Genomic DNA, 57,671 nt, shown 5'->3' on the forward strand with positions numbered 1-57,671 from the left:
CAGCCACAACGCCACGCCGAGGGTCACCAGCAGCAGCGGCCACAGCCTTGGGTAGCTGGCACCGTTGAGGCTGCCGAGGTTCCAGAACGTCAGGCTGCGCAGGGTGGCATCGTCAGCCAGGTAGGTGAACAGACCGACGCCGGCACCAGACATGGCGGTCAGCGCCACGCCGGCCAGCAGCATGGTGGCGACATGGGTCTGCCCGTCGCGGCGGCCGAAGCGGTAGACCACCGCAGTCACGATCAGGCCTCCAGTGAAAGCACAGATCGATAGCAGGTAGGGCGCCAGTGCCGGCGGCAGGCCGCCGATCATGCTGCCGCCGACGATGGCGATGGCCGCCCCCAGCGCCGCACCGCCGGCCACGCCGACCAGGCCGGGGTCGGCCAGCGGGTTGCGGAACAGGCCCTGCATGGCCACGCCGGACAGGGCCAGCACCGCGCCCACGCAAAGCCCGAGCAGGCTGCGCGGCAGGCGGATCTGACCAAGGATCAGCTCGGCCTGCTGCAGCTCGACGCCGCCGACCGGCACGCCGAGCAGGCGCAGCGCGGCCAGCAGGGTATCGCCCAGCGGCAGGCTCACCGGCCCCAGGGCCAGCGACAGCCAGAACGCGAGTAGAAGCAGCGCGCCCAGCGCCAGCAGCAAGGGGCGGGGTCGGAAAACAGGGTTCATCGGTCGAGTTCGGCCGTCAGTGCTTGCGCGGAAGGATAAAAGGCCGCCGACAGCTCGGCCAGCCCCTCGGGCAGACGCGGTCCCAGGCCACCAACCAGCAGGGTCGGGTCGAGGGCCAGCAGGCGGCCGTCGCGCACCGCACGGGTCTGCTGCAGCAGCGGATTATGCTTGAGCAGCGCCTGGCGCGCCTCCTCGCCGTGCAGGCTGCGGTCGGCGACGATCAGCACCTGCGGGTCCAGCGCCAGCAGCGCCTCGTTGGAGAGCGCCTTGTAGCCCTGATGCGCCACCGGGCTCTCGCCGCCGGCCTGCTCGATCAGCCACACCGCCAGGCTGCCCTGGCCGGCCGCCATGAGGTTGCTGCCGGCATGCCCGAGCAGCATCAACACCCGCGGTGGCGCCTGCCTGCGCTGTGCCTCTGTTACCCATTGCGCCTGGTCTTGCAGCTGTTGGCGGTAGGCGGCCATCTGTTCGCGCGCCTGCGCGGGCACGCCCAGCAGCTCGCCCAGGCGCAGGACATTGTGTTCCAGGGTCGCAAGGTCAGGCTTGGCCGACAGGCTCTCCACCCGCACCCCGGCCGCCGCGATCTGCGCCACCACCGGCGGCGGGCCCATTTCCTCGCTGCCGATCAGGATATCCGGGCGCAGCGACAGCACGCCTTCCGCGGACAGCGCACGCTGATAGCCGACACTCGGCAACTGGCGCAGCGACTGCGGGTGCAGGCTGGTGGTGTCGACGCCGACCAGCTTGCTCTCACCCCCGAGGCGCACCACCCACTCGCTGAGGGAGCCACCCGAGCTGACCCAGCGCTGCGGCAACTCGGCGGCCGCAGCGGCATGGCTGAACAGCAGGCTGCTGCACAGCAGAACGCAGTTGGCGAGGCGCATATCAGGCCTCCAGAGCAACGGCGGTTTCGGCCAGATCACGCCATTCGGCCAGCTCCGGGATGCCCGGCTTGCGCGCGCCAAACAGCTGCACCACCAGCTCGCCGGCGGCATCGAACGCCTCGTAGCTGGTGATCACGCCGTCGCTGCTGGGCTTGCGCACACGCCACAGCTCGACCACGCCCGGCGTCTTCAGGTGCAGGTTGAACTCGGGGTCGAGCACATTGAACCAGTCGCCCATCCAGCGCAGGTTGCTCACGGTGCCGGAGTGGATCTGGATGCAGTGCGGGTTGCCAACGAACACCATGATCGGCACTTCACGCGCCCCCGCTTCTTCCAGCAGCTTGGGCAGCTCGGCGGTGGCCAGCGGCTCGGCCCAGTCGCGACCTGCAAGGCGCAGGGCCTGGGTGCGCGCCACGTCATGGCGCTTGAGCATGGCGAAGAAATGATGGGTGTCCTGCAGCTGCGCCCAGTCGGCGCGCAAGGCGGCGGCATCCACTTCGGCATCGGCACGCAGGGCCTTGGCCTCCGGCAGCGGCTGCAGGTCCAGCTCGGCGCTCTGCACCTCGGCACGGAAACGCTCGACCAGCGGCGCCCAGGCCGCCTCTTCGCTTCGCTCGGTCAGGTAGACCTTGTGCACGGCCGTGCCCTGCCGGTCGAACACCTGGATGCTGCGCTGCAGGCCGCGTTCGGTCTGCTCGGCGATGGCGAACACGCTGGCCCACTGGGTCATGAACAGGCGCAGGTCGATATCGGCGGACACCACCAGGCCCATGGCGCCGTTGGCGCTGACCGAGACCTCGCGGTAATGGCCCTTGCGCTCGTGCACGCAATGCTCGTTACGCGTCAGCGCCATGATGTAGCCCAGCTCGCCCAGGGCCGGCAGCAACTTGGCCCAGTCGGTGCGCAGGCGCACGGCATCCACGCCGAGGCGGCTGGCGGTCAGCTCGGCCTCGCTGACGCCGAGCCGGGCGGCAGCCTCGCGGGCACGCAGGCCGGGTTGTGCGGCACGCAGGCGCTGCCAGTCCTGGTAAAGATGGCTGGCATTGGAAAGGGTGATCGGCATGGTCATGGTGCTACCTCTTGGCGCTGTTTGGCGAGCACGCCCCCACCCCCATGGATACGGCGGCTCGTTCGAGTCGACGCAGGCTACACCAACAACAATCATTTTCCAATGCTTTTGAGAATTGTTTGCATTTGAAGAAAGCAATCCAGTAACGTGCTGCCCGCCAAATCCACCGGCCACCAAGAGCCATTTGCGGGAGTCATGTCATGTCCACCCCACCCTTCGCCATGCGCCCCTGGCTGGCGCTGTTGCTGCTCAGCCCATCGCTGGCGTTCGCACAGACCAGCACCGACAGCGCCACGCTCGACACCACCCTGGTCACCGGCAATGCCGTGCAGGAAGAGCTGCCCACCACCACCCGCACCGACGCCAAGACTCTGGACGAGCGCCAGATCCGCAGCTTCGACGACCTCGGCAAGCGCGCAGAGCCCGGCGTGAACTACAGCCGCACCAGCGAGAGCATCAACATCCGCGGCCTGGACCGCGACCGCGTGCTGACCACTCTCGACGGTATCCGCGTGCCGTGGCTGACCGACGGCGCGCGCAGCCAGGGCCCGACCGGCGGTGCCCAGGGCGGCCTGGACTCGATCGACTTCAACGGCCTGTCCGCGGTGGATATCGTGCGCGGCGCCAACTCCAGCCTGGTGGGCTCCGGCGCCCTGGGCGGCGCCGTGCAGCTGTTCACCCTCAACCCGGAAGACCTGCTGTCCGAGGGCAAGGACTTCGGCAGCCTGGTCAAGAGCGACTACGACAGCGCCGACCACAGCTGGGGCCTCAACGGCGCCCTGGCCGGCCGCTACCAGGACACCGCGTGGCTGCTGCAGGCCGGCCAGCGCCAGGGCCATGAGCTGGAAAGCGGCGGCGATGCCAACAGCTACGGCACCAGTCGTAGCAAAGCCAACCCGGCCGATACCGAACAGCAGAGCCTGCTGGTCAAACTGCAGCAGCGCTTCGACGGCGGCCACAAGGTCGGCTTCACCGCCGAGCTGTTCGAGCGGCAAAACGACATCGACAGCCGCACCAACCAGGGCAGCACCTACCTGATCGGCGAAAACAGCACCGAGGAACACAACAAGCGCCAGCGCCTGTCCGTCGACTACGCCTTCCAGGCCGAGGACGACCTGGGCCTGATCGACAGCGCCAACGCCATCGTCTACTGGCAGAAGCTGCGCCGCCACGACGAGCAGAACGGCGTGCGCGCCGCCGACAGCCGCGCCGCCGTGCCGGACTTCCTGTTCTTCGGCCTGCCGGGCAACCCCTACAAGTACCCGAGCGGCAACTTCGGCCGCGACAACCAGATCGAGAAAGAGCTCTACGGCGTCTCCGGCAATCTGGGCAAGACCCTCGATATCGCCGGCCTGCCGAACAGGCTGACCCTGGGCGGCGAGCTCTACCAGATCAACACCGAGCAGGTTTCCGAGGGCTACGACAACTGCCCGGGCTTCAGTATCTCGCCCAGCCATCCGATGTACATGGGCCCAGCCGCCTGCGACTTCCTGCACACCAACCAGGCCGACATGCCCAAGGCCGAAGGCACCCAGTGGGCGCTCTACGCCAGCGACGAGATCGCCTTCGCCGATGGCCGCTTCAAGCTCACCCCGGGCCTGCGCTACGACCACTACCGGCAGGACCCGAAAGCCACCGGCGACTTCGCCAACAACGTGAACCCGAGCAACGACCAGACCCTGCAGACCAGCACCGACCACAAGCTGTCCGCCAGCCTGCTGGCGACCTGGCAGGTGGCCGACGAAGCCATGCTGTATGCCCAGTGGGCCCAGGGCTTCAAGGCCCCGGACGCCACCCAGCTGTACATGAACTACGGCGCCGAAGGCAGCTACCTGCGCCTGGGCAACGCCGACCTCAAGCCGGAGGAAAGCAACGGCTACGAGATCGGCGCGCAGCTGGGCAACGACAAGCTCGGCGGCTCGCTCAGCCTGTTCGACAACCACTACAAGAACTTCATCGACGATGACGTGGCGATGAGCGCCGCCGAACTGGCCGCCATCGGCCTCAGCGCCGCCGACTACCCGATGGGCGTGACCCGCACTGAAAACCGCGCCCGCGTGCAGATCTACGGCGCTGAAGTGGCCGCGCACTGGGAGTTCGTGCCGCACTGGAAGCTCTGGGGTTCCGTGGCCTGGGCCAACGGCGAAGACCTGGAAAGCAACCAGCGCCTGAGTTCGGTGGCGCCGATCACCAGTCTGCTCGGCCTGAGCTATACGCGTGACCAGTACGGCGCCGACCTGATGCTGCGTGCTGCAGCAGCCCGCGACAAGGTGGAGAACGCAGGCGACTTCGAGGCCCCGGGCTACGGCGTGGTCGACATGACCGGCTGGTGGCAGCCCGCAGAGCTGAAAGGCGTGAAATTCCAGGCTGGCCTGTTCAACGCCCTCGACAAGAAATACTGGAACGCGCTGAACGTGCCCACCGGCACCCTGGCGCAGCCGGACGACTACTACAGCGAGGTCGGCCGCAACTTCCGCGTTTCCGCCTCCTGGCAGTACTGAGTTCCACTTCGCGCAGGGATGCGCGCCCCCACGTCCATGCGGGATAATCCCCGCTCCGGCGTGGAGATGCTCATGATTCATCTATGCGCCCCGGATGAGCTGGTCGAAGGCCAGAGCCGGGGCTTTTTCGTTGCAGGGCGCAAGGTGCTGGCGGTACGCCGCGACGGCCGCGCCTACGCCTACCTGAACCGCTGCCCGCATCGCGGCCTGACATTGGAATGGCGCGCCGACGACTTCCTCGACGCCAGCGGCAGCCTGCTGCAATGCGCCCATCACGGCGCGCTGTTCCTGATCGAAAGCGGCGAGTGCGTGACCGGCCCCTGCGCCGGACAGGCGCTGGAGAAGATCGCCTGCCACGAGGATGCCGCGGGGCTGTGGCTGACGCCCTAATCGCGCGTGTCGAACCAGTACCAGTACAGCGCCACCTCATGGGCCAGCGCCGGGTCGGCACGATAGACCAGGCGGTCGGCACCACCGAGGACGAAGCCATGCCGCTGGTACAGGCGACAGGCCGGCACATTGGTGCTCTGCGTCTCCAGGCGCACACCGGCCAAACCGCTCTGCCGCGCCCAGGCTTTCGCGAAGTCGATCAGCGCGGTGGCCACCCCCCGCCCACGCCAGGCCCGCGCGACCAGTAGCTGATCGAGCGAGGCCAGGTCGTTCCAGGAATCGCTCAGCGCCAGCATGCCGACCAGCTCATCACCCTCGCGCGCGGCAAAATACTGGGCCCCGTCCATGTCCTCCAGGTCGCCGATATAGCGCTTGAGATAAGGCTCGACCGCTCGCACGCGGAGCAACCAGTCGCCCTGCTCGAAGCCCAGGTCGTACACCTCGCGCACCTCGAACTCGTTCTCGGCCACGTCGAATGCCTGCGCCTGCCTGGCGTCCAACGGCAGAATCCGCATCAGTCCGCCACTGCCAGGCGCCGGGCCAGGCGCAGTTCGTCGGGAGCGAGTTGCACGCCGTAAGCCAGCATCTCCACCCCCGCCGCCCGCGCGTCCTGCCAGGCAGCTGCATAGGTCGGGTCGATCTCCCGTGCCACCCGCACTGCCTCGATGCCGGACAGGTTCACGCAGTACAGCAGCACCGCGCGCACGCCCTGCCGCGCCAGTGCCGCCAGTTCGCGCAGGTGCTTGCTGCCACGCTCGGTCACCGCATCGGGGAAGGCCGCCACGGCCGAGTCGGCATAACCCAGGGTCACGCTCTTGACCTCGACATAGGCCGGCCCATTGGCGAACTCCAGGAGGAAGTCGGCCCGGCTGTTCTCCGCGCCATAGCGCACCTCGCGGCGCAGCTCGGAGAAGCCGGCCAGCTCGGCGATCACCCCGGCATGCAGCGCCTCCTCCACCAGCGCATTGGCGCGCCCGGTGTTGAAGCAGGCCAGGCGCCCGTGCGGCGTCTCGCCCAGCTCCCAGGTGCCGCGCAGCTTGCGTTTCGGCTCGTCGTTGCGGCTGAACCAGACCCGCCCGCCCGGATGCAGGCAGTTGAGCATGGAGCCGGTGTTGGGACAGTGGATGGTCAGCGGCCCGCTCGCCGTCTCGATATCGGCGAAGAAGCGCTTGTAGCGCCTTACCAGCCGTCCTTCCTCCAGCGCCGGCTCAAAGCGCATCGGGACTCCAGGTCTTGAGGCCGCGGGCAATGCGCTCGACCGCCTGCTGCAGGCGCTCGACGCTCTGCGTGTAGGCGAAGCGCACATGGTGCCCGGCCAGGTGGCGGCCGAAATCCAGACCCGGGGTGAAGGCCACGTGCTCGGTCTCGATGAAGTGCCGGCAGAAGGCGAAGGCGTCGCCGCCGAAGGCGGAGATGTCGGCATATAAATAGAAGGCGCCTTCCGGCTCCACGGCGATGCGGAAGCCCAGCTCGCGCAGGGCCGGCAACAGGTAGTCGCGGCGGCGCTGGAACTCGTGGCGACGCGCCTCGAAGATCGCCAGGCTCTCAGGCGTGAAGCAGGCCAGCGCAGCGTACTGGGCCATGCTCGGCGCACTGATGTAGAGGTTCTGCGCCAGCTTTTCCAGCTCCGGCACCGCGTTCTCCGGCGCCACCAGCCAGCCCAGGCGCCAGCCGGTCATGCCGAAGTACTTGGAGAAGCTGTTGAGCACGAAGGCGTCGTCGTCTACCTCCAGCACGCTGGCCGCGTCGCAGCCATAGGTCAGGCCGTGGTAGATCTCGTCCACCACCAGATGGCCACCGCGCTGTTTCAGGCTGCCCGCCAGCGCCGCCAGCTCGTCCTTGTGCAGCAGGGTGCCGGTCGGGTTGGCCGGCGAGGCGACCAGGGCGCCGACACTGTCGCCATCCCAGTGCCGCTCGACCAGCTGCGGGGTCAGCTGGTAGCGGCTCTCCGGGCCGACCGGCACCAGCTGCGCGGCGCCCTCGACCAGACGCAGGAAGTGGCGGTTGCACGGGTAGCCGGGATCGGCCAGCAGCCAGTGCTTGCCGGGGTCGACCAGCAGGCTGGCGGCCAGCAACAGGGCACCGGAGCCGCCGGGGGTGATCAGGATGCGCTCGGGGTTGAGCGACACGCCGTAGCGCTGGGCATAGAAGCCGGCCAGCGCCTCGCGCAGCTGCGGAATGCCACGCGCCGCGGTGTAGCGGGTATGCCCGGCGGCCAGCGCGGCCTGCCCAGCGGCGACGATCGGCGCGGCGGTGCTGAAGTCCGGCTCGCCGATCTCCAAATGGATCACATCATGACCGGCGGCCTGCAGCTCGTTGGCGCGAGCCAGCAGGGCCATGACGTGGAAGGGTTCGATGGCGCGGCTGCGCGCACTGAAGGACTGGGCCATTGGCCTTCCTTTATTGAGTAAAAGAGGGGATTCTAACCAACTGTCCCGTAACCCCGTAACAGGCGAGACAACCGGGAGTAGCATCGCCGGAATCGATCTGGTAAGTTCGCCCGCTTGCAGCCGCAGGCCCGGCGCCACTTGCCGGCAAAGGAAAAGATCCTGCGCAATGGATCAGAGAGAGTGAGAGGCGGTCCCATGCCCACCAAAGCAAAACAGAACGGCAACCAGCTGATTCGTGGCTTCGAACCCTATAAAGAGAAGAAGGGCGAGGAGTACATGAGCGATCCGATGCGCGCTCACTTCACCAGCATCCTCAACAAGTGGAAGCTGGAGCTGATGCAAGAAGTGGATCGCACCGTGCACCACATGCAGGACGAAGCCGCCAACTTCCCGGACCCGGCCGACCGTGCCAGCCAGGAAGAAGAGTTCAGCCTGGAACTGCGCGCCCGTGACCGCGAGCGCAAGCTGATCAAGAAGATCGACGAGACCCTGCAGCTGATCGAAGACAACGATTACGGCTGGTGCGACTCCTGCGGCGTGGAAATCGGCATCCGCCGCCTCGAAGCCCGCCCCACCGCGACCCTGTGCATCGACTGCAAGACACTCGCGGAAATCAAGGAAAAGCAGATCGGTTCCTGAATCTGCACACGGGGCGCCACGGCGCCCCGTTTCATTTCCGGCCGCCGATAGGCGGGCTGGCATCGCGCCGCATCAATCGATAGCCTCGCGAGCATGAACGACACCCCCTATATCGGGCGTTTCGCCCCCACCCCCAGTGGCTACCTGCACTTCGGCTCGCTGGTGGCCGCCCTCGCCTCCTACCTGGATGCCCGCAGTGTCGGCGGCCTTTGGCTGCTGCGCATGGAAGACCTCGACCCGCCGCGCGAGATGCCCGGTGCGCAGGATGCCATCCTGCGCAGCCTGGAGACCTACGGTTTCGAGTGGGACGGCGCACTGGTGCGCCAGAGCGAGCGCCATGCCGAGTACGCCGCGCTGATCCAGCGCCTGTTCGCCCAGGGCCTGGCCTACGCCTGCACCTGCTCGCGCAAGCAGCTGGAAGGCACGGGCGGCATCTACCCCGGCACCTGCCGCAACGCCGGCCATCCAGATCACGATGCCGCCATCCGCCTGCGCGTGCCGGAACTGGAGTACCGCTTCACCGATCGCGTGCAGGGCGAGTTCCGCCAACACCTAGGCCGCGAAGTCGGCGACTTCGTCATCCGCCGCCGCGACGGTCTGTTCGCCTACCAGCTGGCCGTGGTGCTGGACGATGCCTGGCAGGGCGTCACCGATGTGGTGCGTGGCGCCGACCTGCTCGACTCCACGCCACGCCAGCTCTATCTGCAGGAGCTGCTCGGCCTGCCGCAGCCACGCTACCTGCATGTGCCGCTGGTCATCCAGCCGGATGGGCACAAGCTGGGCAAGAGCTACCGTTCGCCACCGCTGCCGGCCGACCAGGCACCACCCTTGCTGGTCCGCGCCCTGCGCGCACTCGGCCAGCAACCGCCGGCCGAACTGGCCGACGGCACGCCGCGCGAGGTACTGGCCTGGGGCATCGCGCACTGGGATGCCAGTCGCATCCCGCGCAGCCGCACCCTGGCCGAAGCGCAACTGCGCTGACGCTTTCCCGTCGCGGCGGGCTCCCGTACCATCCGGCCATCCCCTTCGGACCCGACCTATGTACATCTACCGACTGGTACTGATCCTGGTGGTGGGCATCTACCTGTTCTCCCCCGCCATCATGGACTGGTGGATCGACCCCAACGGCGCCTGGTACAGGCCCTACCTGCTGTGGCTGATCCTCATCGTCGTTACCCTGATCCTGCAGAGCCAGCACGATGCCGACGAGCTTTGAACTCAGTCAGCTGATCCTGATCAGCGCCGCCTACCTGCTGCTGCTGTTCGGCGTGGCCTGGACCAGCGAGAAGGGCCTGATCCCGCGCTGGGTGATCCGCCACCCGCTGACCTACACCCTGTCGCTGGGCGTCTACGCCAGTGCCTGGGCCTTCTACGGCACGGTCGGCCTGGCCTACCAGTACGGCTTCGGCTTCCTCGCCAGCTACCTGGGCGTGACCGGCGCCTTCCTCCTGGCGCCGGTGCTGCTCTACCCGATCCTGCGCGTCACCCGTACCTATCAGCTGTCGTCGCTGGCCGACCTGTTCGCCTTCCGCTTTCGCAGCACCTGGGCCGGCGTGCTCACCACCCTGTTCATGCTGGTCGGCCTGCTGCCGCTGCTGGCCCTGCAGATCCAGGCGGTGGCCGACTCCATCGGCATCCTCACCCGCGAGCCGCTGCAGGACCGCTTCGCCCTCGGCTTCTGTGCCCTGATCACCCTGTTCACCATCCTCTTCGGCGCACGGCATATCGCCACCCGCGAGAAACACGAAGGCCTGGTGTTCGCCATCGCCTTCGAATCGGTGGTCAAGCTGATTGCCCTCGGCGGCATCGGCCTGTACGCGCTGTACGAGGTGTTCGGTGGTCCCGGCGAGCTGGAGCAGTGGCTGCTGCAGAACCAGCAGGCCCTCGCCGCACTGCATACGCCGCTGCAGGAAGGCCCCTGGCGCACGCTGCTGCTGGTGTTCTTCGCCTCGGCCATCGTCATGCCGCACATGTACCACATGACCTTTACCGAGAATCTCAACCCGCGCGCCATCGTCAGCGCCAGCTGGGGCCTGCCGCTGCTGCTGTTGCTGATGAGCCTGTCGGTGCCGCTGATTCTCTGGGCCAGCCTGAAGATCGGCGCCACCACCAACCCCGAGTACTTCACCCTGGGCCTGGGCCTGGCCCTGGGCGACCGCAGCCTGGCCCTGCTGGCCTATGTCGGCGGCCTGTCGGCGTCCAGCGGACTGATCATCGTCAGCACCCTGGCGCTGTCCGGAATGGCGCTCAACCACCTGGTGCTGCCGCTCTATCAGCCGCCGGCCGAAGGCAACATCTACCGCTGGCTGAAGTGGACGCGCCGCGGCCTGATCATCGCCATCATCGCCGCGGCCTACGGCTTCTATCTATTGCTCGGCGCCGAGCAGGACCTGGCCAACCTCGGCATCGTCGCCTTCGTCGCCACCCTGCAGTTCCTCCCCGGTGTGCTCTCGGTACTGTACTGGCCGACCGCCAACCGCCGCGGCTTCATCGCCGGCCTGCTCACCGGCATCGCCGTGTGGACCCTGAGCATGCTGGTGCCGCTGGTCAGCAACCTGCAGGGCATCCACCTGCCGCTGTTCGACATCGTCTACGTGCTGGACGAGAACAGCTGGCACTTCGCGGCCATCGGCTCGCTGGCCGCCAACGTGCTGGTGTTCACCCTGGTCTCGCTGTTCACAGAAGCCAGCGATGAAGAGAAAAGCGCCGCCGAGGCCTGCACCGTGGACAATGTGCGCCGCCCGCAGCGCCGCGAGCTGGTGGCCGGCTCGCCGCAGGAGTTCGCCGCCGAGCTGGCCAAGCCGCTCGGTGCGGTGACCGCACAGAAAGAGGTGGAGCGCGCCTTGCGCGACCTGCACCTGCCCTTCGACGAGCGCCGCCCCTACGCCCTGCGCCGCCTGCGTGACCGCATCGAGGCCAACCTGTCCGGCCTGATGGGCCCCAGCGTGGCGCAGGACATGGTCGAGACCTTCCTGCCGTACAAATCGGGCAGCGAGGCCTATGTCAGCGAGGACATCCACTTCATCGAGAGCCGCCTGGAGGACTATCAGTCGCGCCTGACCGGCCTGGCCGCCGAGTTGGACGCCCTGCGCCGCTTCCACCGCCAGACCCTGCAGGAGCTGCCGATGGGCGTGTGCTCCCTGGCCAAGGACCAGGAAGTGCTGATGTGGAACCGCGCCATGGAGGAGCTCACCGGCATCAGCGCGCAACAGGTGGTCGGCTCGCGCCTGCTCAGCCTGGAGCACCCCTGGCGCGAACTGCTGCAGGACTTCATCGCCCAGGACGAAGAGCACCTGCACAAGCGGCACCTGCAGCTGGACGGCGAAGTGCGCTGGCTCAACCTGCACAAGGCGGCCATCGACGAGCCGCTGGCACCCGGTAACAGCGGCCTGGTGCTGCTGGTCGAGGACGTCACCGAGACCCGCGTGCTGGAGGACCAGCTGGTGCACTCCGAGCGCCTGGCCAGCATCGGCCGCCTGGCCGCCGGGGTAGCCCACGAAATCGGCAACCCGGTCACCGGCATCGCCTGCCTGGCGCAGAACCTGCGCGAGGAGCGCGAAGGCGACGATGAACTGGAGGAGATCAGCAGCCAGATCCTCGACCAGACCAAACGCATCTCGCGCATCGTCCAGTCGCTGATGAACTTCGCCCACGCCGGCCAGCAGCAACGCGCCGAATACCCGGTGAGCCTGGCCGAAGTAGCCCAGGACGCCATCGGCCTGCTGTCGCTGAACCGCAACAGCACCGAAGTGCAGTTCTTCAACCTGTGCGACCCGGAGCACCTGGCCAAGGGCGACCCGCAGCGCCTGGCCCAGGTGCTGATCAACCTGCTGTCCAACGCCCGCGACGCGTCGCCAGCCGGCGGCGCCATCCGCGTGCGCAGCGAGGTCGAGGAACAGAGCGTGGTGCTGATCGTCGAGGACGAAGGCACGGGCATTCCGCAGGCGATCATGGACCGCCTGTTCGAACCCTTCTTCACCACCAAGGACCCCGGCAAGGGCACCGGTTTGGGGCTCGCGCTGGTCTATTCGATCGTGGAAGAGCATTATGGGCAGATCACCATCGACAGCCCGGCCGATCCCGAGCGCCAGCGCGGAACCCGTTTCCGCGTTACCCTGCCGCGCTATGTCGAAGCGACGTCCACAGCGACCTGAGTAGTGACCTAGAACCGCCAAGGGGCCATAAGCCCGGCGGATTCGGAGACCGTCGAGAGAACATCAATGCCGCACATCCTCATCGTCGAAGACGAAACCATCATCCGCTCCGCGCTGCGCCGCCTGCTGGAACGCAACCAGTACCAGGTCAGCGAGGCCGGTTCGGTGCAGGAGGCCCAGGAGCGCTACAGCATTCCGACCTTCGACCTGGTGGTCAGCGACCTGCGCCTGCCCGGCGCCCCCGGCACCGAGCTGATCAAGCTCGCCGAGGGTACCCCGGTACTGATCATGACCAGCTACGCCAGCCTGCGCTCGGCGGTGGACTCGATGAAGATGGGCGCGGTGGACTACATCGCCAAGCCCTTCGACCACGACGAAATGCTCCAGGCCGTGGCGCGCATCCTGCGCGATCATCAGGAAGCCAAGCGCAACCCGCCGAGCGAAGCGCCGAGCAAGTCCGCCGGCAAGGGCAGCGCCGCCGCCGAAGGCGAGATCGGCATCATCGGCTCCTGCGCCGCCATGCAGGACCTCTACGGCAAGATCCGCAAGGTCGCGCCCACCGATTCCAACGTGTTGATCCAGGGCGAGTCCGGCACCGGCAAGGAACTGGTCGCCCGCGCACTGCACAACCTGTCCAAGCGCGCCAAGGCGCCGCTGATCTCGGTCAACTGCGCGGCGATCCCGGAAACCCTGATCGAGTCCGAACTGTTCGGCCACGAGAAAGGTGCCTTCACCGGCGCCAGCGCCGGCCGCGCCGGCCTGGTCGAAGCGGCGGACGGCGGCACCCTGTTCCTCGACGAGATCGGCGAGCTGCCGCTGGAGGCGCAGGCGCGCCTGCTGCGCGTGCTGCAGGAAGGCGAGATCCGCCGGGTCGGCTCGGTGCAGTCACAGAAAGTCGATGTGCGCCTGATCGCCGCCACCCACCGTGATCTCAAGACCCTGGCCAAGACCGGCCAGTTCCGTGAAGACCTCTACTACCGCCTGCACGTCATCGCCCTCAAGCTGCCGCCGCTGCGCGAACGCGGCGCCGACGTGGTGGAGATCGCCCAGTCCTTCCTCACCCGCCAGAGCGAGCGCATGGGGCGCGACAACATGCGCTTCGCTCACGATGCCGAGCAGGCCATTCGTCACTACCCCTGGCCGGGCAACGTGCGTGAGCTGGAGAACGCCATCGAGCGCTCGGTGATCCTCTGCGAGGGCAGCGATATCTCCGCCGAGCTGCTGGGTATCGACATCGAGCTAGACGACCTGGAAGACGGCGACTTCACCGAGCAGTCCCTACAACAGGGCAGCAGCGGCAACCACGAACCGACCGAGGACCTGTCGCTGGAGGACTACTTCCAGCACTTCGTGCTCGAACACCAGGACCACATGACCGAGACCGAGCTGGCACGCAAGCTGGGTATCAGCCGCAAGTGCCTGTGGGAGCGTCGCCAGCGCCTGGGCATCCCGCGACGCAAATCGGGGGCCGCTACCGGCTCCTGAGACGAGGGGCGGTGACACTTGTGTGCAGGATGAGTTCCACGCTGTTACCCCCAGACAAACATCGCGTAACAAAAGCCGGGTTCATCGGTAACGGGAACCCGGCTTTTTTCTGCCCGCGCCTCACACCGAAAAACGCTAAGTCGTTGAAAATAAAGAATTTCAAAAAACTGGCACGGCTTCTGCTTTATCTCTGGCACAACAACAATAAAAACGTTTGAAAACCCAATAATAAAAACAATACAGAACGGCTCCAGCACAACAAAAACAACAACGCGGAGGCGCAGCTAACTGATTCTTTTGGAGAGGATTTGCCTTTGGGGTTCGCCCCACGATCAGGCCGAGAACAATAAAAACTGCACTAAAGCAGAGCCCGCACTGATTGGATCCAGGATGGATCACGGCAGCATCAGCATCCAAAGCAATCCGTTTGCTCCTGGTACCCGAATTGGGCTACCGCAAACGGGCCTACAACAAAAACAACAGGCCCGACACAATAACAAAAACAAAGCACGCACCTATTTGGGGGGGAGCTCCGGCTCCCCCAGTAGCTTTACCCCTCTCGCCTTCCCCAGCCTGCCTTCTCCACCATTCTCCCTCCCGATGCTAGAATCCGCGCCATTCGTGCGGTTACCGGCAATTCCGGCCGCTTATTCCTGCAAACAGTGCCTCCCATGCTGAAAAAGCTGTTCAAGTCCCTCCGTTCACCGCTCTCGCTCAAGCGCCAAGCCCGCCCCCGCAGCACGCCCGAAGTGCTCGGCCCGCGCCAGCATTCGCTGCAGCGCGGCCAGTTCAGCCGCAACGCGGTGAGCGTGGTGGACCGTCTGCAGAAAGCCGGCTACCAGGCTTATCTGGTCGGCGGCTGCGTGCGCGACCTGCTGATCGGCGTACAACCCAAGGATTTCGACGTTGCCACCAGCGCCACGCCCGAGCAGGTACGCGCCGAGTTTCGCAACGCGCGGGTGATCGGCCGGCGCTTCAAGCTGGCGCATGTGCACTTCGGCCGCGAGATCATCGAAGTGGCCACCTTCCGCAGCAATCACCCGCAGGGCGACGACGAGGAAGACAGCCATCAGTCGGCACGCAACGAGAGCGGCCGCATCCTGCGCGACAACGTCTACGGTTCGCAGGAGAGCGATGCCCAGCGCCGCGACTTCACCATCAACGCCCTGTACTTCGACATCACCGGCGAGCGCGTGCTGGACTACGCCCATGGCGTGCACGACATCCGCAACCGCCTGATCCGCCTGATCGGCGATCCCGAGCAGCGCTACCTCGAAGACCCGGTGCGCATGCTGCGTGCGGTGCGCTTCGCCGCCAAGCTCGACTTCGAGATCGAGAAGCACAGCGCCGCACCGATCCGCCGCCTGGCGCCGATGCTGCGCGACATTCCCTCGGCCCGCCTGTTCGACGAGGTACTCAAGCTGTTCCTCGCCGGCCGTGCCGAACGCACCTTCGAACTGCTGGTCGAGTACGACCTGTTCGCCCCGCTGTTCCCGGCCAGCGCCCGTGCTCTGGAGCGCGATCCCGACTACACCGGCGACCTGATTCGCCAGGCCCTGGCCAATACCGATGAACGCATCGCCCAGGGCAAGCCGGTAACACCGGCCTTCCTCTTCGCCGCCCTGCTCTGGCCGGCCCTGCCGGCACGCGCCGCGCAACTGCAGGAACGCGGCATGCCGCCGATTCCGGCGATGCAGGAAGCCGCCCACGATCTGATCGTCGAGCAGTGCAAGCGCATCGCCATTCCCAAGCGTTTCACCATCCCGATCCGCGAGATCTGGGACATGCAGGAGCGCCTGCCGCGCCGTCAGGGCAAACGCGCCGATATGCTGCTGGAGAACCCGCGTTTCCGCGCCGGCTACGACTTCCTGCTGCTGCGCGAAGACGCCGGCGAGCAGACCGGCGGCCTTGGCGACTGGTGGACCGAGTACCAGGACGCCAGCGACAGCGAGCGTCGCGCGATGATCCGCGAACTCAACAGCCGGCCGGAAGAAAGCGCCGACGGCGCACCGGCACGCAAGCGCCGCCGTGGCGGGCGCAATCGCAAGCGCGGACCACGGGGCAATGCCCCGGCCGGCGAATAAGTGGAGCGGGTCTACATCGGCCTCGGCAGCAACCTGGCCGAGCCACTGCGGCAATTGCAGGCGGCGCTCGCCGCCATCGCCGAGCTGCCGCATAGCCAGCTGGTCACCACATCCTCCTTTTATGCCAGCGACCCACTCGGTCCGCCCGATCAGCCTCGCTACGTCAACGCGGTAGCCGCGCTGGATACCGAGCTGGCACCACTCGAACTGCTCGATGCCCTGCAGCGCATCGAGCAGGAGCAGGGCCGCGTGCGCAAGGCCGAACGCTGGGGGCCGCGCACCCTCGACCTGGACATCCTGCTGTTCGGCAATCGGCTGCTGAGCGAGGAGCGCCTGACCGTGCCGCACTATCACATGCACGCGCGCGCTTTCGTCCTCTACCCGCTGGCCGAGATTGCCCCGACCGACCTGCAACTGCCCGATGGCCGCCGCCTGGAGCAGCTGCTGGCCGCCTGCCCCTTCGAGGGGCTGGAGCGCCTGGTAACGCCGTAACAGCGCGGTAACACCCGCGATTGACTTCATGCCCCCCCATCGGGACTATAGGCGTCCCGTTGCCCCGAGGCGGTGCAGAAATCACCGCCCCAAGAGGCCGAGAGACGGCGTCACAAGCGTCGCGATACGGCCCGCTGATGAGGAATCCCCCATGCCAGATGTAACCGTAAGCACCCTGCTGGGCCTGAAGCAGAAGGGCGAGAAGATCGCCATGCTCACCGCCTACGACGCCACCTTCGCCCAGGCAGCCTGCCAGGCCGGGGTGGAAGTGCTGCTGGTGGGCGACTCCCTGGGCATGGTCCTGCAGGGCCACGACAGCACCTTGCCGGTATCGCTGGCCGACATGGCCTATCACACCGCAGCCGTGAAGCGCGGCAACCAGGGCGCGCTGATCCTCGCCGACCTGCCCTTCATGGCCTACGCCACCCTGGAGCAGACCTTCGCCAGCTGCGCCGCACTGATGCAGGCCGGCGCCCATATGATCAAGCTGGAGGGTGCTGCCTGGCTGGCCGAGCCGATTCGTCAGCTGGCCGAGCGCGGCGTGCCGGTATGCGCCCACCTGGGCCTGACCCCACAGGCGGTCAACGTGTTCGGCGGCTACAAGGTGCAGGGGCGCGGCGATGCCGCCGCACGCCAGCTGCGCGCCGACGCCATGGCCCTGGAACAGGCCGGCGCCGCCATGCTGCTGCTCGAGTGCGTGCCCAGCGAGCTGGCGGCGGAAATCACCCAGGCGGTGAAGATCCCGGTCATCGGCATCGGCGCAGGCTCTGCCACCGATGGTCAGGTACTGGTGATGCACGACCTGCTCGGCCTGTCGCTGACCGGCCGCACGCCGAAGTTCGTGAAGAACTTCATGCAGGGCCAGCCCAACGTGCAGGCCGCTTTCGCCGCCTACGTGCGCGCCGTCAAAGACATCAGCTTCCCCGCCGAGGAACACGGGTTCTCCGCATGAATACCGTCAAGACCGTACTGGAACTGCGCGCCGCCGTGGCGCGTGCGCGCGGCGAAGGCAAGCGCATCGCCTTCGTGCCGACCATGGGCAACCTGCACGAGGGCCATGTCGCCCTGGTGGAGAAAGCCGGCCAGCGCGCCGACTTCGTGGTCGCCAGCATCTTCGTCAACCCGCTGCAGTTCGGTCCCAACGAGGACCTGGCCAAGTACCCGCGCACCCTGGTCGCCGACCAGGAGAAACTGGTCGCCGCCGGTTGCCAGCTGCTGTTCCATCCGGACGTGGAGGAAATGTACCCCCATGGCCAGGAAGGCCAGACTCGGGTCAGCGTACCTGGCGTCTCCGAGGGCCTGTGTGGCGGCAGCCGCCCCGGCCACTTCGAGGGCGTGGCCACGGTGGTGACCAAGCTGTTCAACATGGTCCAGCCGGACCTCGCCGTGTTCGGCGAGAAGGACTTCCAGCAGCTGGCGGTGATCCGCACCCTGGTGCGCGACCTGAACATGCCGATCCAGATCATCGGCGAGCCGACCGTACGTGCCGAAGACGGCCTGGCCCTGTCCTCGCGCAATGGTTATCTGAGTGCCGAGCAACGTGCCGCCGCGCCGGCGCTGTATCGCACCCTGCAGCAGCTGGCCAGCGCCATCCGCGACGGCAACCGCGATTTCGCCCAACTGATCGAAGCCGGTCAGGCCAGCCTGGTGAGCGCCGGTTTCCGCCCCGACTACCTGGAGATCCGCGAGGCCAGCAGCCTGCGTCCAGCCGAGGCGAACGACACGCAACTGGTGATACTGGGTGCCGCCTTCATGGGCACTACACGCCTGATCGACAATCTGGCGTTCCAGCTCTAGCCGCCTGCGAGGGTTTGCCGGCGAGACGCGGCAACCCTCAAGCTGGATAGCTGAATCAGCCAAACAGGCCAGCGAGGCCTGGCAAAAGGCCATACCCCGCACATCGTGTGGTCTTGAACCCCCTCGGGGGTTCGGGCACACTCTGCCGCCGCCGCATTCCGAGAGGGAAATAGTCATGCACGCCATCATGCTCAAGGCCAAGCTGCACCGCGCCATCGTCACCCACGCGGTGCTCGACTATGAAGGCTCCTGCGCCATCGACGGCGAGTGGCTGGACCTGTCCGGCATCCGCGAATACGAGCAGATCCAGATCTACAACGTGGACAACGGCGAGCGCTTCACCACCTATGCCATCCGCGGCGAAGAAGGTTCGAAGATCATCTCGGTCAATGGTGCCGCTGCGCACAAGGCCGGCGTCGGCCACCGCGTGATCATCTGCGCCTACGCCCACTACAGCGAAGCCGAGCTGGCCAACTTCCAGCCACGCGTGCTCTACATGGGTGCCGACGGCGAGCTGAGCCACACCAGCAACGCGATCCCCGTACAAGTCGCCTGAGCGGGACGCGCCCCGCTACACTCCAAGCCCGGAATCTCCGGGCTTTTTCATGCCCGACACGCCGCACAACAAGGAAAATGCCGCCATGGCGTACTACCAGCAACCGCTCGACGTCACTACCCTGCCGGCCTGGCAGGCCCTGCTCAAGCACCGTCAGGACATGCAGGGCTTCAGCATGCGCGAGGCCTTCGCGGACGACGCCAAGCGTTTCGAGCGTTTCTCCATGAGCACCAGCGGCATCTTCCTCGACTACTCGAAGAACCTGCTCAGCACCCAGACCCGCGACCTGCTGGTCGGTCTGGCCCGCGAAGCCGGCCTGCAGGACGCCATTGAAGCCTTGTTCAACGGCGAACGGGTCAACGCCTCGGAGGGCCGCCCGGCCCTGCACACCGCCCTGCGCCGCCCCATCGGTGACTGCGTCAGAGTTGACGGAGTCAACGTGATGCCCGATGTGCACCGCGTGCTCAACCAGATGACCGACATCGTCGGGCGAATCCACAGCAACCTGTGGCGCGGCTACAGCGAGAAGGCCATCACCGATGTGGTCAATATCGGCATCGGCGGCTCCTTCCTCGGCCCGCAACTGGTCTCCGAAGCCCTGCTGCCCTTCACTCAGCACGGCGTGCGCTGCCACTACCTGGCCAATATCGACGGCAGTGAGTTCCATGAACTGGCCGCCAAGCTGAACGCCGAAACCACCCTGTTCATCGTCTCGTCGAAGTCGTTCGGCACCCTGGAAACCCTGAAGAACGCCCAGGCCGCACGCACCTGGTACCTGGCCCGCGGCGGCACCGAGGAAAAGCTCTACCGCCACTTCATCGCGGTGACCAGCAACAATCAGGCCGCCATCGAATTCGGCATCCGCGAGAAGAACATCTTCCCGATGTGGGACTGGGTCGGCGGGCGCTATTCGCTATGGTCGGCCATCGGCCTGCCGATCGCCCTGGCCATCGGCATGTCCAACTTCAAGGAGCTGCTGTCCGGCGCCTACAGCATGGACACGCATTTCCGCAGCACCCCGTTCGAGAAGAACATGCCGGTGCTGCTGGCCCTGCTCGGCGTCTGGTATGGCAACTTCTGGGGCGCCCAGAGCCACGCGATCCTGCCCTACGACCACTACCTGCGCAACATCACCAAGCACCTGCAGCAGCTGGACATGGAGTCCAACGGCAAGCGCGTGCGCCAGGACGGCAGCCCGGTCAGCACCGACACCGGCCCGGTGATCTGGGGCGGCGTCGGCTGCAACGGCCAGCACGCCTATCATCAGTTGCTGCACCAGGGCACCCAGCTGATTCCAGCCGACTTCATCGTGCCGGTAGTCAGCTACAACCCGGTGGCCGACCACCACCAGTGGCTGTATGCCAACTGCCTGTCGCAGAGCCAGGCGCTGATGCTCGGCAAGTGCCGCAACGAGGCCGAGGCCGAACTGCGCGCCAAGGGCCTGCCCGAGGATGAGGTACAGCGCCTGGCACCGCACAAGGTGATCCCCGGCAACCGCCCGAGCAACACCCTGGTGCTGGAACGCATCAGCCCGCGCCGCCTCGGCGCGCTGGTGGCGATGTACGAGCACAAGGTGTTCGTGCAGAGCGTGATCTGGGGCATCAACGCCTTCGACCAGTGGGGCGTGGAGCTGGGCAAGGAGCTCGGCAAGGGCGTCTACCAGCGCCTCACCGGCTGGGACCAGCCGCCGACCGAGGACGCCTCGACCCAGGGACTGATCGACTTCTTCCGCGGTCGTCACCGCGGTTAAGCCCCCCCAAAGCCCGGCGCTGCGCCGGGCTTTTTGCAGGATGCGGCACGCAGCATGCAGCGCCGGCACTTGAACCAAGCAATTGCTTGGTTCACCCTAATGGACATCGCGGCTCAACAATAAGACAAGGAACCCGCCATGTTCGAAATCAGCCTTCACCCGGTCAAGGATGAGGTGCGCCAGCGCGCGCACCTGGACAACGAGGCTTACCAGCGTCTCTATCGCCAGTCCATCGAACAGCCGGATGCATTCTGGGGCGAGCAGGCGCGCCAGTTCCTGCACTGGTTCAAGCCCTGGGACCGCGTGCAGCACTGCGACCTGACCCAGGGTGAGGCCCAGTGGTTCGCCGGTGGCCAGCTCAACGTCGCCCACAACTGCATCGACCGCCACCTGCCGCAGCGCGGCGAACAGATCGCCATCATCTGGGAAGGCGACAATCCGGCCGAATCGGCGCACATCACCTACAACAAGCTGCACCACAACGTCAGCCGTCTGGCCAACGTGCTGAAGAGCCGCGGCGTGCAGAAGGGCGACCGGGTGTGCATCTACATGCCGATGATCCCCGAAGCGGCCTACGCCATGCTGGCCTGCGCACGCATCGGCGCCATCCACTCGGTGGTGTTCGGCGGCTTCTCCCCGGACGCCCTGCGCGACCGCATCCTCGATGCCGACTGCCGCACCGTGATCACCGCCGACGAGGGCGTGCGCGGCGGCAAGTACGTGCCGCTGAAGAACAACGTCGACAAGGCCCTGCAGAGCTGCCCGAAGGTCAGCACCGTGGTGGTGGTCGAGCGTACCCAGGGCGAGATCGCCTGGGTGGAGGGTCGCGACCTCTGGTACCACCAGGCGCTCAAGGAGGCCAGCGGCGACTGCCCGGCCGAGCCGATGGACGCCGAGGACCCGCTGTTCATCCTCTATACGTCGGGATCGACCGGCAAACCCAAGGGCGTGCTGCACACCACCGGCGGCTACCTGCTGGGCGCGGCGATGACCCACAAGTACGTATTCGACTACCACGAGGGCGACATCTACTGGTGCACCGCCGACGTCGGCTGGGTCACCGGCCACAGCTACATCGTCTACGGGCCGCTGGCCAACGGCGCCACCACCCTGATGTTCGAAGGCGTGCCCAACTACCCGGACGCCTCGCGCTTCTGGCAGGTAATCGACAAGCACCAGGTAAACATCTTCTACACCGCACCGACCGCCCTGCGCGCGCTGATGCGCGAGGGTGAAGGCCCGGTCAAGGCCACTTCGCGTTCGAGCCTGCGCCTGCTCGGCTCGGTGGGCGAGCCGATCAACCCGGAAGCCTGGGAGTGGTACTACCACGTGGTCGGCGATACCCGCTGCCCGATCGTCGACACCTGGTGGCAGACCGAAACCGGCTCGATCCTGATCACCCCGCTGCCCGGTGCCACCGACCTCAAGCCCGGCTCGGCGACCCGGCCGTTCTTCGGCGTACAGCCGGTGCTGCTCGACGAGCAGGGCAAGGAAATCGAGGGCCCCGGCGCTGGCGTCCTGGCTATCAAGGCCAGCTGGCCGAGCCAGATCCGCAGCGTCTACGGCGACCACCAGCGGATGATCGACACCTACTTCAAGCCCTACCCCGGCTACTACTTCACCGGCGACGGCGCGCGCCGCGATGAAGACGGCTACTGGTGGATCACTGGCCGCGTCGACGATGTGATCAACGTTTCCGGCCATCGCATCGGTACCGCCGAGGTGGAGAGCGCCCTGGTCCTGCATGACGCGGTGGCCGAGGCGGCGGTGGTCGGCTACCCGCACGACGTGAAGGGCCAGGGCATCTACGCCTATGTCACCCTGATGAAAGGCAGCGAGCCGAGCGAGGCACTGACCAAGGAGCTGCTGGCCCTGGTCGGCAAGGAAATCGGCAGCTTCGCCAAGCCGGAGCTGATCCAGTGGGCGCCAGGCCTGCCCAAGACCCGCTCGGGCAAGATCATGCGCCGCATCCTGCGCAAGATCGCCTGCAACGAGCTGGACAACATGGGCGATACCTCGACCCTAGCCGACCCCTCGGTGGTCGACAGCCTGATCGAACGGCGCCTCAACCGCTGAGTGGCGGCGGGGCCCTGCCCCGCTTGATCCGCCCGGCGCCAGCACCGACACTGGCGGCCATGGAAAGCCTCCGCCGCCAGATCGCCGCCCAGGTGCACAGCCTCACGGGCGCCTCGCTCAACCAGCTCGACCTCGACCAGCCACGAGGCGACCCCGGCCTGTTCGGGCCCGCCTCGATGGTCTGGGAAGTGCACGCCGACTTCACCTCGATGATGGTCGGCGGCATCGCCGCGCTGCTCCTGCAGATGCTCCACCCACTGGCCCTGGCCGGGGTGTGGGACCACTCCAACTTCCGTCAGGACCTGATCGGCCGCCTGCGCCGCACCAGCCTGTTCATCGCTGGCACCAGCTACGGCGGCGTCGCGGACGCCGAGCGTCTGATCGACAAGGTACGCAGCATCCACCAGCAGGTAGTGGGTCAGGGGCTTGATGGGCGCCCCTATGCCGCCAGTGATCCGGCCCTGCTGACCTGGGTGCATGTGGCCGAGGTGCACTGCTTCCTCAACGGCTACCTGCGCTACTGCAATCCTGACCTGCCGGAAGCCGAGCAGGACCGCTACTACGCCGAAGTGGCGCTGATCGCCCGGCGCCTCGGCGCGCAGGAGGTCCCCGATTCGCGCCAGGCGGTCGCGGCCTACCTCGAAGCGATGCGCCCGCAGCTGCTGTGCGACGAACGCACCCGCGAAGTGGTGCGCCTGCTGCACGCTGCGCCGATGCCCAGCCTGCTGGCCCGCCCCTTCGGCGGGCTGATGATGCAGGCCAGCTTCGACCTGCTGCCCACCTGGGCCAGCGCCCTGCTCGGCGAGAGCGTTCCGGCCTGGCGCCGCCCGTTGATCCGCGCCGGCGTGCAACGCACCGCCCAGCTGTTGCGCTGGGGCGTGGCCGACAACAGCGCAGCGCAGCGCGCCCGGCGGCGACTGCTGACGACTGGCCCGGCAGAGCCCCCTATGCGACCATAAGCGCCTTTCCGGTCACAGCCTGAACCGCATCGAGGACATGAACATGCAAGACGTTGTCATAGTTGCCGCTACCCGCACCGCCATCGGCAGCTTCCAGGGCTCCCTGGCCGGCGTTCCCGCCGTCGAGCTGGGCGCCGCCGTGATCAAGCGCCTGCTGGAGCAGAGCGGCCTCGACGGCAGCGAAGTGGATGAAGTGATCCTCGGCCACGTGCTGACCGCCGGTGCCGGGCAGAACACCGCCCGCCAGGCCGCAATCAAGGCCGGCCTGCCGAATGCCGTACCGGCCATGACCCTGAACAAGGTCTGCGGCTCCGGCCTCAAGGCCCTGCACCTGGGCGCCCAGGCAATCCGCTGCGGCGACGCCGACGTCATCATCGCCGGCGGCATGGAGAACATGAGCCAGGCCCCCTACGTGATGCCTGCGGCCCGTACCGGCCAGCGCATGGGCCACGGCAAGCTGATCGATACCATGATCCAGGATGGCCTGTGGGACGCCTTCAACGACTACCACATGGGCATCACCGCCGAGAACCTGGTGGACAAGTACGCCATCAGCCGTGAGGAGCAGGACGCCTTCGCCGCCGCCTCGCAGCAGAAGGCCGTGGCCGCCATCGAGGCCGGGCGCTTCGCCGACGAAATCACGCCGATCCTGATCCCCTCGCGCAAGGGTGACCCGGTCAGCTTCACCCAGGACGAGCAGCCGCGCGCCGGCACCACGGCCGAGTCGCTGGGCAAGCTCAAGCCGGCGTTCAAGAAGGACGGCAGCGTCACCGCCGGCAACGCCTCCAGCCTCAACGACGGCGCCGCCGCCGTGCTGCTGATGAGCGCCGACAAGGCCAAGGCCCTCGGCCTGCCGGTACTGGCGCGGATCGCCGCCTATGCCAACGCCGGCGTCGACCCGGCGATCATGGGCATCGGCCCGGTCTCCGCCACCCGCCGCTGCCTGGACAAGGCCGGCTGGCAGCTGGCCGACCTCGACCTGATCGAAGCAAACGAGGCCTTCGCCGCCCAGGCCCTGTCGGTCGGCAAAGAGCTGGGCTGGGACGCGGCCAAGGTCAACGTCAACGGCGGCGCCATAGCCCTCGGCCACCCGATCGGCGCCTCCGGCTGCCGCGTGCTGGTGACCCTGCTGCACGAGATGATCAAGCGCGATGCCCAGAAGGGCCTGGCCACCCTGTGCATCGGCGGCGGGCAGGGCGTAGCCCTGGCCATCGAACGCGCCTGATCGTAGGGCGGGTGCAACCCGCGTAGTCGCCCAGTCGCCCGCACGCGGGTTACACCCGCCCTACAGAATGACGCCGGCCGAGAGCCGGCGTTTTTCTTGGTAAACTGCGCGCCCTTCCCATCCCGAGACGCCGCGCATGTCCTCTCTCGACCAGGCGCTGCGCGCCGCCCTCGACGCTCGCCAGCCGCTGCTGGCCGAGCTGCACCAGCAGCAGACCGACTGCTACCGCCTGTTCCACGGCAGCCAGGAAGGCGCACCCGGTCTCACCGTCGACCGCTACGGCGCGCAGCTGATGGTGCAGAGCTTCCACCAGCCGCTTGCGCAGGATGCCCTGCTCGACCTGCATGCGTTGATCAACGCGCAGCTGGGCCTCGACCTGCAGCTGGTCTACAACGACCGCTCCGGCGGCAACTCGCGCATCGACCGGCGTGACCCGGTGTACCAGGCCACCCCCGAGGCGCTGGAAGACGGCATCGGCCGGGAATGGGGCCTCAACTACCGGGTGCGCGGTCGCCATCCGGGACAGGACCCGCTGCTGTTCCTCGACCTGCGCGAGGCGCGCGGCTGGGTCAAGCGCCACAGCGCCGGCAAGCGCGTGCTCAACCTGTTCGCCTACACCTGCGGCGTCGGCCTTTGCGCGGCGGCCGGTGGCGCGCGCGCGGTGCTCAACCTGGACTTCGCCGAGGGCAACCTGGCGGTGGGCCGGGAGAACCTGGCGCTCAACCCGGGGCTGGCCATGGACTTCGTACAGTCCGACTACTTCCCGGCCATCCGCCAGTTGGCCGGCCTACCCATCGCAACTCGCCGCGGGCACAAGCTGCCGAGCTATCCGCGCCTGGAGCAGCAGCAGTTCGACCTGGTGCTGCTCGATCCACCGGCCTGGGCCAAGAGCGCCTTCGGCACCGTCGACCTGCTGCGCGACTACCAGAGCCTGCTCAAGCCGGCGATCCTCGCCACGGCCGAGGATGGCGTGCTGATCTGCTGCAACAACCTGGCAAAAGTCGAGCTGGAGGAGTGGCGCGATCAGGTGCTGCGCTGCGCCGAGAAACTCGGCCGGCCGGCGCGCGACTGCGCGCAGCTGCTGCCGGCCGCCGACTTCCCCTCGCGGGATGGCCGGCCACCGCTGAAGACCCTGATCCTGCGCTTCTGAGGCACCCCGGGCGGCACTCTGATGGCCCACAAAGCGGCAACGGCCATGCCATACTCCAGATTCCACAGACTGGAAGATGACGCCGTACCATGCTCAAAGGATTGCAACGTACCGCCTACGCCCTGGCCATCGCCCTCGGCCTGTACAGCCTGCTCGGCTTTCTGATCCTGCCCGGCATCGGGCAACGGGTCGCCAACCAGCAGCTGACGCAGCTGGCCACCGTTCCGGCGCACCTCGCGCGCGTCGAGCTCAACCCCTTCAGCCTGGAACTGCAGCTCTGGGGCCTGCATATCGGCGAGGCGGAAGAGCCGCAGATCGCCTTCCAGCGCCTGTATGCCAACCTGCAGCTGGACAGCCTGTGGAGCGGCGCCGTGCACCTGGCCGATATCGAGCTGGAAAAGGCCCACACCGAAGTGCTGTTCGCCAAGGACGGCACGCTCAACCTGACCGGCCTGTTCAAGCTGCCGCCGTCCGAGGAGAAGCCCGCTACGGAAGAGCCGAGCGAGCCTTTCCCGCTGCGCATCGGCCGCATCGCCCTGATCGAGAACGGCCTGCACTTCGAGGACCTGCGCCCGAGCGAGCCGGTGGAGTTCGTCTACGACTCGCTGAACCTGGAGCTGACCAACCTCAGCACGCTGCCCGACGACAACGCCGACATGCAGATGGTCGCCATCGGCCCGCGCGGCGGCCGCATCGACTGGGAGGGCCAGGTCAGCCTGTCCCCCATCGCCTCCAAAGGCCAATTGAAGATCAGCGACGGCCAGCTCAAGGGCGTCTGGCCCTACGTGCGCGACGCCGTGCCGCTGGTGCTGGAAGACGGCGTGCTCGACCTCAGCGCCGAGTATTCGCTGAACCTGGCCAAGGGCACCGAGCTGCAACTGAGCCAGGTCAGTGCCACCCTCGCCCGGTTCGCCATCAAGAGCCCGGAGGACAAACCCCTGCTACGCCTGGAGCGCCTGGAAGTCGGCGACACCAGCCTAGACCTGGCCAAGCAGCAGGTGGTGATCGGCACCATCCGCAGCCAGAAGCTTGAGACCTGGGCGGCCCGCGAGAAAGACGGCCAGCTGGACTGGCAGAAGCTGTTCGCCAGCCATAGCCAGCCGACGCCGGCAGCCGCACCGACACCCACGGCGACGCCTGAAGCTCCGGCGCCAAGCGAGGGAGCGGTCGCAGCGCCTGCCGAGAAGCCCGCAGCGACGCCTGCGGATGCACAGCAGCAGACCGCCAGCACCGCGACTCCGGCAGAGCCGGCCAAGCCCTGGCAGGTGCTGTTGCGCGACGTGCAGCTGCGCGACTACCAGATCCACCTGGCCGACCGTGCCGCCGGCAGCCAGGAAGTGAAGCTCGACCTGGCTCCGCTGAATCTCGACCTCAAGGACTTCGACAGCCTGGGTACCTCGCCCTTCGGCCTCAAGCTGGATACCGGGGTCAACAAGAACGGGCAGATTCAGGTCGCCGGCCAGGTGCAGATCAGCCCCACCTGGGCCAAGCTGCAGGTCGTCACCCGCGACATCGACCTGCGCCTGGCGCAGGCCTACATCAGCCCCTTCGTGCGCCTGGAGCTGCGCAGCGGCATGCTCGGCAGCGACCTGGCCGTCGACCTGAAAAGCGTCGAGCCGCTGGCCTTCAGCATCGGCGGCAAGGCCGAGGTCAACCAGCTGCATACCCTGGACACCCTCAAGGAGCGCGACTTCCTCAAGTGGCAGCAGCTGGTCGTCGAAGGTCTCGACTATCGCCATGGCGAGAGCCTGGCTATTGGCAAGGTCAATCTGCAGCAGCCCTATGTGCGCTTCATCATCAACGAAGACCTGACCACCAACGTCAACGACCTGATGATCCCGCAGCCGGCAGAGCCCAATGCCAAGGCTGAGCCGGCCGGCAAGCCGCTGCCGATCCGTATCGGCGGTATCGCCATCAAGGATGGCTCGGCCAACTTCGCCGACTTCAGCCTGACGCCCAACTTCGCCACCGCCATTCAGCAGCTCAACGGCCAGATCGGTACCCTCGACAACCAGAGCCCGAAAACTGCTGACGTCGATATCAAGGGCAAGGTCGACAAGTACGCGCCGGTCAGCATCAAGGGCCAGCTGACGCCGTTCGACCCGATGAACAGCCTGGACATCGCCACCAGCTTCAAGAACGTCGAGCTGACCACCCTCACCCCCTACTCCGGCAAGTTCGCCGGCTACCGTATCCGCAAGGGCCGGCTCAACCTCGACCTGCACTACCGCATCGAGAAGGGCCAGCTGAACGCCGAGAACAAACTGCTGCTGGAAGACCTGCAGCTGGGCGAGCAGGTGGACAGCAAGGACGCCGTGGACCTGCCGATCCGCCTGGCCGTGGCGCTGCTCAAGGACACCCAGGGCAACATCGACATCCAGCTGCCGGTGCAGGGCGACCTGAACAACCCCGAGTTCAGCGTCATGCCCATCGTCTGGCAGACCCTGCGCAACCTGGTGCTGCGTGCCGCCCAGGCGCCCTTCAAGTTCATCGCCGGCCTGGTCGGTGGTGGCGACGTCGACCTCAGCCAGGTGCAGTTCGCTGCCGGTAGCGACGAACTGGATGGCGCGGCGCAGAAGACTCTGGACACCCTGGCCGCCGCCCTCAAGGAGCGTCCGGTACTGCGCCTGGAAGTCGAAGGCATGAGCGCCGCCGCCAGCGATGGTCCGCTGCTGGCGGAACAGCGTCTGGAGCGCGAGTACCAGAGCACCCAGTACAAGATCCTCCAGCGCGGTGGCGAGAAGGTGCCTGCCACGCCCGAGGAGCTGGTGGTCGAGGAGGACGACAAGGCCGTGCTGCTGGAAGGCATCTACCGTACGCGCCTCAAGCAACAGCCGCCGGCCGAGTGGAAGGAGTTGCCGGACGAGGAGCGCACGGCGAAAATGCGCGCCGCCGTACTGCAGTCCTGGGCCAAGAGCGAACTGCTGCTGCGCCAGCTGGGCCAGGCGCGGGCAGCCAGTATCAAGGACTATCTGGTGGAGCGTGGCGGTCTGGAGGACCAGCGCATCTACCTGCTCGACGTTGGCCTGGTTCAGGAACAGGCCAGCGCCCAGGTGGCCAGTGCATTACATCTAGGGAGTCTGTAATGAAGGGAAATCTGCTACTCGTCACGTTGGCACTGGCCTGCGGCTTGGCCGAAGCCGGTACGCTGCGCTGCGGCAGCAAGCTGGTCAACGAAGGTGATCGCGCCTTCGAGGTGGAGCGCAAGTGCGGCAAACCCGCACGCACCGATCTGGTCGGCTACACCGGCGGCTACTACGGGGATCGGGAAATGGTGATCGAGGAGTGGGTGTACGGCCCCACCAACGGCATGCTCAGCATCCTCACGTTCCAGGGCAACCGCCTGACCCGCATCGAGACCAAACGCGCCGACTGACAGCCGCAGGCCCAGGATGTAGGCTGCGCATGTCTACATCACGGCACCCGCTCATGCCCTCCAGACTCGTTCTCCCGCTCATCGGCCTGCTGCTGGCCAGCACCGCCGAAGCGGGCTCGACACTGCGCTGCGGCAGCAAGCTGATCAGCCTCGAAGACCATGCCGAGGAAGTCGCCGCCAAGTGCGGAGCGCCGGCGCGGCGCGACTTCCTCGGTTACAAGGAGGTGGTCGACTACTACGGCTTCGTCACTGAAGTCGCCTTGGAAGAGTGGGTCTACGGGCCGAAGAACGGCATGCTGTATTTCCTGCGCTTCGAAGGCAATCGCGTCACCAAGATCGAAAGTAAACGCGGTCGCTGACCGCCAAAACAGAACAAGGATGCTCGACATGCGAAAACCGCTACTGACCGCCCTCCTCGTCCTCACCAGCCTGCACGCTCAGGCGGCCACACTGCGCTGCGAACACGGCATCGCCGACAAGGGCGACCGTACCACCGAGGTGCTGCAGAAGTGCGGCACACCGGTCAGCCAGGCGGTTACCGGTCATACCCTGGATCGCAATGGCAAGGTGCAGTACATCAAGGAGGAATGGGTCTACAGCCGTGACAACGGCATGCTGTACTTCCTGCAGTTCGAGGGTGAGCGACTGGTTCGCGTCGACAGCAAGCGTGGTGGCTGATGCTGATCATTCCCGCCGAGCATCCGCTGGACTGGAAGCGCCCCCCCGTCATCACCCTGCTGCTGATCCTGCTCAACACCCTGATCTACTTCGGTTACCAGGGCGGTGACGAAGAACGTCGCGAGCAGGCCGTGCAGGCCTACCTGGACAGTGGCCTGCTGAGCCGTGAGCGCCCGTTGTTCGTCGACGACCTGGTCCGCCGTGACCGGCTCGAGGCAGACGAACGCGACTACGTCGACGGCATGCGCCGCCAGGACCTGGCGTCCGCGATACTGCACGACCTGCAGTTCGAGCAACGCCTGCACCAGAGCCCCGAATACCAGGCCGACCCGGCCTGGCAACAGGCTCGTGGCCGGGCCGAAGCGCTGCGTGACCGGCTCAGCACCTTCCGCTTCGGCTTCATCCCGGCCCGTTTCAGCATCGAAGGGCTGTTCGGTGCCATGTTCCTGCACGGCAGCTTCGACCACCTGCTGGGCAACATGCTGTTCCTGTTCATCTTCGGCTTCGCCCTGGAAATCGCGCTGGGCCGCTGGGTCTATCTGGGCTTGTACCTGCTCAGCGGCTTGGCTTCGCACCTGCTGTGGTGGGCACTGGACCCGGTATGGGTGACAGGCGTGGGCGCCTCCGGGGCGATCTCCGGGTTGATGGGCATGTACATCGGCGTATACGGCCTGCGCAAGATCAACTTCTTCTACTGGCTGGGCCCGCTGATCGGCTATTTCAAGGCACCGGCGCTATGGGTGCTGCCGGTGTGGATGGGCAAGGAACTCTACGGCCTGCTGGCATCGGACGATCACATCAACTACTACGCCCACCTTGGCGGCCTCGGGGCCGGCTTCCTCGCCGTATGGCTGGCGCGCCTGTCCGGACGCCTGCGGATGGACGAAGACTACCTGCACAAGGTGGACCCGGACGCGCCCTTCAAGCGCGAACTGGCAGCACTCGACCAGTTGATCGCCCAGTTCGACCTGGCCCAGGCGGCCAAGCGCGGACCGGACCTGCTGAACCGCTACCCCGGCCGCCTGCCCCTGCTGGAGCGCCTCTATGCCATCGCCAGCGGACGCCAGGACCGCGCCCTGCTGAGTGCGCTACTGAAGCAGCTGTTTGCCCTGCCCGACAGCCCGGAGCGCCTGCTCCTGCTCAAGCGCCTTGCCGATGACAGCGCGGCCGATGAGCAGTCGCTGCTGCGCCATGCGGCTGTACAACTGCACCTGCTGCCGCCGCTGATCCGTGCTGGCGAGGGCCAGCGTGCACTGGCCTGCTGGCGTCGCCTGAGCCAGGCGAACCCAAGCCCGACCCAGCTGCCGGGGCTGACCCTGCAGCTGGCCAGACTGCTTGGGCAGGGACGGGACCTGCGCGGCATCGGCGAGCTCACCCGCTTCCTGCACAGCCGCTATCCGGAAGCCGAGCAGACCCGCCAGCTGGCCCTGCTGCAGCAGCACCTGGCGCGCTGATTCAGGCCTGCGCCGCCAGGCGGCGCAGGGTCTCCTCGAGGCTGGCCACTTCGCCCAGCAGCGGCGATTGCGGGTATCGGGCGCGGATGTAAGCCAGCAGCTTCTGCGCCGTCTCCACCTGCCCCAGGCCCTCGGCAAAGCCACGGGCGGCCAGCAGGTAGGCGCGCGGGATGTGCGGGTAGTCCGGGAAGCGCTGATGCAGGTTGCGCAACAGGCTCAGCCCTTCGCGGGTCTTGTGGCGCTGCAGCAGGGCCTCGGCAAGCCGCTCGCAGACCAGCGCATCCTCGGGCAGATAGTCCGCCTTGAACTGGCGCGCGTTGAGCAGCGCAAAGGCGCCCTGCGCCGGATTCAGCCGCGCCGCCAGCGGCAGGTAGTGTTCGAGATGGCGCAGGCAGCGCTCGCGAGCGCCGAGGCCGAACAGCAGCTGGTGGAAGCGCTCGTTGAGCTTGAGATCGTTGGGCGCCACGTCCAGAGCCTTGGCCAGCACCTCCAGCGCCTGCGCGCTCTGCCCTTCCTTGACGCGCACCTCGGCGTCGGCCAGGGCGCGGCGGCGGCGGTACTCTTCGGCGGGAACGCCCCGCGGCGCCGATTCATCCACCGCCACGTAACCCAGCGCGCCCTGATACTGGAACACGGCATAGCCCATCATGGCGCACATCACCACACTGAAGTAGCCGAACAGCAGCGCCGCGATGGGCATCAGCACCACCCGCGGCAGGCCGCTGGAGAGCATGTAGACCACCGCGTCCGGCGACTGCCAGAGAATGAACAGGAATACCCAGAGGATCAGATAACGCCAGCCCATCGCCTTGATCACCGCACCGACCTGGTCGGGGCTGAGCGCGGCGCTGAGCGTCTTGTCCAGGGCCAGGCGAATGATGCTGGCCGGAATCAGCAGCTGCACCCCCAGCGTCGCCGCCCAGAACAGCGCCTCGCTGTCGAAGTCGGCCGCCAGCCAGACCACGGCGAAGGCGATGAAGAAGATCACCAGCAGACGCCAGAACAGGCTGAAGCCCTCACCATCGAAGGCGCCCTGCAGCGCCGGAGCCTCGCGCACACCCTGGCTGGAGCTCTCGATCACACTTTGCAGGTATTTGGTGGCGACGCAGAACAGCGCCAGCCACAGCAGTTTCCAGGCCGGCATGAACAGGCTGGCCAGGCACAGTGCCGCCGCAAACAGCAGCGGCCCCGGCTGCAGGCCATAGCGGAAGAACAGCGGAATGCGCTGCCAGAACGGCTGCGCGGTATTGGCCGCACCGAGGAACTGCAGTTTGCCGGCACACAGTGGGCACTGCGGCTCCAGCTCAGGGGCATCGGCGTTGAGCGGAATGCAGCAATCCCCGAAGTCGCGCTGGCACGGCGAACAGTGCCAGGTAGCGGGTTGTGCGGGGTGGTAACGGCAGTAGGTGATTTCCATCGCCAGACGTCCTTGTTGGGTACTGCGGAGCGCGCCATTGTCGGGGTAAACCGCAGGCAAAAAAAGAGGGCCCCAGCAGGGGCCCTCTTTCTTGCACAACCAGGCTGAGGGGCTGCCGAGCAGCCCCCAAAAGGCTTAGACGCCCGAGGCCTTGGCAGCAGCAACGTCCTTGATCGACAGCTTGATGCGGCCGCGGTTGTCCACGTCCAGTACCAGCACTTCGACTTCCTGGCCTTCTTTCAGCACGTCGGTGACTTTCTCGACGCGCTGATCGCTCAGCATCGAGATGTGCACCAGACCGTCCTTGCCCGGCAGGATGTTGACGAAGGCGCCGAAGTCGACGATGCGCTCGACCTTGCCGACGTAGATCTTGCCGATCTCGGCCTCGGCGGTGATGCCCAGAACGCGCTGACGCGCGGCCTCGGCAGCTTCCTTGGTCTCGCCGAAGATCTTGATCGAGCCGTCGTCTTCGATATCGATCGAGGCCTTGGTCTCTTCGCAGATGGCACGGATAGTAGCGCCGCCCTTGCCGATCACGTCGCGGATCTTGTCCTGGTCGATCTTCATGGCCAGCATGGTCGGAGCGTTGGCCGACAGCTCGCTGCGCGACTGGGAGATGACCTGGTTCATCTGGCCGAGGATGTTCAGACGGGCTTCCAGAGCCTGACCCAGGGCGATCTCCATGATCTCCTCGGTGATGCCCTGGATCTTGATGTCCATCTGCAGCGCGGTGACGCCATTGGCGGTACCGGCCACCTTGAAGTCCATGTCGCCCAGGTGGTCTTCGTCACCCAGGATGTCGGTCAGTACGGCGAACTTGTCACCTTCCTTGACCAGACCCATGGCGATACCGGCCACCGGCGCCTTCATCGGCACACCAGCGTCCATCAGGGCCAGGGAAGCGCCGCACACGGAAGCCATGGAGGACGAACCGTTGGACTCGGTGATCTCCGAGACGATACGGATGGTGTACGGGAAGTCGTCGTTGCTCGGCAGCATGGCGGCAACGCCACGACGGGCCAGGCGACCATGGCCGATTTCGCGGCGGCCGGTGGCACCCATGCGACCACATTCGCCGACCGAGTAGGGCGGGAAGTTGTAGTGCAGCATGAAGGGGTCTTTCTTCTCGCCTTCCAGGGTGTCGAGCAGCTGCGCGTCACGGGCGGTGCCGAGGGTGGCAACCACCAGGGCCTGGGTTTCGCCACGGGTGAACAGCGCCGAACCATGGGTCTTGTCGAGCACACCGACTTCGATGTTCAGACCGCGCACGGTGCGGGTATCACGACCGTCGATACGCGGCTTGCCGTCAACGATGTTCTGGCGCACGGTGCGGTACTCGATCAGACCGAAAGCGTCTTTGACTTCACCGGCGGACGGCTGGCCTTCTTCGCCGGAGAACTTGGCGACGACCTGGTCGCGCAGCTCGTCCAGACGGTTGTAGCGGTCCTGCTTGATGGTGATGGTGTAGGCCTGGGAGATGGCTTCGCCGAACTCGGCCTTGATGGCGTTGAGCAGAGCGGTGTTCTCGGCCGGGGCAGTCCAGTTCCAGCGCGGCTTGCCGGCTTCGGCAGCCAGCTCGCCAACGGCCTTGATCACGGCCTGGAACTCTTCATGGGCGAACAGCACGGCACCCAGCATCTGGTCTTCGGTCAGCTCTTTGGCTTCGGATTCGACCATCAGTACGGCGTCTTTGGTACCGGCCACGACCATGTCCAGGCTGGAAGCCTTGAGCTGCTCGTAGGTCGGGTTCAGCAGGTAGCCGGTTTCGGGGTGGAAGGCCACGCGCGCGGCGCCGATCGGGCCGTCGAACGGGATGCCGGAGACGGCCAGGGCGGCCGAGGTGCCGATCATGGCGGCGATGTCCGGATCGGTCTTCTTGCTGGTCGAAACCACGGTGCAGATGACCTGCACTTCGTTGAGGAAGCCTTCCGGGAACAGCGGGCGGATCGGACGGTCGATCAGGCGCGAGGTCAGGGTCTCTTTCTCGGAAGGACGCGCTTCACGCTTGAAGAAGCCACCCGGGATCTTGCCGGCAGCGTAGGTCTTTTCCTGGTAGTGCACGGACAGCGGGAAGAAGCCCTTGCCCGGGTCGGCCTGCTTTGCGCCAACCACGGTGCACAGCACGCTGACATCGTTGTCCACGGTAACCAGAACGGCACCGGAAGCCTGACGGGCAATGCGCCCGGTTTCGAGGGTGACGGTCGACTGACCGAACTGGAACTTTTTAATAACCGGAGTCACGGTATTTTCCTTCTCTTTGTTGCCTTGGGGGAAACTGCTGCAACAGGGGCCTGCTGCCCCTGAAACCTGTTCAGAACTCGGCTCGCCGGAACCGATTTTTGAACGGGTTTCAAATTCCGTTCTGTAGAAAGCCAGAAGCTGGAAGACCGAAGCCACGGGCCGGTATCAACCGACCTGCGACTCCGAGCTTCCAGCTTCTCACTTCAGGTGTACGTCTTAGCGACGCAGACCCAGGCGACCGATGAGGGCGCTGTAACGACTGGTGTCCTTACCCTTCAGGTAGTCCAGCAGCTTGCGGCGCTGGTTAACCATGCGGATCAGACCACGACGGGAGTGGTGGTCTTTGCCGTTGGCCTTGAAGTGGTCCTGCAGCTTGTTGATGTTGGCGGTCAGCAGGGCAACCTGCACTTCCGGGCTACCGGTATCGCCTTCAGCTTGCTTGTAGTCGTTAACGATCTGGGCTTTTTCTTCAACGCTCAGTGCCATGATGGGCTCCTTGAGTGAACAGGCCGGGAACCAGTCCCGTGTTTTAAAAAGAGGAATGACCATGCCTGCTGACAGCCACCCTCGTTCCGGTCATTCGACCGAATCGCTTGCCCGGGCCTGAGCCCCGGCCCCTACCCGCTCTAGAAGCTGGTAGAGATCAATCTTTTCGGCGCAATGCGCCCGTCATCGCTCACTTCACCGATACCGATGAAACGGCCGGTGTGGTCCTGCACCCTGACCATGCCGAACTTCGGCGCTTCCGGGGCACGGACCGGCTGACCGTGCAGCCAGTAGTAGGCACTGTGCTCGGACAGCTGCAGCAGCGGCCAGTGTTCCAGGCCGCTGTCGGACGGCAGCAGGAACTGATCCAGCGCCTCGCTACCGCCCTCGGCGTGGGCCTTCTCCAGCGTTTCCAGGCTGATCGCCTGGGCCAGCAAGAAGGGACCGGCCTGGGTCCGACGCAGCTCGGCAACATGACCACCGCAGCCCAGTTCACGACCGATATCCTCGACCAGGGTGCGGATGTAGGTGCCTTTGCTGCAGGCCACGGACAGGCGCAGCTGCGCGTTGTCCAGAGCCAGTAACTCCAGGCGCGCGATATTAACAGATCGCGCCTCGCGCTCCACTACTTCGCCGGCACGCGCCAGCTTGTACAGCGGCTGGCCGTCCTTCTTCAGGGCCGAGTACATGGGCGGTATCTGTTTGATTTCGCCGCGAAAACGCGGCAACAGCGCCTCGATGTCATCCCGACCGACGGTCACCTCGCGGCGCTCCACGATTTCACCCTCGGCATCGCCGGTGGTGGTGGTCACGCCCAGCTGAGCAACGGTCTCGTAGCCCTTGTCGGCGTCCAGCAGGTACTGGGAGAACTTGGTCGCCTCACCGAAGCACAGCGGCAGCACACCGGTGGCCAGCGGATCGAGGCTGCCGGTGTGCCCGGCCTTCTCGGCGTTGAGCAGCCAGCGCACCTTCTGCAGGGCCTGGTTGGAGCTCATGCCGCGCGGCTTGTCGAGAATCAGGATGCCGCTGACGTTGCGGCGGATGCGTTTCACCTGCGCCACGTTCAGTCGTCCTGATGCTTGCTGTCTTCGGAAATCGCACGCTCGATCAGCGCCGACAGGTGCGTACCACGAGTGATGCTCTCGTCGTAGTGGAAATGCAGCTGCGGCACGCTGCGCAGCTTCATCGCCTTGCCCAGCAGCATGCGCAGGTAGCCCGCCGCATCGTTGAGCACGCGGACGTTCTGCTGAATCTTCTCCACATCGTTCTCGCCCATCACGGTCACGAATACCTTGGCGTGGCCAACGTCGCGGCTGACCTCCACGGCAGTGATGGTGACGAAGCCCAGGCGCGGGTCCTTGACCTCGCGCGGAATCATCTGTGCCAGCTCGCGCTGGATCTGGTCGCCGATACGCTGGGTACGGCTATACACTTTTGCCATTTCTTCCTACCTCGCCCGCCGCCACTGACAGCAGGTTCACAAGCGGCAAACGCCCGGCCGCGCTGATGCGGGGCCGGGCGTCCGGTGTTGCGGGCCGTCCCTTACAGGGTACGCGCCACCTGGACCTTCTCGAACACTTCGATCTTGTCCCCGACCTTGACGTCGTTGTAGCTCTTCACGGCGATACCGCACTCCATGCCGTTACGCACTTCGGCGACGTCGTCCTTGAAGCGACGCAGGGATTCCAGCTCGCCCTCGAAGATCACCACGTCGTCGCGCAGTACGCGAATCGGACGGTTCCGGTGAACGGTACCTTCAATCACCATACAGCCGGCGACGGCGCCGAACTTCGGCGAACGGAATACGTCACGCACTTCGGCGGTGCCCAGGATGTTCTCGCGAACATCGCTGCCGAGCATGCCGGTCAGGGCCTTCTTGACGTCTTCGATGATGTCGTAGATCACGTTGTAGTAACGCATGTCCAGGCCTTCGGCCTCGACGATCTTGCGCGCGCCGGCATCGGCACGCACGTTGAAGCCGAACAGCACGGCGTTGGAGGCCAGCGCCAGGTTGGCATCGGACTCGGTGATACCACCGACGCCGCCACCGACCACACGCACCTGCACTTCGTCGTTGCCCAGGCCGCTGAGCGAGCCCTGCAGCGCTTCCAGAGAACCACGCACGTCGGCCTTGAGGACGATGTTGAGGGTCTTCTTCTCTTCTTGGCCCATGTTCTCGAAGATGTTTTCCAGCTTGCCGGCGTGAGCACGGGCCAGCTTCACTTCGCGGAACTTGCCCTGACGGAACAGCGCGACTTCGCGGGCCTTCTTCTCGTCGGCAACCACGGTCATCTCGTCACCGGCATCCGGCGTACCGTCCAGGCCGAGGATCTCGACCGGAATCGACGGACCGGCTTCCTTGATGGCCTTGCCGTTCTCGTCGAGCATGGCACGCACGCGGCCGTAGTTGACGCCGACCAGGACCATGTCGCCCTGACGCAGGGTACCGTCCTGAACCAGCACGGTGGCCACCGGACCGCGGCCCTTGTCCAGGCGCGACTCGACCACGACACCACGGCCCGGGGCCGACGGCGTGGCGGTGAGCTCGAGCACTTCGGCCTGCAGCAGCACGGCTTCCAGCAGTTCGTCGACACCGGTACCGGCCTTGGCCGAGACGCCGACGAACGGAGCGTCGCCGCCCCACTCTTCCGGAATCACATCCAGCGCGGCCAGGCCGTTCTTGATGTTGTCCGGGTTGGCATCCGGCTTGTCCATCTTGTTGATCGCGACCACGATCGGCACGCCAGCCGCTTTCGCGTGCTGTACGGCTTCCTGGGTCTGCGGCATCACGCCGTCGTCCGCTGCCACCACCAGGATGACGATGTCGGTGGCCTTGGCACCACGAGCACGCATCTGGGTGAACGCAGCGTGGCCGGGCGTATCGAGGAAGGTGACCATGCCGCGATCGGTTTCCACGTGGTAGGCACCGATGTGCTGGGTGATGCCACCCGCTTCACCAGCGGCCACCTTGGCGCGACGGATGTAGTCGAGCAGCGAGGTCTTGCCGTGGTCGACGTGGCCCATCACGGTCACTACCGGCGCACGGGAGAAGGCCTCACCTTCGTATTTCAGCGACTCGGCCAGCTGCTCTTCGAGCGCGTTCTCGCTGACCAGCTTGACCTTGTGGCCCATTTCCTCGGCGACCAGCTGCGCGGTCTCCTGGTCCAGAACCTGGTTGATGGTCACCGGGGTGCCCATCTTGAACATGAACTTGACCACCTCGGCGCCCTTGACCGACATCTGGGCGGCCAGGTCGGCAACGGTAATGGTCTCGCCGATCGCTACTTCGCGCACAATAGGTCCTGTCGGGCTCTGGAACCCGTGCTGATTACGCTTCTTCGGCTTCATCCGGCCGCCACGACCGCGACGGAAGTCATCGACTTCTTCGTCGGTGCTGCGCGGTGCAACGCGCGGTGTCGGCGCCTTGTCCTTCGGCGCAGGACGATGCTGGGCATGCTTGCGATCACGACGCTCGTCGTCATCGGTGCGCACCGGTTTGTCTTTCTCGGCGCGACGCAATTCTTCTTTCTTGCGCTCGGCAGCTACAGCCGCAGATACCGGCTCGGCGGCTGGAGCCGCGGCAGCCACTTCCGCAGCCGGAGCAACGGCCGCCAGGGCGGCAGCATCCTGCTGCTTGCGCGCTTCGGCCTCGGCCTGTTTGCGGGCCTCTTCCTCGGCCTTCAGGCGGGCTGCCTCTTCGGCGGCACGCTGCTCTTCCAGCTCGCGCTGCTTCTCGGCTTCGATCTCGTCAGGGCTGCGCTTGACGTAGGTCTTCTTCTTGCGCACTTCCACGCTGATGGTCTTGCTACCGGCGACCTTCAGGGTGGTGGTGGTCTTGCGCTGCAAGGTGATCTTGCGCGGCTCTTCCAGTTTCTCGCCGTGGCTGCTCTTCAGGTGAGCCAGCAGCGCCTGCTTTTCGTTGTCAGTTACCACTTGCTCGGCGCTGGTGTGCGGCAGACCTGCCTCACGCATCTGCTGCAGCAGGCGCTCCACTGGTGTGTCGACCACTTGGGCCAGTTCTTTCACCGTGACTTGCGTCATGCATCTCTCTCCTCAGGCCGCAACCGCTTACTCGAACCAATGGGCTCGGGCGGCCATGATCAGCTTGCCGGCACGCTCTTGGTCCATGCCGTCGATGTCGAGCAGGTCGTCGATCGACTGCTCGGCCAGGTCTTCGCGATTCACCACGCCACGTACCGCCAGCTCGTGAGCCAGGGTCTTGTCCATGCCGTCCAGGGACAGCAGGTCTTCGGCGGGCTGGGCATCGGCCAGTTTCTCTTCGCTGGCGATGGCCTTGGTCAGCAGACGGTCCTTGGCGCGAGCGCGCAGCTCGTTGACGATGTCTTCGTCGAAACCATCGATGCTGAGCATCTCTTCCATCGGTACGTAGGCGATCTCTTCCAGGCTGGTGAAGCCCTCTTCGACCAGTACCTGGGCCAGTTCCTCGTCGACATCCAGCTCCTCGACGAAGCGCTGCAGAATGTCGCCGGTCTCGGCCTGCTGCTTGGCCTGGATATCGGCCTCGGTCATCACGTTGAGGGTCCAGCCGGTCAGCTGACTGGCCAGGCGCACGTTCTGGCCGCCACGACCGATGGCCTGCGCCAGGTTGTCCTCGGCCACGGCGATGTCCATGGCATGGGCATCTTCGTCGACGATGATCGCCGCCACTTCGGCCGGAGCCATGGCATTGATCACGAACTGCGCGACGTTCTCGTCCCACAGCACGATGTCCACGCGCTCACCGCCGATCTCACCGGAGACAGCCTGAACACGCGAGCCACGCATGCCGATGCAGGCACCCTGCGGGTCGATACGCTTGTCCTTGGAGCGCACGGCAATCTTGGCGCGCGAACCCGGGTCACGGGAGGCGGCCATCACTTCGATCAGGCCTTCGGCGATTTCCGGCACTTCGATAGTGAACAGCTCGATCAGCATCTGCGGCGCGGTGCGCGACAGGATCAGCTGCGGACCACGGTTCTCGGTGCGGATTTCCTTGAGCAGTGCACGCACACGGGCACCGACGCGGAAAGTCTCACGCGGGATGATGTCTTCACGGGCCAGCAGCGCCTCAGCGTTGTTGCCGAGATCGACGATCACGCTGTCGCGGGTCACCTTCTTCACGGTACCGGAGATGATCTCGCCGACGCGTTCGCGATAGGCATCGACCACTTGCGCGCGTTCAGCCTCGCGGACCTTCTGCACGATGACCTGCTTGGCGGTCTGCGCAGCGATGCGACCGAACTCGATCGACTCAACCGGCTCTTCGATGAAGTCGCCGACCTTGGCACCGGCCTCGCGCTCCTGCGCCTGCTCGACGGTCAGCTGGGCGGCCGGGTTTTCCAGGTCGTCCTCGGCTACCACTTCCCAGCGACGGAAGGTTTCGTAGTTGCCGCTCTGGCGATTGATCGCCACGCGCAACTCGACTTCATCGTCAAAACGCTTCTTGGTCGCTGTCGCCAGAGCCAGCTCCAGCGCTTCGAAAATAACACTGGCCGGTACGCCCTTCTCGTTGGACACCGACTCTACAACCAGCAGTACTTCTTTACTCATCGTACGCCTCGCCTTTCGCAATCCATTGGATCCGCGGGATCCGCGTCTCAGTCAAAACGGGGAATAATATTGGCCTTGTCGATCAGATCGATCGGCAGCAGGAATTCGTGGTCGTCCACCAGCACCACCACATCCTGATCCTCCACACCGCGGAGGAGCCCCTGGAAATTGCGCCGCCCGTCGAAGGGCGAGCGCAGCTTGATCTTCACCTGCTCGCCAACGTGCTTGGCGAACTGCTCGAGGGTGAACAACGGCCGATCCATACCCGGCGACGACACCTCGAGGGTGTATTCGCTGCTGATCGGATCCTCGACATCCAGCACGGCGCTGACCTGCCGACTCACGGCCTCGCAATCGTCGACCAGAATGCCGTTGGCATGGTCGATGTACACACGCAGCAGGGAATGTCGCCCCTGGGAAATGAATTCGACGCCCCAGCATTCATAGCCGAGCGATTCCACCACCGGGGCCAACATGGCCTGCAACTGTTCCAGCTTGCTCGACACCCGAAGCCCTCCGCGCATGCCGTAGAAATAAAAAATGGGCGAAACGCCCATCCATCGTGCCGACCGTGCTTAACGCCGGCGGCGGATTGTCCAGCTAGCAAAAAGCCCCTGAATAAGGGGCTTCTCTACAACTGGTTGCGGGGGCTGGATTTGAACCAACGACCTTCGGGTTATGAGCCCGACGAGCTACCAGACTGCTCCACCCCGCGCCAAAGCTGGGCCAAGAGTATACGGACGTTACCCCTGAGGGTCAACCGAACTCCGGGAAACGACAAGGCCCGCGAAGTGCGGGCCCTGCCGAAATATGGTACCGAGGAGGGGACTCGAACCCCTACAGCCTATGGCCACTACCACCTCAAGGTAGCGTGTCTACCAATTCCACCACCTCGGCAAAGAGGGTATTACTTCTGCTCCGGGGCTTCCGGAACGTCAACCTGACCGGCTGCGCCCTTCTGCTCTTCGAGCACCGGAACGTCTTCGACGGCCGGTTTCTGCTGCACTTCAAGAACCGCCGGATCCGGAAGACCTGCTTGCGTCAGATTATCAGCTTTTTCTTTAGCAAAGAAGGCTAAACCCAAGCTGGTAATGAAAAAAGCTGCGGCGAGTATAGCAGTAAAGCGACTCAGAAAGGTAGCAGAACCTTGGCTGCCGAACACGGTAGCCGAGGCACCAGCACCAAAGGAAGCGCCCGCGTCGGCACCCTTGCCCTGCTGCAGCAGAACCAGACCGACAACACCGATGGCGCCCAGCAGATGTACGACGATTACGACTGTTTCCAGCATTTATCTGTTTCCTGCGGCGCGACAGATCGCACCAAACTCATCTGCGTTCAAGGAGGCACCACCAATGAGCCCCCCATCGATATCCTGCATGCCGAACAATTCGACAGCATTGGCGGCCTTGACACTACCGCCGTACAGAATTCTCACACCACGCGCCACTTCGGCACTCTCGGCAGCCAACTGCGCACGAATAGCAGCATGGACCTCCTGAGCCTCCTGCGGCGACGCCGTCAGCCCGGTACCAATGGCCCAGACAGGCTCGTAGGCCACTACGGCCTGCGCGAAAGCACCCACACCGAGCTCTTCGATCACACTGCCCAGCTGCGCCGCGACGACTTCGAGCGTCTTGCCTGCCTGGCGCTGCTCCAGAGTCTCACCGACGCACAGCACCGGAATCAGACCACAGGACTGCGCCGCGGCAAACTTGCGACTGACCTGCTCATCGCGCTCACCCAGAATCAGGCGACGCTCCGAATGACCGACCAGCACCATAGTGCAACCGGCATCGGCCAACTGACTCGGCGCAATCTCGCCGGTAAGCGCACCCTGCATCGGCTCTACCGCACAGTTCTGCGCACCGACGGCAATCGCCTTGCCGTCCAGCCCCGCCAGCACCTGACTGATATACAGACAAGGCGGCATGACTGCGACCTCGACGCCTGTCGGCAACGCCAACTGGCGCAGACCTCTGATCAGCTCTGCGACGCTGGCGCGGGTACCGTGCATTTTCCAGTTACCAGCTACCAGGGGGCGACGCATGCCGAACCTCGTCGTTCAAAGTGGGCGCAGATGTTACCCAAGAGCCTCTACCCTCGCAAGCCGATTCAGGCACAAACCTCGCCAACCACCTTGGCCAGCTCTTCGGCATAGGCGCGCACCTGGGCTTCGTCATCACCTTCGACCATGACGCGCACCAACGGCTCGGTACCGGACTTGCGCAACAATACGCGCCCGCGCCCCGCCATCAGGTCGGTCACGCGGGCACAGGCATCCTTGACCGCAACATGCTCGACCGGATCGACGTCACCAGAGAAACGCACATTGATCAGCACCTGCGGGCACTTGCGTACCGCCTGACGCGCCTCGGCAAGAATCTGCCCGCTGCGCTTGAGCGCCATCAGGACTTGCAATGCAGCAATGATCGCATCACCGGTGGTGGTGTGCTGGCAGCACACCAGATGCCCGGAGTTCTCGCCACCCAACTGCCATTCGCGCTCCTGCAGCTCAGCCATGACGTAGCGGTCGCCGACCTTGGCCCTGACGAAAGGAATCTTCAGTTCGCCCAGCGCAAGCTCCAGCCCGAGATTGCTCATCAGGGTGCCGACCACGCCGCCATGAAGCCGGTCGCGCTCCTGCAGGTCGCGGGCAATGATGTAAAGCAGCTCATCGCCATCGACCGCCGCGCCGGTGTGATCCACCATCAGCACGCGATCACCATCGCCATCGAAGGCGATGCCGAGGTCGGCATGCTGGGCCAACACCTCGGCCTGCAGCGACTCGACATGGGTCGAACCACAGTTGTCGTTGATATTCAGACCGTTAGGCTGCGCCGAGAGGACCGAGACTTGCGCACCCAGCTCGCGGAAGACGCTGGGCGCCACTTTGTAGGTGGCACCATGAGCACAGTCGATGACCAGCTTGAGCCCGGCAAAACTGGTGCTGCTCGGCACGCTGCTCTTGCAGAACTCGATGTAGCGCCCGGCGGCATCGTTGATCCGCGACACCTTGCCGATCTGATCCGACTCCACCACGCTCATCGGCTGGTCGAGCAGCTCTTCGATCATCAGTTCGATCTCGTCCGGCAGCTTGGTGCCCTTGCCGGAGAAGAACTTGAAACCGTTGTCGTGGTGCGGATTGTGCGAGGCGCTGATGACGATACCGGCATCGGCCTGGAACGTACGGGTCAGGTAGGCGATGGCCGGCGTCGGCATCGGCCCCAGCAGCATCACGTCGGCCCCGGCCGCCACCAGACCGGCCTCCAGGGCCGACTCGAACATGTAGCCGGAGATGCGGGTGTCCTTGCCGATCAGGATGCGGCACTTGCCCTGACGACGAAAGGCCATACCGGCCGCCCAACCCAGCTTGAGGATGAACTCGGGAGTGATGGGAAACTGGCCAACAGGCCCGCGGATACCGTCGGTACCGAAGTATTTTCTGCTCATAGTCACTCCAACTTCTTATTCTGCGGCCTGCACGGCGGCGACCATGCGCACCGCATCAACAGTCTCGGCTACGTCATGGACGCGCAGGATGCAGGCGCCCTTGGCCACCGCCAGGGCCGCCAGCGCCAGCCCCCCAGGGAGACGCTCATGCACCTCTCGCCCCAAAGCCTGCCCGATCATGCTCTTGCGCGACACGCCCACCAACAGCGGCCGCCCCAGCACATGCAGTGCGTCAAGGTGTTTGAACAGACTCAGATTGTGCGCCAGGGTCTTGGCGAACCCGAATCCCGGGTCGAGCACGACTCGCTCAGCGGGGATACCCACCTCGGCACAGGCCGCCATGCGCTGTACAAGGAAGTCGCAAACCTCGGCCACCACATTCTGATAGTGAGGATTCTGCTGCATATTGCCCGGCTCGCCCAGCATGTGCATCAGACACACCGGCAGACCGGTATCGGCCGCAGCCTCCAGGGCACCATCACGGCGCAGCGCGCGCACATCGTTGATCAACCCCGCACCGAGGCGAGCGCCCTCACGCATGACAGCAGGCGTCGAGGTATCAAGAGAAATGATCACGTCCAGCTCGGCGGCAATCGCCTCAACCACGGAAGCGACCCGCTCAAGTTCCTCCACGGGAGAAACCGGCCGGGCACCAGGACGAGTGGATTCGCCGCCCACGTCGATCAGGGTTGCGCCAGCCGCCACCATCTCGGCCGCATGGCGCAGCGCCGCATCACGGGCAGCGAAACGACCGCCATCGGAAAACGAGTCGGGCGTGACATTGAGAATGCCCATCACCTGAGGCTGGGCCAGATCGAGCACCCGGCTGCCACAGGGCAGCCGGGGCGAGTACTGCGGAACAATCATTCGCCGGCCTTAGTGCTCGCCAGCCGGACCGCCGATCGGGGTTTCCGGACGCTCCGCCTGCTCCTTGGCGGCCGGCGTACCGGAACCACCCTGCCAGTCACGCGGCTCGCGCGGGGTACGACCAGACATGATGTCGTCGATCTGGTCGGCATCGATGGTCTCGTACTTCATCAGCGCATCGGCCATCATGTCCAGCTTGTCACGATTCTCTTCCAGCAGACGCTTGGCGGTGCCGTAGCAGCCATCAATGATGCTGCGAACTTCCTCGTCGATGGCCTTGGCGGTCTCGCCAGACACATTGGTGGCCTGACTGCCGGCACTGCGACCGAGGAACACCTCGCCCTCCTCCTCCGCGTACATCAGCGGACCGAGCTTCTCGGACAGGCCCCACTTGGTCACCATATTCCGCGCCAGCCGAGTGGCCCGCATGATGTCGTTGGAGGCACCGGTGGTGACCCCGTCGAAACCGAGGGTCATCTCTTCGGCGATACGGCCACCGAACAGCGAGCAGATCTGGCTGGTCAGGGCGCGCTTGGACAGGCTGTAGCGATCCTCTTCCGGCAGGAACATGGTGACGCCCAAGGCGCGGCCGCGCGGGATGATCGACACCTTGTAGACCGGATCATGCTCCGGCACCAGGCGACCAACGATGGCGTGACCTGCCTCGTGATACGCGGTATTGAGCTTCTCCTTCTCGGACATGACCATGGACTTGCGCTCGGCGCCCATCATGATCTTGTCCTTGGCCAGCTCGAACTCCTTCATCTCAACCAGACGCTTGCTGGCGCGAGCGGCGAACAGCGAGGCCTCGTTGACCAGGTTGGCCAGGTCAGCACCGGAGAAGCCAGGGGTACCGCGAGCGATCACCGCCGGCTCGACGTTGTCGCCAATCGGCACCTTGCGCATGTGCACTTTCAGGATCTGCTCGCGACCACGAATATCCGGCAGACCGACCACCACCTGGCGATCGAAACGCCCCGGGCGCAGCAGCGCCGGGTCGAGCACGTCCGGACGGTTGGTGGCGGCGATGACGATGATGCCATCGTTCATCTCGAAGCCATCCATCTCCACCAGCAGCTGGTTGAGGGTCTGCTCACGCTCGTCGTGACCGCCGCCCAGACCGGCGCCACGGTGGCGACCGACGGCGTCGATTTCGTCGATGAAGATAATGCAGGGCGCATGCTTCTTGGCCTGCTCGAACATGTCACGCACACGACTGGCGCCGACACCGACGAACATCTCGACGAAGTCGGAACCAGAGATAGTGAAGAACGGCACCTTGGCCTCGCCCGCAATGGCCTTGGCCAGCAGGGTCTTGCCGGTACCGGGCGGGCCGACCATCAGCACGCCGCGCGGGATGCGGCCACCGAGACGCTGGAACTTGCCCGGATCACGCAGGAACTCGACCAGCTCGCCGACCTCTTCCTTGGCCTCGTCGCAACCGGCGACGTCCGCCAGGGTGGTCTTGACCTGATCCTCGGAGAGCAGGCGCGCCTTCGACTTGCCGAAGCTCATCGGGCCGCCACGGCCACCGCCGCCGCCCTGCATCTGGCGCATGAAGAACATGAACACGGCAATGATCACCAGGATCGGGAAGCTGGCTACCAGCAGCTGGGTCCAGATGCTCTGGCGCTCCGGCTGCTTGCCGACGATCTCGACATTGTTGTCGATCAGATCCTTGATCAGGCCACGATCCTCGATGGCCGGACGCACGGTTTCGAAGGTGGTGCCATCCAGGTTCTTGCCGCTGATGATGTAGCCATCGACAGTGACCTGTTTGACCTTGCCTTCCTGAACCTGCTGGATGAACTCGGAATAGTTCAGCTTGCCGGTATCGCTCGGGCTGGAGAAGTTGTTCATCACCGTGACCAGGACGGCTGCGATGATCAGCCAGAGGATCAGGTTCTTTGCCATGTCGTTCAATTCGCTACCCTCGGAAACGAGCCCCGTCCTGAAACACGTTTCACATGACGGCTGGTGGAGTACCAGCCTAACTTACTACACAACCCCCGCCACAGGCAGGAGCCGTCTGTAACCCTTTATGAGACCTCGACCGGAGCTCACAGTGCCAATACCAGTCTAGATGCAGAGCATGGAGGGCGTTTCCACCCTTAATGGGGGCCATATCGGCAATCACAAGGCCTATCCGGACAACGCAGGCTAATCTGAAGCTTCCCGCACGAATAGAAACGGGCGCGACCGTGCCGGCTCGGGTAGACTACGCGACTTTTCGACCGGCGCGCCGGACACGAGATGGGTAGACCGGAGTCGGTCCCATCGCACGGAGCCGCCTCCCATTGCAACAGGGTCAGATTATGGCGCTTACCAACGAACAGAAGAAACACTTCAAATCTATCGGCCACCACCTGAAACCGGTATTGATCGTGGCCGAGAACGGCCTGACCGAGGGCGTACTGGCCGAGCTGGAGCGCGCGCTCAACGATCATGAGCTGATCAAGGTGCAGTTTCGCCTCACCGAGCGTGACGACCGCCGCGCCCTGATCGACGAACTGGCCAGCGTTGGCCGCTGCGAGCTGGTCCAGGTGATCGGCAAGATGGCACTGATCTATCGCAAGAACCCCAAGCCGAACAAGAACCTGTCCAACATCCATCGCTACCAGGCCTGAAGGCTCGCCTAGCGACCGCGCCTCACTCGCTCCGCTGCCCCGGCAGCGGCTGCAACACCAGCACCAGACCGCACAGCGCCAGCACCAGGTAGTTGAACAGCAACCAGCGTGCGGCATCCGGCTGCCAGTAGCGCACGGCGAAGAACGCCAGCGCCATGGCCAGCACGATCAGCAGCAACTGGCCGCGCAACTCGCGCCACAGACTGGACAGCCCGTGCGCCTGCACCAGCACCATTCCCTGCACCAGCACGCAGAATGCAGCAAAACCGATGAGCAAGGGACTCAGCGCCGCGTCGACCTCCTCGATCAGCAGCGGCGCCAGGCCCATCTTTTCCAGCGCCGGCAGCATCACGAAGTGCAGCAGCCAGAGGCCGCCAACCCAGAAGGTCTGGGCCAGCTGCCAGCTGATGGCGCCCGCGCGCAGCGGTTGGCGCTTAAATATGACGGACTTCGACAATCTCGTACTCGACCAGGCCGCTGGGGGTCTTAACCGCCACCACGTCACCCTCCTCCTTGCCAACCAGGGCACGGGCGATGGGTGAGCTGACCGACAGCTTGCCGATCTTGATGTCGGCCTCGTCCTCGCCAACGATCTGGTAGGTCACGGTCTCGTCGGTTTCGCAGTTGGCGATATCAACGGTGGTGCCGAAGATCACCTTGCCGCTGTGCGGGATGGTGGTGACGTCGATCACCACCGCATGCTGCAAGCGCCCCTCGATATCACGGATGCGCGCCTCGACCATGCCCTGCTCCTCACGAGCGGCGTGATACTCGGCATTCTCCTTGAGGTCACCCAGCTCACGAGCCTCGGCAATCGCCTGGCTGAGCGCGGGGCGGCGCACCTTGGTCAGGTGCGCGAGTTCCTCTTCCAGGGCGCGAGCGCCCTGGACGGTCATGGGGTACTTGTTCATGCCTTGATTCCTGCATGCAGATCCTGCAGCCGGCGCACGGTCTTCTCGGGACCGAACTTGAGCGCCTCGCAGACCGCCTGCCCCGCCGCGATGGTGGTGGTGCAGTAGATCTTGTGCTGCAGAGCGTTACGACGGATCGAGTAGGAGTCAGCGATGGACTGACGCCCCTCGGTGGTGTTGATGATCAGGGTGACTTCGTCGTTCTTGATCATGTCGACGACATGCGGACGACCTTCGGTCACCTTGTTCACCCGGCGCACCGGCAGACCGGCCGCCTCGATCACTTTGGCGGTGCCCGCAGTGGCCACGACTTCGAAGCCCAGCGCCACCAGGTCACGCGCGACCTGCACGGCTTCCGGCTTGTCGTCTTCGCGCACGCTGATGAACGCACAGCCGGAGTTCGGCAAGATCTCGCTGGCGCCCAGCTGTGCCTTGGCGAAGGCCTCGCCGAAGCTGTCGCCGACACCCATGACCTCGCCGGTAGACTTCATTTCCGGGCCGAGGATCGGGTCGACGCCCGGGAACTTGGCAAACGGGAACACCGCTTCCTTGACGCTGAAGAACGGCGGGATGATTTCCTGGGTGTAACCCACTTCGGCCAGGCTCTTGCCCGCCATCACGCGGGCCGCCACCTTGGCCAGCGACTCGCCGACGCACTTGGAGACGAACGGCACGGTACGCGAGGCGCGCGGGTTCACTTCGATGACGTAGATGTCCTCGCCCTGCACGGCCATCTGCACGTTCATCAGACCGACCACGCCGAGCTCCAGGGCCATCTTCTTGACCTGCTCACGGATCTCGTCCTGGATGTGTGCCGGCAGCGAGTAAGGCGGCAGCGAGCAGGCGGAGTCACCGGAGTGCACGCCGGCCTGTTCGATGTGCTGCATGATCGCGCCGATCACCACGGTCTCGCCGTCGCACACCGCATCCACGTCCACCTCGATGGCGCAGTTGAGGAAGCGGTCCAGCAGCACCGGGCTGTCGTTGGACACTTTCACCGCTTCGCGCATGTAGCGCTTGAGCTCTTCTTCCTGGTAGACGATTTCCATCGCCCGACCGCCCAGCACGTAGGACGGACGCACCACCATCGGGTAGCCGATGCCCTTGGACAGAGCCAGGGCCTCGTCTTCGCTGCGCGCGGTGGCGTTGGCCGGCTGGCGCAGGCCGAGGCGCTGGACCATCTGCTGGAAGCGCTCGCGGTCTTCGGCGCGGTCGATGGCCTCGGGGCTGGTGCCGATGATCGGTACGCCGGCTTCTTCCAGGGCGCGGCAAATCTTCAGCGGGGTCTGGCCGCCGTACTGCACGATCACGCCTTTCGGCTGCTCGACGCGGACGATTTCCAGCACGTCTTCCAGGGTCACCGGCTCGAAGTACAGGCGGTCGGAGGTGTCGTAGTCAGTGGAGACGGTTTCCGGGTTGCAGTTGACCATGATGGTCTCGTAACCGTCTTCACGCATCGCCAGCGCGGCATGCACGCAGCAGTAGTCGAACTCGATGCCCTGGCCGATACGGTTGGGACCGCCGCCGAGGATCATGATCTTGTCGCGGCTGGACGGCGCGGCCTCGCACTCTTCCTCATAGGTCGAGTACATGTAGGCAGTGTCGGTGGCGAACTCGGCGGCGCAGGTGTCGACGCGCTTGTACACCGGCAGCACTTTCAGCTTGTGGCGGTGGGCACGCAGGCTCTTCTCGGAGACGCCGAGCAGCTTGGCCAGGCGCGCGTCGGAGAAGCCCTTGCGCTTGAGCTTGAACATCAGCTCAAAGTCGATGGCGGACAGGCCGAGGGTCTTGACCTTCTCCTCGTCCTTGACCAGATCCTCGATCTGCACCAGGAACCACTCGTCGATACGGGTCAGCTCGAACACCTCTGCCACGCTCTTGCCGGCGCGGAAGGCGTCGGCGACGTACCAGATACGCTCGGCGCTGGGCACGGTCAGCTCGCGACGCAGGGTGCTCTCGGCTTCCGGGTCGGCCAGATCGAGCTTCGGATCGAAACCGGCGACGCCGACTTCCAGACCGCGCAGGGCTTTCTGCAGGGATTCCTGGAAAGTACGACCGATGGCCATGACTTCACCCACGGACTTCATCTGGGTGGTCAGGCGGGCGTCGGCCTTCGGGAACTTCTCGAAGGCGAAACGCGGGATCTTGGTGACGACGTAGTCGATGGCCGGCTCGAACGAAGCCGGGGTGCGACCGCCGGTGATGTCGTTGGAGAGCTCGTCGAGGGTGTAACCCACGGCCAGCTTGGCGGCGATCTTGGCAATCGGGAAGCCGGTGGCCTTGGAGGCCAGCGCCGAGGAACGCGACACGCGCGGGTTCATCTCGATGACGACCATGCGACCGGTGTTCGGGCAGATGCCGAACTGCACGTTGGAACCGCCGGTTTCCACGCCGATCTCGCGCAGCACCGCCAGGGAGGCGTTGCGCAGGATCTGGTATTCCTTGTCGGTCAGGGTCTGCGCCGGCGCCACGGTGATCGAGTCACCGGTGTGCACGCCCATCGGGTCGAAGTTCTCGATAGAGCAGACGATGATGCAGTTGTCCTTCTTGTCGCGGACCACCTCCATCTCGTATTCCTTCCAGCCGATCAGCGATTCGTCGATCAGCAGCTCGCTGGTCGGCGACAGATCCAGGCCGCGGGCGCAGATTTCTTCGAATTCTTCACGGTTGTAGGCGATGCCGCCGCCGGTGCCGCCCATGGTGAAGGACGGACGGATGATGCAGGGGAAGCCGACCTTCTCCAGCACGCCGTAGGCTTCTTCCATGTTGTGCGCGATGCCGGAAACCGGGCAGGCCAGACCGATGTCCTTCATCGCCTTGTCGAAGCGCGAACGGTCTTCGGCCTTGTCGATGGTGTCGGCGTTGGCACCGATCATCTCGACGCCGAATTTTTCCAGGATGCCGTGCTTTTCCAGGTCCAGCGCGCAGTTCAGCGCGGTCTGGCCGCCCATGGTCGGCAGCAGCGCGTCCGGACGCTCCTTCTCGATGATCTTGGCCACGGTGGCCCACTTGATCGGCTCGATGTAGGTGGCGTCGGCCATGGCCGGGTCGGTCATGATGGTGGCCGGGTTGGAGTTCACCAGGATGACGCGGAAGCCTTCTTCCTTCAGGGCCTTGCAGGCCTGGGCGCCGGAGTAGTCGAACTCGCAGGCCTGGCCGATGACGATGGGGCCGGCGCCGAGGATCAGGATGCTTTTGATATCTGTACGTTTTGGCATGTTTCTTACTCGAATCCTTGGGTCAGTCGGCGGGGCTTAGCGGCGCTTGGCCATGGCTTCGATGAAGCGATCGAACAGCGGGGCCACGTCGTGCGGGCCCGGGCTCGCTTCCGGGTGCCCCTGGAAGCTGAATGCCGCCTTGTCGGTGCGTTCGATACCCTGCAGGGTGCCGTCGAACAGCGACTTGTGAGTGGCGCGCAGGTTGCCCGGCAGGCTGGCTTCGTCCACGGCGAAGCCGTGGTTCTGGCTGGTGATCATCACCACGCCGGAATCCAGGTCCTGCACCGGGTGGTTGGCGCCGTGGTGGCCGTGGCCCATCTTCAGGGTCTTGGCACCGGAGGCCAGAGCCAGCAGCTGGTGGCCGAGGCAGATGCCGAACACCGGGATCTCGGTCTGCAGCACTTCCTTGATCGCAGCGATGGCGTAGTCGCACGGCTCGGGGTCGCCGGGGCCGTTGGAGAGGAACACGCCGTCCGGGTTCAGCGCCAGCACGTCCTTGGCCGGAGTCAGCGCCGGCACCACGGTCAGGCGGCAGCCGCGCTCGACCAGCATGCGCAGGATGTTGACCTTGACCCCGTAGTCATAGGCAACCACGTGGTAGGGCAGCTCGCTGGCGGCGATTTCCGGGTGGCTGTCGGTTTTCAGATTCCACACACTGGAGCGCCATTCGTAGCGCTCGGTGCAGCTGACCACCTTGGCCAGGTCCATGCCCTTCAGGCCGGGGAAGCTGCGCGCCAGTTCCAGCGCTTTCTCTTCGGTAGCGTCGTCGCCAGCCAGGATGCAGCCGTTCTGCGAACCCTTCTCGCGCAGGATGCGGGTCAGGCGACGGGTATCGATGCCGGCAATGGCGACAGTACCGTTTTCCTTCAGGTACTGATCCAGCGGCTGCTTGTCGCGCCAGTTGCTGGAGATCAGCGGCAGGTCGCGAATGATCAGGCCGGCGGCCCACACGCGGTTGGATTCGGCGTCTTCCGGCGTGGTGCCGGTGTTGCCGATATGCGGGTAGGTCAGGGTGACGATCTGCTGGGCATAGGAAGGATCGGTGAGGATTTCCTGATAGCCGGTCATGGCAGTGTTGAACACCACCTCACCAATGGTATGGCCATCGGCACCAATGGCTTCGCCGCGGAAAATGCTGCCGTCAGCGAGTGCGAGTATGGCTGGCTTAGTCAAGAAGACCTCCCTTAGATCTGCTGCTTGTTCAAACGCAGGTTGTAAAAAAGCGGGATGACGTATTGACCGTCACCCCGCTTCTTTATCTGATTCATTCTGCGTTACTTTTAGTGGACACACTAAAGCGGGCAGCTTACAGGAAAAGCCCTTTTCGGTCCAGCAATTGCATGGACCAAAAAGGTATTTCAGTTCAGGCCCAGCACGTCCTGCATGTCATAAAGACCGGCCGGCTGTGCCTGCAGCCACAGCGCCGCGCGCACCGCGCCCTTGGCGAAGGTCATGCGACTGGAAGCCTTGTGAGTGATCTCCACGCGCTCGCCGTCGGCGGCGAACAGCACGGTGTGGTCACCCACCACGTCGCCGGCACGCACGGTGGCGAAACCAATGGTCTCGCGCTCGCGCGCGCCGGTCTGGCCTTCACGACCATAGACCGCGACCTTCTGCAGGTCACGCCCCAGGGCGTTGGCCACCACCTCACCCATGCGCAGCGCGGTACCGGACGGCGCGTCGACCTTGTGCCGGTGGTGCGCTTCGATGATCTCGATATCGACATCGTCGCCCAGCACTCGCGCGGCAGTATCCAGCAGTTTCAGGCAGAGGTTGACGCCCACGCTGTAGTTGGCGGCGAAGACTATCGGGATCTCCTGCGCCGCCGCCTCCAGCTGCTGCCGCTCCTCCGGCGAGAAACCGGTGGTGCCGATGACCATGGCCTTGCCGGCGCGCCGACAGATTTCCAGGTTCTTCAGGGTCACCGAAGGGTGGGTGAAGTCGATCAGCACGTCGAACTGATCGAGCACGGCATTCAGGTCACCCGCCAGGGTAACGCCGATCTTGCCCTGCGCCGCCAGCTCGCCGGCATCGGCACCGATCAGACTGCTGTCCGGGCGATCCACGGCAGCAGTCAGCTTGGCGCCTTCCGCCTGGCCGACCGCCTCGATGAGGATCTTGCCCATGCGCCCGGCGGCGCCCATCACTGCAATACGTCGCATAGCCGATTCCTTAAATATCGCCGAAGAAACGCTTCATCCCATCGAACCAGCCACTGGCCTTGGGCGAGTGGGAGCTGTCGCCTTCCAGCGTCTTACGGAACTCTTCCAGCAGCTCGCGCTGGCGCTTGTCCAGGTTGACCGGGGTTTCCACCGCTACCTTGCACAGCAGGTCGCCGGCACCGCCGCCACGCACCGGGGCCACGCCCTTGCCACGCAGGCGGAACAGCTTGCCGGTCTGGGTGCCTTCCGGGATCTTCAGCTTGACCCGGCCATCCAGCGTCGGCACTTCCAGCTCGCCGCCCAGCGCCGCGTCGGCGAAGCTGATCGGCACTTCGCAGTACAGGTGCTTGCCGTCGCGCTGGAAGATCGGGTGCTCGCGCACGTTGACCACCACGTAGAGGTCGCCGGCCGGGCCACCATGCGAGCCCGCCTCGCCCTCGCCAGACAGGCGAATGCGGTCACCGGTGTCGACGCCCGCCGGCACCTTGACCGACAGGGTCTTGCTCTCTTCCACGCGGCCCTGACCATGGCAGCTGCCACAGGGGTCGGTGATCATCTTGCCGCTGCCGTGGCAGCGCGGGCAGGTCTGCTGCACCGAGAAGAAGCCCTGCTGCATGCGCACCTGGCCGATGCCGCCGCAGGTGGTACAGGTCACCGGGCTAGTGCCCTTCTTGGCGCCCGAGCCATCGCAGGTCTTGCAACCGACCAGGGTCGGCACGCGAATGGTCACGGTGGTACCGCGCACCGCCTCTTCCAGGTCCAGCTCGAGGGTGTAACGCAGGTCGCTGCCGCGCTGGGCACCGCCACGCGAGCCGCCACGGCCGCCACCGAAGAAATCACTGAACACATCACCGAAGATGTCGGAGAAGTTGGCGCCACCGAAGCCGCCGGCACCGCCGCCGCCCATCTGCGGATCGACCCCGGCGTGGCCGTACTGGTCGTAGGCCGAGCGCTTGGCGGCGTCGGAGAGCACCTCGTAGGCCTCGTTGGCCTCCTTGAATTTCTCTTCGGCGCCCTTGTCGTCCGGGTTGCGGTCCGGGTGGTACTTCATCGCCAGGCGGCGGTAGGCCTTCTTCAGCTCCGCCTCGCTGGCGCCGCGCTCGACTCCGAGCACTTCGTAATAGTCACGTTTGGCCATAAATCCTCAACACCTCTGATTCACAGGCTCCAGACACGCCAACGCGGGAGCAAGCCCCCGCGCGGAGAATCGCCGACCGCAGCGCGGCCGGCTGGCACCCTAGTAAGCGGGGCTTACTTGTTGTCCTTGACCTCTTCGAACTCGGCATCGACGACATCGTCGGCCGCGTCCTTGGCACCCTCGGCGCCCTGGGCGGCAGCGCCCGGCTGCGGCTGCTCGGCGTACATCTTCTGCGCCAGCGGGGTGGTGGCTTCGGACAGAGCGTTGATCTTGGCCTCGATCTCGGCCTTGTCGTCGCCCTTGAGGGCTACTTCCAGGTCGCCGATGGCCTTCTCGATGACCGCCTTCTCGTCGGCAGTGGCCTTGTCGCCCGCCTCGGTGATCATCTTGCGGGTGGCGTGGACCAGACCGTCGCCCTGGTTGCGGGCCGCGGCCAGCTCCTCGAACTTGCGGTCTTCCTCGGCGTTGGCCTCGGCGTCACGCACCATGCGTTCGATTTCCTCGTCGGACAGACCGGAGTTGGCCTTGATCACGATCGACTGCTGCTTGCCGGTGGCCTTGTCCTTGGCGGACACGTGCAGGATGCCGTTGGCATCGATGTCGAAGGTCACTTCGATCTGCGGCACGCCACGCGGGGCCGGCGGGATCTCGGCCAGGTCGAACTTGCCCAGCGACTTGTTCTGCACGGCCTGCTTGCGCTCGCCCTGCAGCACGTGGATGGTCACGGCGCTCTGGTTGTCGTCGGCGGTGGAGAACACCTGCGACTTCTTGGTCGGGATGGTGGTGTTCTTCTCGATCAGCGGAGTCATCACGCCGCCCATGGTCTCGATGCCCAGGGTCAGCGGGGAGACGTCGAGCAGCAGCACGTCCTTGACGTCACCAGCCAGCACGGCGCCCTGGATGGCAGCACCGATGGCCACGGCTTCGTCCGGGTTGACGTCCTTGCGCGCTTCCTTGCCAAAGAACTCGGCGACCTTCTGCTGCACCAGCGGCATGCGGGTCTGACCACCGACCAGGATCACCTCGTCGATGCTGCCGACGTCCAGGCCGGCGTCCTTCAGGGCGATGCGGCACGGCTCGATGGTACGAGCAACCAGGTCCTCGACCAGGGCTTCCAGCTTGGCGCGGGAAATCTTCACGCTGAGGTGCTTCGGACCGGTCGCATCGGCGGTGATATACGGCAGGTTGACGTCGGTCTGCTGGCTGGAGGACAGCTCGATCTTGGCCTTCTCGGCCGCCTCTTTCAGGCGCTGCATGGCCAGCGGATCGCCTTTCAGGTCGATACCGGACTCTTTCTTGAACTCGTCGACGAGGTAGTCGATCAGGCGGATATCGAAGTCTTCACCACCGAGGAAGGTGTCACCGTTGGTGGCCAGTACTTCGAACTGGTGCTCGCCATCGACTTCGGCGATCTCGATCACCGACACGTCGAAGGTACCGCCGCCCAGGTCATAGACGATCACGGTGTGGTCGCCCTTGGCCTTGTCCATGCCGTAGGCCAGGGCCGCGGCGGTCGGCTCGTTGATGATGCGCTTGACGTCCAGACCGGCGATGCGGCCGGCGTCCTTGGTGGCCTGGCGCTGGCTGTCGTTGAAGTAGGCCGGAACGGTGATCACCGCCTCGGTGACCGGCTCGCCCAGGTAGTCCTCGGCGGTCTTCTTCATCTTCTTCAGCACTTCGGCGCTGATCTGCGGCGGTGCCATCTTCTGGCCCTTCACTTCCACCCAGGCGTCACCGTTGTCGGCCTTGGCGATCTTGTAGGGAACCATCTTGATGTCTTTCTGCACCACGTCTTCCTCGAAGCGGCGGCCGATCAGACGCTTCAC

Annotated in this window: 49 protein-coding genes and 2 tRNA genes (2 of these 51 only partly in view); 23 read left to right on the forward strand and 28 right to left on the reverse strand. The window is 65.3% G+C overall.

Annotated features, from left to right (window positions below):
* The 3 genes in view from PA6_RS07975 to PA6_RS07985 are tightly spaced (at most 1 nt apart) and all read right to left on the reverse strand, a layout consistent with a single transcriptional unit that may run on beyond the window.
* On the reverse strand, positions 1-669 hold the 5' portion of the coding sequence (locus PA6_RS07975; protein ID WP_043216445.1) for a FecCD family ABC transporter permease. It extends 369 nt beyond the left edge of the window; the window shows 669 of its 1,038 coding nt (coding positions 1-669); it begins with the start codon at positions 667-669; its stop codon lies off the left edge, out of view.
* Positions 666-1,553 carry a heme/hemin ABC transporter substrate-binding protein gene (locus tag PA6_RS07980; protein ID WP_021700392.1) on the reverse strand — a complete coding sequence of 296 codons (888 nt, stop codon included), beginning with the start codon at positions 1,551-1,553 and terminating at the stop codon, positions 666-668. The genes PA6_RS07975 and PA6_RS07980 overlap by 4 nt, the downstream gene beginning before the upstream one ends.
* A 1-nt stretch (position 1,554) precedes the next feature.
* Positions 1,555-2,622 carry a hemin-degrading factor gene (locus PA6_RS07985; RefSeq protein ID WP_021700393.1) on the reverse strand — a complete coding sequence of 356 codons (1,068 nt, stop codon included), beginning with the start codon at positions 2,620-2,622 and terminating at the stop codon, positions 1,555-1,557.
* A 200-nt stretch (positions 2,623-2,822) separates the two neighbouring features.
* Here PA6_RS07985 and PA6_RS07990 point away from each other — a divergent pair, with 200 nt between their 5' ends.
* On the forward strand, positions 2,823-5,123 hold the full coding sequence (locus tag PA6_RS07990; protein WP_021700394.1) for a TonB-dependent hemoglobin/transferrin/lactoferrin family receptor: 2,301 nt from the start codon (positions 2,823-2,825) through the stop codon (positions 5,121-5,123).
* A 72-nt stretch (positions 5,124-5,195) separates the two neighbouring features.
* Positions 5,196-5,513: a Rieske (2Fe-2S) protein gene (locus PA6_RS07995; RefSeq protein WP_021700395.1), complete on the forward strand. Its 318-nt coding sequence runs from the start codon at positions 5,196-5,198 to the stop codon at positions 5,511-5,513.
* On the opposite strand, the gene PA6_RS08000 is transcribed toward PA6_RS07995, so the two are convergent.
* Genes PA6_RS08000 through PA6_RS08010 form a run of 3 tightly spaced genes read right to left on the reverse strand, consistent with a single transcriptional unit; the run spans position 5,510 to position 7,903 of the window.
* On the reverse strand, positions 5,510-6,028 hold the full coding sequence (locus PA6_RS08000; RefSeq protein ID WP_021700396.1) for a GNAT family N-acetyltransferase: 519 nt from the start codon (positions 6,026-6,028) through the stop codon (positions 5,510-5,512). The genes PA6_RS07995 and PA6_RS08000 overlap by 4 nt on opposite strands.
* Positions 6,028-6,732 carry a DNA/RNA nuclease SfsA gene (gene sfsA, locus PA6_RS08005; protein WP_021700397.1) on the reverse strand — a complete coding sequence of 235 codons (705 nt, stop codon included), beginning with the start codon at positions 6,730-6,732 and terminating at the stop codon, positions 6,028-6,030. Before sfsA ends, PA6_RS08000 begins: the two co-directional genes overlap by 1 nt.
* The gene (locus tag PA6_RS08010) at positions 6,722-7,903 is read right to left on the reverse strand and encodes a pyridoxal phosphate-dependent aminotransferase (RefSeq protein ID WP_021700398.1); all 1,182 of its coding nucleotides are present in this window, start codon (positions 7,901-7,903) and stop codon (positions 6,722-6,724) included. Before PA6_RS08010 ends, sfsA begins: the two co-directional genes overlap by 11 nt.
* Before the next feature lie 195 nt (positions 7,904-8,098).
* Between PA6_RS08010 and dksA the strand changes: the two genes are divergently transcribed.
* From dksA to PA6_RS08110, 20 genes are all read left to right on the forward strand, one after another.
* On the forward strand, positions 8,099-8,542 hold the full coding sequence (dksA, locus tag PA6_RS08015; RefSeq protein ID WP_021700399.1) for an RNA polymerase-binding protein DksA: 444 nt from the start codon (positions 8,099-8,101) through the stop codon (positions 8,540-8,542).
* 93 nt (positions 8,543-8,635) lie between these two features.
* Positions 8,636-9,523 carry a tRNA glutamyl-Q(34) synthetase GluQRS gene (gene gluQRS / locus PA6_RS08020; RefSeq protein ID WP_021700400.1) on the forward strand — a complete coding sequence of 296 codons (888 nt, stop codon included), beginning with the start codon at positions 8,636-8,638 and terminating at the stop codon, positions 9,521-9,523.
* Positions 9,524-9,581: 58 nt separating this feature from the next.
* The gene (locus PA6_RS23365; RefSeq protein WP_021700401.1) at positions 9,582-9,758 is read left to right on the forward strand and encodes a hypothetical protein; all 177 of its coding nucleotides are present in this window, start codon (positions 9,582-9,584) and stop codon (positions 9,756-9,758) included.
* Positions 9,742-12,696, forward strand: coding sequence for a sensor histidine kinase (locus tag PA6_RS08030; RefSeq protein WP_021700402.1), 2,955 nt, complete (start codon positions 9,742-9,744; stop codon positions 12,694-12,696). Before PA6_RS23365 ends, PA6_RS08030 begins: the two co-directional genes overlap by 17 nt.
* 66 nt (positions 12,697-12,762) lie before the next feature.
* Positions 12,763-14,181, forward strand: a complete 1,419-nt coding sequence (locus PA6_RS08035; RefSeq protein ID WP_021700403.1) for a sigma-54-dependent transcriptional regulator — start codon at positions 12,763-12,765, stop codon at positions 14,179-14,181.
* Positions 14,182-14,852: 671 nt separating this feature from the next.
* Positions 14,853-16,265, forward strand: a complete 1,413-nt coding sequence (locus tag PA6_RS08040; RefSeq protein WP_021700404.1) for a polynucleotide adenylyltransferase PcnB — start codon at positions 14,853-14,855, stop codon at positions 16,263-16,265.
* On the forward strand, positions 16,266-16,757 hold the full coding sequence (folK, locus tag PA6_RS08045) for a 2-amino-4-hydroxy-6-hydroxymethyldihydropteridine diphosphokinase (protein WP_021700405.1): 492 nt from the start codon (positions 16,266-16,268) through the stop codon (positions 16,755-16,757).
* Positions 16,758-16,908: 151 nt separating this feature from the next.
* Positions 16,909-17,709 (forward strand): 3-methyl-2-oxobutanoate hydroxymethyltransferase, encoded by an 801-nt coding sequence (gene panB / locus PA6_RS08050; protein ID WP_021700406.1) that lies wholly within the window; start codon positions 16,909-16,911, stop codon positions 17,707-17,709.
* Complete coding sequence (panC, locus tag PA6_RS08055) at positions 17,706-18,554, forward strand: pantoate--beta-alanine ligase (protein WP_021700407.1); 849 nt, start codon at positions 17,706-17,708, stop codon at positions 18,552-18,554. The genes panB and panC overlap by 4 nt, the downstream gene beginning before the upstream one ends.
* Before the next feature lie 175 nt (positions 18,555-18,729).
* Positions 18,730-19,110, forward strand: coding sequence for an aspartate 1-decarboxylase (gene panD / locus PA6_RS08060; protein ID WP_021700408.1), 381 nt, complete (start codon positions 18,730-18,732; stop codon positions 19,108-19,110).
* A gap of 85 nt (positions 19,111-19,195) precedes the next feature.
* Positions 19,196-20,860 carry a glucose-6-phosphate isomerase gene (gene pgi, locus PA6_RS08065; protein WP_021700409.1) on the forward strand — a complete coding sequence of 555 codons (1,665 nt, stop codon included), beginning with the start codon at positions 19,196-19,198 and terminating at the stop codon, positions 20,858-20,860.
* Positions 20,861-20,998: 138 nt separating this feature from the next.
* A complete protein-coding gene (gene acs / locus PA6_RS08070; RefSeq protein ID WP_021700410.1) occupies positions 20,999-22,936 on the forward strand; it encodes an acetate--CoA ligase in 1,938 nt (645 codons plus the stop codon).
* A 59-nt stretch (positions 22,937-22,995) separates the two neighbouring features.
* Positions 22,996-23,895: an oxygenase MpaB family protein gene (locus PA6_RS08075; RefSeq protein WP_021700411.1), complete on the forward strand. Its 900-nt coding sequence runs from the start codon at positions 22,996-22,998 to the stop codon at positions 23,893-23,895.
* 43 nt (positions 23,896-23,938) lie between these two features.
* On the forward strand, positions 23,939-25,120 hold the full coding sequence (locus PA6_RS08080; protein ID WP_021700412.1) for an acetyl-CoA C-acetyltransferase: 1,182 nt from the start codon (positions 23,939-23,941) through the stop codon (positions 25,118-25,120).
* 136 nt (positions 25,121-25,256) lie between these two features.
* Positions 25,257-26,270 (forward strand): class I SAM-dependent rRNA methyltransferase, encoded by a 1,014-nt coding sequence (locus tag PA6_RS08085; protein ID WP_021700413.1) that lies wholly within the window; start codon positions 25,257-25,259, stop codon positions 26,268-26,270.
* 89 nt (positions 26,271-26,359) lie between these two features.
* Entirely contained in the window at positions 26,360-29,356 is a 2,997-nt protein-coding gene (locus PA6_RS08090) for a DUF748 domain-containing protein (protein WP_021700414.1), read from the forward strand.
* Complete coding sequence (locus PA6_RS08095) at positions 29,356-29,646, forward strand: DUF2845 domain-containing protein (RefSeq protein ID WP_021700415.1); 291 nt, start codon at positions 29,356-29,358, stop codon at positions 29,644-29,646. Before PA6_RS08090 ends, PA6_RS08095 begins: the two co-directional genes overlap by 1 nt.
* 53 nt (positions 29,647-29,699) lie before the next feature.
* Positions 29,700-30,005, forward strand: a complete 306-nt coding sequence (locus PA6_RS08100) for a DUF2845 domain-containing protein (RefSeq protein ID WP_043216448.1) — start codon at positions 29,700-29,702, stop codon at positions 30,003-30,005.
* Between the two features lie 28 nt (positions 30,006-30,033).
* Positions 30,034-30,324 (forward strand): DUF2845 domain-containing protein, encoded by a 291-nt coding sequence (locus tag PA6_RS08105; protein ID WP_043216449.1) that lies wholly within the window; start codon positions 30,034-30,036, stop codon positions 30,322-30,324.
* Complete coding sequence (locus PA6_RS08110) at positions 30,324-31,778, forward strand: rhomboid family intramembrane serine protease (protein WP_021700418.1); 1,455 nt, start codon at positions 30,324-30,326, stop codon at positions 31,776-31,778. Before PA6_RS08105 ends, PA6_RS08110 begins: the two co-directional genes overlap by 1 nt.
* 1 nt (position 31,779) lies before the next feature.
* Here the strand turns inward: PA6_RS08110 and PA6_RS08115 are convergent, their stop codons facing one another.
* The 15 genes from PA6_RS08115 to ftsH form a co-directional block, all read right to left on the reverse strand.
* Positions 31,780-33,195 (reverse strand): DUF4013 domain-containing protein, encoded by a 1,416-nt coding sequence (locus tag PA6_RS08115; protein ID WP_021700419.1) that lies wholly within the window; start codon positions 33,193-33,195, stop codon positions 31,780-31,782.
* Between the two features lie 135 nt (positions 33,196-33,330).
* The gene (gene pnp / locus PA6_RS08120) at positions 33,331-35,436 is read right to left on the reverse strand and encodes a polyribonucleotide nucleotidyltransferase (protein WP_021700420.1); all 2,106 of its coding nucleotides are present in this window, start codon (positions 35,434-35,436) and stop codon (positions 33,331-33,333) included.
* 216 nt (positions 35,437-35,652) lie between these two features.
* On the reverse strand, positions 35,653-35,922 hold the full coding sequence (gene rpsO, locus PA6_RS08125) for a 30S ribosomal protein S15 (RefSeq protein WP_021700421.1): 270 nt from the start codon (positions 35,920-35,922) through the stop codon (positions 35,653-35,655).
* A 140-nt stretch (positions 35,923-36,062) separates the two neighbouring features.
* The gene (gene truB / locus PA6_RS08130) at positions 36,063-36,983 is read right to left on the reverse strand and encodes a tRNA pseudouridine(55) synthase TruB (protein WP_021700422.1); all 921 of its coding nucleotides are present in this window, start codon (positions 36,981-36,983) and stop codon (positions 36,063-36,065) included.
* Between the two features lie 2 nt (positions 36,984-36,985).
* Positions 36,986-37,363: a 30S ribosome-binding factor RbfA gene (rbfA, locus tag PA6_RS08135; RefSeq protein ID WP_021700423.1), complete on the reverse strand. Its 378-nt coding sequence runs from the start codon at positions 37,361-37,363 to the stop codon at positions 36,986-36,988.
* Positions 37,364-37,464: 101 nt separating this feature from the next.
* Complete coding sequence (gene infB / locus PA6_RS08140) at positions 37,465-39,963, reverse strand: translation initiation factor IF-2 (RefSeq protein ID WP_021700424.1); 2,499 nt, start codon at positions 39,961-39,963, stop codon at positions 37,465-37,467.
* A 27-nt stretch (positions 39,964-39,990) separates the two neighbouring features.
* Positions 39,991-41,472 carry a transcription termination factor NusA gene (gene nusA, locus PA6_RS08145; RefSeq protein WP_021700425.1) on the reverse strand — a complete coding sequence of 494 codons (1,482 nt, stop codon included), beginning with the start codon at positions 41,470-41,472 and terminating at the stop codon, positions 39,991-39,993.
* 47 nt (positions 41,473-41,519) lie between these two features.
* Positions 41,520-41,978, reverse strand: a complete 459-nt coding sequence (gene rimP / locus PA6_RS08150; protein ID WP_021700426.1) for a ribosome maturation factor RimP — start codon at positions 41,976-41,978, stop codon at positions 41,520-41,522.
* A gap of 132 nt (positions 41,979-42,110) precedes the next feature.
* A tRNA-Met gene (locus PA6_RS08155) sits at positions 42,111-42,187 on the reverse strand.
* Positions 42,188-42,283: 96 nt separating this feature from the next.
* Positions 42,284-42,369, reverse strand: a tRNA-Leu gene (locus PA6_RS08160).
* A 10-nt stretch (positions 42,370-42,379) separates the two neighbouring features.
* Positions 42,380-42,760: a preprotein translocase subunit SecG gene (gene secG, locus PA6_RS08165; RefSeq protein WP_021700427.1), complete on the reverse strand. Its 381-nt coding sequence runs from the start codon at positions 42,758-42,760 to the stop codon at positions 42,380-42,382.
* Positions 42,761-43,519, reverse strand: a complete 759-nt coding sequence (gene tpiA / locus PA6_RS08170; RefSeq protein WP_021700428.1) for a triose-phosphate isomerase — start codon at positions 43,517-43,519, stop codon at positions 42,761-42,763.
* A gap of 65 nt (positions 43,520-43,584) precedes the next feature.
* Positions 43,585-44,922: a phosphoglucosamine mutase gene (glmM, locus tag PA6_RS08175; RefSeq protein ID WP_021700429.1), complete on the reverse strand. Its 1,338-nt coding sequence runs from the start codon at positions 44,920-44,922 to the stop codon at positions 43,585-43,587.
* Positions 44,923-44,937: 15 nt separating this feature from the next.
* Entirely contained in the window at positions 44,938-45,789 is an 852-nt protein-coding gene (gene folP, locus PA6_RS08180; RefSeq protein ID WP_021700430.1) for a dihydropteroate synthase, read from the reverse strand.
* A gap of 9 nt (positions 45,790-45,798) precedes the next feature.
* A complete protein-coding gene (gene ftsH, locus PA6_RS08185) occupies positions 45,799-47,703 on the reverse strand; it encodes an ATP-dependent zinc metalloprotease FtsH (RefSeq protein WP_021700431.1) in 1,905 nt (634 codons plus the stop codon).
* Between the two features lie 401 nt (positions 47,704-48,104).
* Here ftsH and yhbY point away from each other — a divergent pair, with 401 nt between their 5' ends.
* On the forward strand, positions 48,105-48,416 hold the full coding sequence (gene yhbY / locus PA6_RS08190; RefSeq protein WP_021700432.1) for a ribosome assembly RNA-binding protein YhbY: 312 nt from the start codon (positions 48,105-48,107) through the stop codon (positions 48,414-48,416).
* Positions 48,417-48,438: 22 nt separating this feature from the next.
* On the opposite strand, the gene PA6_RS08195 is transcribed toward yhbY, so the two are convergent.
* From PA6_RS08195 to dnaK, 7 genes are all read right to left on the reverse strand, one after another.
* Positions 48,439-48,840 carry a hypothetical protein gene (locus PA6_RS08195; protein WP_043216457.1) on the reverse strand — a complete coding sequence of 134 codons (402 nt, stop codon included), beginning with the start codon at positions 48,838-48,840 and terminating at the stop codon, positions 48,439-48,441.
* Between the two features lie 10 nt (positions 48,841-48,850).
* Positions 48,851-49,327 (reverse strand): transcription elongation factor GreA, encoded by a 477-nt coding sequence (gene greA / locus PA6_RS08200; protein ID WP_021700434.1) that lies wholly within the window; start codon positions 49,325-49,327, stop codon positions 48,851-48,853.
* Positions 49,324-52,545, reverse strand: a complete 3,222-nt coding sequence (gene carB, locus PA6_RS08205) for a carbamoyl-phosphate synthase large subunit (protein ID WP_021700435.1) — start codon at positions 52,543-52,545, stop codon at positions 49,324-49,326. The genes greA and carB overlap by 4 nt, the downstream gene beginning before the upstream one ends.
* Positions 52,546-52,581: 36 nt before the next feature.
* Positions 52,582-53,718 (reverse strand): glutamine-hydrolyzing carbamoyl-phosphate synthase small subunit, encoded by a 1,137-nt coding sequence (carA, locus tag PA6_RS08210; RefSeq protein WP_021700436.1) that lies wholly within the window; start codon positions 53,716-53,718, stop codon positions 52,582-52,584.
* Positions 53,719-53,903: 185 nt separating this feature from the next.
* Positions 53,904-54,707: a 4-hydroxy-tetrahydrodipicolinate reductase gene (gene dapB, locus PA6_RS08215; RefSeq protein WP_021700437.1), complete on the reverse strand. Its 804-nt coding sequence runs from the start codon at positions 54,705-54,707 to the stop codon at positions 53,904-53,906.
* A gap of 10 nt (positions 54,708-54,717) precedes the next feature.
* Entirely contained in the window at positions 54,718-55,845 is a 1,128-nt protein-coding gene (gene dnaJ, locus PA6_RS08220; RefSeq protein WP_021700438.1) for a molecular chaperone DnaJ, read from the reverse strand.
* A 113-nt stretch (positions 55,846-55,958) separates the two neighbouring features.
* Positions 55,959-57,671 carry the 3' portion of a molecular chaperone DnaK gene (gene dnaK / locus PA6_RS08225; RefSeq protein ID WP_043216450.1) on the reverse strand. 204 nt of this gene lie beyond the right edge of the window, so only the last 1,713 of its 1,917 coding nucleotides appear in the window; its start codon lies off the right edge, out of view; the stop codon is at positions 55,959-55,961.

The organism is Aquipseudomonas alcaligenes NBRC 14159 (assembly GCF_000467105.1).
GTDB lineage: Bacteria > Pseudomonadota > Gammaproteobacteria > Pseudomonadales > Pseudomonadaceae > Aquipseudomonas > Aquipseudomonas alcaligenes.

Bases quoted from the DNA above. Each gene is read 5' to 3' on its own strand.
- PA6_RS07985 (WP_021700393.1), bottom strand. From the start codon at position 2,622: ATGACCATGCCGATCACCCTTTCCAATGCCAGCCATCTTTACCAGGAC.
- PA6_RS08075 (WP_021700411.1), top strand. From the start codon at position 22,996: ATGGAAAGCCTCCGCCGCCAGATCGCCGCCCAGGTGCACAGCCTCACG.
- PA6_RS07980 (WP_021700392.1), bottom strand. From the start codon at position 1,553: ATGCGCCTCGCCAACTGCGTTCTGCTGTGCAGCAGCCTGCTGTTCAGC.
- acs (WP_021700410.1), top strand. From the start codon at position 20,999: ATGTTCGAAATCAGCCTTCACCCGGTCAAGGATGAGGTGCGCCAGCGC.
- secG (WP_021700427.1), bottom strand. From the start codon at position 42,760: ATGCTGGAAACAGTCGTAATCGTCGTACATCTGCTGGGCGCCATCGGT.
- panC (WP_021700407.1), top strand. From the start codon at position 17,706: ATGAATACCGTCAAGACCGTACTGGAACTGCGCGCCGCCGTGGCGCGT.
- rpsO (WP_021700421.1), bottom strand. From the start codon at position 35,922: ATGGCACTGAGCGTTGAAGAAAAAGCCCAGATCGTTAACGACTACAAG.
- ftsH (WP_021700431.1), bottom strand. From the start codon at position 47,703: ATGGCAAAGAACCTGATCCTCTGGCTGATCATCGCAGCCGTCCTGGTC.
- yhbY (WP_021700432.1), top strand. From the start codon at position 48,105: ATGGCGCTTACCAACGAACAGAAGAAACACTTCAAATCTATCGGCCAC.
- nusA (WP_021700425.1), bottom strand. From the start codon at position 41,472: ATGAGTAAAGAAGTACTGCTGGTTGTAGAGTCGGTGTCCAACGAGAAG.
- gluQRS (WP_021700400.1), top strand. From the start codon at position 8,636: ATGAACGACACCCCCTATATCGGGCGTTTCGCCCCCACCCCCAGTGGC.
- PA6_RS08085 (WP_021700413.1), top strand. From the start codon at position 25,257: ATGTCCTCTCTCGACCAGGCGCTGCGCGCCGCCCTCGACGCTCGCCAG.
- PA6_RS08100 (WP_043216448.1), top strand. From the start codon at position 29,700: ATGCCCTCCAGACTCGTTCTCCCGCTCATCGGCCTGCTGCTGGCCAGC.
- pgi (WP_021700409.1), top strand. From the start codon at position 19,196: ATGGCGTACTACCAGCAACCGCTCGACGTCACTACCCTGCCGGCCTGG.
- glmM (WP_021700429.1), bottom strand. From the start codon at position 44,922: ATGAGCAGAAAATACTTCGGTACCGACGGTATCCGCGGGCCTGTTGGC.
- PA6_RS08010 (WP_021700398.1), bottom strand. From the start codon at position 7,903: ATGGCCCAGTCCTTCAGTGCGCGCAGCCGCGCCATCGAACCCTTCCAC.
- PA6_RS08115 (WP_021700419.1), bottom strand. From the start codon at position 33,195: ATGGAAATCACCTACTGCCGTTACCACCCCGCACAACCCGCTACCTGG.
- PA6_RS23365 (WP_021700401.1), top strand. From the start codon at position 9,582: ATGTACATCTACCGACTGGTACTGATCCTGGTGGTGGGCATCTACCTG.
- PA6_RS08035 (WP_021700403.1), top strand. From the start codon at position 12,763: ATGCCGCACATCCTCATCGTCGAAGACGAAACCATCATCCGCTCCGCG.
- carB (WP_021700435.1), bottom strand. From the start codon at position 52,545: ATGCCAAAACGTACAGATATCAAAAGCATCCTGATCCTCGGCGCCGGC.
- PA6_RS08095 (WP_021700415.1), top strand. From the start codon at position 29,356: ATGAAGGGAAATCTGCTACTCGTCACGTTGGCACTGGCCTGCGGCTTG.
- folP (WP_021700430.1), bottom strand. From the start codon at position 45,789: ATGATTGTTCCGCAGTACTCGCCCCGGCTGCCCTGTGGCAGCCGGGTG.
- infB (WP_021700424.1), bottom strand. From the start codon at position 39,963: ATGACGCAAGTCACGGTGAAAGAACTGGCCCAAGTGGTCGACACACCA.
- sfsA (WP_021700397.1), bottom strand. From the start codon at position 6,732: ATGCGCTTTGAGCCGGCGCTGGAGGAAGGACGGCTGGTAAGGCGCTAC.
- PA6_RS08090 (WP_021700414.1), top strand. From the start codon at position 26,360: ATGCTCAAAGGATTGCAACGTACCGCCTACGCCCTGGCCATCGCCCTC.
- PA6_RS08105 (WP_043216449.1), top strand. From the start codon at position 30,034: ATGCGAAAACCGCTACTGACCGCCCTCCTCGTCCTCACCAGCCTGCAC.
- PA6_RS07990 (WP_021700394.1), top strand. From the start codon at position 2,823: ATGTCCACCCCACCCTTCGCCATGCGCCCCTGGCTGGCGCTGTTGCTG.
- dapB (WP_021700437.1), bottom strand. From the start codon at position 54,707: ATGCGACGTATTGCAGTGATGGGCGCCGCCGGGCGCATGGGCAAGATC.
- dksA (WP_021700399.1), top strand. From the start codon at position 8,099: ATGCCCACCAAAGCAAAACAGAACGGCAACCAGCTGATTCGTGGCTTC.
- rbfA (WP_021700423.1), bottom strand. From the start codon at position 37,363: ATGGCAAAAGTGTATAGCCGTACCCAGCGTATCGGCGACCAGATCCAG.
- PA6_RS08030 (WP_021700402.1), top strand. From the start codon at position 9,742: ATGCCGACGAGCTTTGAACTCAGTCAGCTGATCCTGATCAGCGCCGCC.
- dnaJ (WP_021700438.1), bottom strand. From the start codon at position 55,845: ATGGCCAAACGTGACTATTACGAAGTGCTCGGAGTCGAGCGCGGCGCC.
- PA6_RS07995 (WP_021700395.1), top strand. From the start codon at position 5,196: ATGATTCATCTATGCGCCCCGGATGAGCTGGTCGAAGGCCAGAGCCGG.
- panB (WP_021700406.1), top strand. From the start codon at position 16,909: ATGCCAGATGTAACCGTAAGCACCCTGCTGGGCCTGAAGCAGAAGGGC.
- greA (WP_021700434.1), bottom strand. From the start codon at position 49,327: ATGAACAAGTACCCCATGACCGTCCAGGGCGCTCGCGCCCTGGAAGAG.
- tpiA (WP_021700428.1), bottom strand. From the start codon at position 43,519: ATGCGTCGCCCCCTGGTAGCTGGTAACTGGAAAATGCACGGTACCCGC.
- PA6_RS08040 (WP_021700404.1), top strand. From the start codon at position 14,853: ATGCTGAAAAAGCTGTTCAAGTCCCTCCGTTCACCGCTCTCGCTCAAG.
- PA6_RS08110 (WP_021700418.1), top strand. From the start codon at position 30,324: ATGCTGATCATTCCCGCCGAGCATCCGCTGGACTGGAAGCGCCCCCCC.
- panD (WP_021700408.1), top strand. From the start codon at position 18,730: ATGCACGCCATCATGCTCAAGGCCAAGCTGCACCGCGCCATCGTCACC.
- PA6_RS08000 (WP_021700396.1), bottom strand. From the start codon at position 6,028: ATGCGGATTCTGCCGTTGGACGCCAGGCAGGCGCAGGCATTCGACGTG.
- PA6_RS08080 (WP_021700412.1), top strand. From the start codon at position 23,939: ATGCAAGACGTTGTCATAGTTGCCGCTACCCGCACCGCCATCGGCAGC.